Source organism: Neobacillus niacini (genome assembly GCF_030817695.1).
Classification (GTDB): Bacteria; Bacillota; Bacilli; order Bacillales; family Cytobacillaceae; genus Neobacillus; species Neobacillus niacini_F.
This window is the reverse complement of the sequence record NZ_JAUSZQ010000003.1, coordinates 127844-185514: the sequence shown is the minus strand read 5'-3', so window position 1 is coordinate 185514 and position 57671 is coordinate 127844. Positions and strand designations below refer to the sequence as shown.

The window sequence follows — 57671 nt, the reverse complement described above, 5'->3', positions numbered from 1 at the left end:
AGAATCTTTCACCGCAGCTGAGATTTTATTTGCTGAAGCAGTGGTATAAAAATTGCCCGATTCACTGCGCGATACAGCTAATCCCTGTTTAAGCAAGCTATTTACTAATTCAACGGCTTTTACAGAACTATTCGGAATCAAGTAAGGACCTTTACCTGTCACAGTCCCTTGAACAGTTACTTGATTAACCTGTTTAGCTGTAACCTCCACGGGACTGTAAGTTTCAACTGCCTCAAAGCCCCAAAACTCTGGCAGGCTCCATGCAGAAATATCATACATAGCCGGTGTATCGTTTGAAATGTCTTCACCATCCCATAGCATTGTATTGGCTAAGCCAGCTTTCGCTTGGTCCATCTGCACAAGATACGTTCCTGTAGGGTAGGTTTTTCCATCAACCGTAAATGCTTTCGTTGCTTCTTTTACCTCAATATCGTTAGTCAGTAAATGCTTCACAGCCTTATTTGTTACCGTCGGATCTTTTTCATCAACTGGCAAAATGTAAGCATTAGGGAAGAATCCTTCCTCATGGAAAGGATGATCAAAGTTAATACCACGTTTGAACATCTCAATTTGGTCTGCAATCATGGCTTGTTTATTTTCAGTGGCAAAATTCAAGGCACCCATGATGGCATTATACATCCAGCGCACCCCATCCAAGTCATTTGTTGGAGCTTCTAACGTATGACCGTAAGCACCATGGTACATCGCATACATTGGAGTGAAAATTGGCGGATAATCATCCCAGCCAGCAGCATCGTCACGCTGTGGTACGTAAACTCCCTCCATACTTTTATACAAATTACCTGTAAAACTGTCCTTGTCTCCCATAATTTCTGCTTCCATTGCTTTTGCCTGATCCACTGCCCACTTATTATAAAGGTCATACTCATAGTTAGGATTATGCGGCGGCGTACATGGTTCTATTAATCCCTGCAGATTAGGTCCATAATTCTTCACATAGCCATGGGTATCAAGGAACACCATTGGATTCCACTCTTTGATTAGTTCCACCGTTTCTTGAGTTTCAGGCTGAGACTGGGTAATAAAGTCACGATTTAAATCAATACCTTCCCCATTAAAGCGTGTGGCATCCACGCGGCCATCAGGGTTTTGCACGACGTTAAAAATAAGGATATTATTCTCTAAAATATTTTTCGTTTCTGGATCATTTTGTGTTGCAAAGCGTTCGATTAACTGGATAACCGCATCGCTTCCTACAAACTCGGTACCATGAATCGAGCCATTAATCATAATCGGTACTTTAAAATCAGGATTATTCTCAATCCAATCCTGAGCCTTTCCAGGATTCTTGAACATTTGTTTTCTAAGAGACTGGAATTTTCCGAACTTGCCTTGTGTAGTTGGATCTGCAATGGTTACAACATAAAGAGGATGACCATCAGCAGATGTCCCGCGGACTTCTACTTTTACACGATTGGATTGTTTTTCGATTTCTGTCAATTTAGCCCCGATTTGGGAGAATTTCATAAAGTCATAGTTTTCACTATTAAACTTGCTGCCATCCTGCTCCTCATATACATTTACATTTGTCCATTTTGGTCCCTCAGCAAATCCTGTAGAAAAGGGAACAGCCGTAAGTAAACTCACTGCTAAAAGACCTGCAATTTTTTTCTTCCTCATAAAATAGCCCCCATAACCATTTGTATTTTTATTAATCATTATGTATTTTTATAACGTAAAATTATTTTAATATTGCTAGAAACAAATTACTATCCAACCTTATTCCTGAAAAAAACCAATAAATATTACTTTTTATAGGAAAATAGTTACACTAAATATCCCAGTCATCATTATTTCGGCATACGACTTACCTAAATAAAAAGAAGGGGCACCCACAATGATTGTAGATGCCCTTTAGCGTGAGTCTATTTTATTTAAGACGGCAGTTTTTGCATACTTTAATCGTTTGGTTTGTTTCTGTTTTAAACGGATATAACAGCTTTATTCTTGTTCTCCCACACAAAGGACATGTCCCGCGTCCTCTTGATGGCAGGTAGTTAATTGTTTTCCCTCTGTTCCTCTTTGCCATTGCCATTCATCCTTATCCCTATTTAATCCTGTCTCTTTATCTAATGATGGACTGGCATAAAGATTGTTAGGCATTTAATTGTTTTTGTAACAAAATTTTTATTTCGATTATTTTAAACTCCTTTATACATAGTGGACTTCCGGTGGTTCATATAATGTCTGGTGGAGGTGGGGCTATGGTAAAGCGGTTGTTGGCAGGGGTTGTGTTTGGCCTTTTACTTGTTCTGTCTGGTTGTGGGGGAGGTGTTCAGGATGACATTTTAAATTATTTAAATGAGGAGATGAAAACGGCACAAACCTTGGAGGAAAAGGCTGTTTCTGCTTATGAAGCTGTTGCGGGGGTCAATTATACGGATGATCAGACGATGTATGATGCCTTGGTAAACGAGGTCATTCCAAACTATACGGATTTAATTTCTGAACTGGAGACCGTTAGTATTGAATCAGAAGAGCTGAAGGAAGTCCACAAGATTTACCTATCGGGTGCAAAACTTCAATATACTGCGTTTGAAAAAATAATTGAAGCACTTGAAAAACAAGATGCCAGTTTGGTTGAAGAAGCCAATCAACTTCTAAATGAAGGACGTCTGCAAATCGAAGACTATAATGATAAACTGGATGAACTGGCAAAAGAACATAACGTTGAAATTGAAAAAGAATAAACAAAAAAGGCTGAAAGAGTTAAGTCACATCAAGTGACCCTCCACCTCAGCCTCTCTCTATTTAAACTTATCCTTTTACATAGTAAAGATCATGACTGGAATCAATAATATACTCAGGCTTCTCTGCCTTTGGCTTCGCCTTATGGCCGGCAATATGCTCGGGGCTCTTCTCCCAATTTTTCCAATCTTCTTCGGATTCCCATTGAACCATAACCATAACTTCTTCTTCGCCGCGGCGAACCTTCTTAACCAAAATCTGTCTGCCAATATATCCTGGACGCTGAGCCAGCAATCCTCCTCGGTTTGAAAAGTTCTCAACCACCTGATCACTATATCCCTCTTTGACTAAAATTCTTCTAACTTGATAAAACATAAAATCCCTCCCTATTAATAAAGCCAGGTAAGGAACCTGGCTCAAATTTTATAATGAAGCTTCGATCTCTTCAGCCATAAGTTTTACAGATTGTAATCCGCCGCCACTTAAGTACCAAGCGTCTGGATCTAGGTAAGTGATTTTATCTTCTTGGAAAGCTGTTGTCTTTTTAACAAGCTCATTTTCGATTACTTTTTCAGCACCGGCTTCACCGCCTACTGCAGTGTTACGGTCGATGACAAACAATACGTCTGGGTTTGTCTCCATAATGTATTCCATGGTAATGCTTTGGCCATGCGTAGATACTTCAATTTTCTCATCTGCTGCTCCAAAACCAAACACATCATGAATCACACCAAAACGAGAGCTTGGTCCATAAGCACTTACTTTTCCTTCATTCGCTAAAACAATTAATGCTTTTTTATCAAGTGCAGAGGCCTTTTTATTTAATTCATCAACACTTGCTTTGATCTCTTTTACGCTGCTTGCCACTTCATCTTTTTTATCAAAGATCTCACCAACAAGATTCATATTCTTCTCAAAAGACTCCATATATTTGGTATAGTCTAATTCTACATAAACAGTTGGAGCGATTTCTGCGAACTGGTCGTATAATTCAGCTTGGCGGGTAGAGATAAAAATAACATCCGGCTGCATCGCATGAATCGCTTCAAAATCAGGCTCTTTTAAGCTTCCTACGTTTGTATATTTCTCACCTGCATATTTTTCTAAGTATGAAGGAATGGCTGCTTGCGGAACACCTGTTACTTCCACACCTAATTCATCCAATGTATCTAAAATACCAAAGTCAAAAACTACTACTTTTTCTGGATTTTTATCAATTTCTACGTTCCCGTACTTATGTTCAATCGTCAACTTTTCTGCTGCTGCCGTTTTTGTTTCAGTTGGTTCTGTCTTAGTTTCTTCCTTTGCCCCACATGCTGCTAATAATAAAAACATTGAAACCATTAAAACTAGAAAACTCCACTTTTTCATTCCTAAATCTCTCCTTTTATTATGAGTTAAAATATACGCAAATTCTGCAGCCATCCATTTTCTGAATGGGAATATCCATATCGTAAATCTCTTTTAATGCAGCTGATTCTATAATTTCTTCTGTAGGCCCATCTTTCACGACCTTGCCATCCTTCATCGCTACAATTCTATCTGAATAAACCGACGCAAAGTTGATATCATGCAGCACGATGACCACTGTTTTTCCAAGTTCATCAACCAGACGCCGGAGGATTTTCATAATTTGAACGGAATGCTTCATATCTAAATTGTTCAATGGTTCATCAAGTAAAATGTACTCTGTATCCTGAGCAATAACCATCGCAATAAATGCCCGCTGCCTCTGACCACCAGATAATTCATCTAAAAAACTGTCCTGCATATCGGTTAGGTCCATATAATCGAGCGATTGGTCAACAATCCGTTCGTCTTCCTCCGTTAACCTTCCCTTCGAATAAGGAAAGCGGCCAAAGGAGACGAGTTCGCGAATCGTCAATCGAACATTCATATAATTGGACTGCTTTAGGATTGATACCTTTTTGGCAAACTCATTGGACTTCATTTTTTTTACATCAGATTTATCAATCAGCACTTCACCTGTATCTGAATCAAGAAGACGGCTCACCATTGATAGTAACGTCGATTTACCTGCTCCATTCGGACCGATAAAGCTCGTGATTTTCCGCGGCTGAATATCAACGGTCACATCCTCAACAACGGACTTTTTACCATATAACTTTGACAAAGCTCGGACTTGTATCATGCAGCTTTTCTCTCCTTTAGCAGTAAATAGATGAAGTACACTCCACCGATAAAGTTAATAATGACACTTAACGTTGTTGAAAAAGTAAAGACCCGTTCAACCACCCATTGCCCGCCAACAAGAGCGATGATACTCATAAGAATTGCTCCTGTGATGAGGATATTGTGTTTGTAGGTTTTGAAAAATTGATACGAAAGATTGGCAACAATTAAGCCAAAAAAGGTAATCGGTCCAACTAAGGCAGTCGAGATGGAGATGAAGACTGCTACAATAATAAGCATTTTCTTAACGATTGAATCATATGGAACTCCTAAATTAATTGCAGTATCACGGCCTAATGATAAAACGTCTAAATACTTTAAAAAACGCCATGCATAAATCATCACAAGAGCAACGATAACAATCGCCAGCCAAACTAAGTCTGAATTGATATTATTAAAACTCGCAAACATGCGGTCTTGAACAATCTGGAATTCATTCGGGTCAATTAGTACCTGAAAAAACGTTGAGATACTTGAGAAAAATGTTCCTACAATAATCCCGACAAGCAATAAAAAGTAAATCGGCTGATTGCCTTTTTTAAATAAGAATTTGTATAAAAAAAGTGCAAAAACAATCATTACCACAACTGAAAGCAGGAAATTCACCTGCTTGTTGACGATAATCATGTGCCCTGAGCCTAAAAAGAAAATAACTAAGGTTTGTAGTAGCATGTAAAGCGAATCCAACCCCATAATGCTCGGTGTCAAAATCTTGTTATGTGTTATCGTCTGGAAAACAACGGTTGCATAAGCAATTGTGACTCCGGTTAAGACCATCGCCAGTACTTTCATCGTTCGTTTTGGAAGCGCATATCCAAAGCTCCCGTTTAATTCATGAAATAAATAGATAGCACACACTCCGACAGCAATAAAGGCAAAGACAAGTAGTTTAGTTGAGTTACGCATATGCCTTCCTCCGGAACAGTAAGTATAAGAAAATTCCACTTCCAATGACCCCAACCATAAGACTGATTGAAATTTCATATGGATAAATGAGCACTCTTCCCAAAATATCACAAATTAGAAGGAAAATGGCCCCAAGGATTGCGGTATGCGGCAATGTTTTTTGTAAGTGATCACCTTTAAAAATCGATATGATATTTGGAATAATTAAGCCTAAAAACGGGATAATTCCGACGGTCAGAACGACCGTTGTCGTCACCAGTGCAACAAGGATAAGACCAATATTCACTATACGGCGATATGCAAGCCCAAGATTTTTGGAAAAATCCTCACCCATTCCAGCCACTGTAAAGCGGTTCGCATAGAAATAAGCAATAATTAAAATCGGAATACTTATGTAGAGCAATTCGTATCTGCCCTTCATAATCATTGAAAAATCTCCCTGCAGCCAAGCAGACATATTTTGAATGACGTCAGCACGATACGCGAAAAAAGTCGTCACGGAGGAAAGAATATTTCCAAACATCAAACCTACAAGCGGTATGAAAATAGCATCCTTAAACTTAATTCGATCGAGTATTTGCATAAAAACAAACGTACCAGCAAGCGCAAAAACAAAGGCTACTGCCATTTTTTCAAGCATGGTTGCATTTGCAAACAACAGCATGGAGACAAGGATACCAAGCCGGGTTGCGTCAAGTGTTCCAGCGGTAGTCGGTGAAACAAATTTGTTCCTGCTGAGCTGCTGCATAATCAATCCAGCAATACTCATCCCAGCTCCTGCAAGTAAAATCGCAACAAGCCTAGGAAGTCTGCTAATTAGGAAAATTTGGGTCTCCTCTGATTGGAAATCTAAAAGGTCCAAAGGAGATATACTGCTAACCCCAACAAATAAGGAAGCAGCAGATAAGAGTAGTAATACTAGCAGTAAATATCTTTTCTTCATGTCAGTCCCCAACATTTCTATTTTTCTATCATTATCAATCTAATTGAGAATAGTTATCACAAATTGATAAAAATAAATGACACTGAAAATCATTATCAATGTCTTACTTAATTTAAGTATAAACATGGAAAAATTTTCAGTCAACTGATAAGTGAGAACTATTTTCACTCATTTCTGAATAATTTGTGACATAAACATGGTGTTTTTCTCGTAAATCTAATATATGATTCCTAAGTTATCCACCTTATGACGCAGGGAAAATCCATTTTTTGGAGAATGTTAAATAAGTATAAGAAGAGATTTATAGAACGTTGGGAGAAATAAAAAAGGAGTCGCTTACATGAAAAACCAGCAGCCAAAAAAGATATCATTGTTAAGCCTCCTATTAATTCTTCCCATCTATTATGCTTCTAACTCTCCGATCAAAACGAGCCCAGAATATAAATCTGATGTTCATATCAACCGGACAGTAGTTGTCTATCAAAAGGAGCCCATCATGAAAGAAATTATCCTATTACGTGTGCCTGCGTTGCAACAATTTCCTGAGCTGCCCAGGGGATGTGAAGTAACCAGTTTGGCGATGTTACTTAATTTTGCTGGCGTTTCCGTTGACAAGCTTACTCTGGCAGACGAGATTCCCAAGGTCCCTTATTTCAGTGATGGATACTTCGGAAATCCTAATCAGGGATTTGTCGGGAATATGTATACGTATAATCAACCTGGATTAGGTGTTTACCATGAGGTCATTGAAGATCTCGCGAGCCAATACCTGCCCGGCCAAATTGATAATCTTACTGGAGATCATTTTTCTTCTGTGCAGAAAAAGCTAAATGCAGGTAAACCTGTTTGGGTTATAGTTGGCAGTACATTTGCTTTTTTACCGGAAGAGCAATGGGAAACATGGATTACAAAAGACGGAGAAATCAATATTACTCGCAGGATGCATTCGGTACTCGTCACCGGCTACGATGAAAACAACGTATATTTTAATGATCCCTTTTATCCGGACCAGAATCAATCAGCCAACTTTGAAAGCTTTGTGACAAGCTGGACCCAATTTGGCAGCCAGGCCATTTCCTATTAAGTACAAGATGGTGTAATCACCATCTTTTTTTGTGTAATTTTTTAACAAGTTGGAAATCCTAGCAAAGGATATTGTTTCAAGAATGGAGGAGTTATCTTTGGAATTAACCTTGAAGGTTGGGGACACAGCCCCTGATTTTTCAATACCTGCAACAACAAAGGACCCCCTTTCCCTTTCAGATTATCGAGGAAAGACGAACGTGGTTGTCGCCTTTTATGGAATGGATTTTACCCCCGGCTGAATTAAAGAAATCGCCTCTTGGAAAGAGGATTACAAACGTTTTGAACAGTTAGGTGCAGAGGTTATTGCAATCAGCGCGGATCATATTCACTCACACCGCGTTTTTGCCGCCAGTATGGGGACATTGCCATATCCATTAGCTTCCGATTGGCAAAGGCAGACGATTAAGGATTATAAGGTGTATAACGAAAAAGGCGGCGTTGCGATTCGTTCCGTGTTCGTTGTCAATCGAGATGGAGTAATCACTTATATGAATACCTCCTTTAAAGCCGACAAGAAAGAAGATTACGAAGCAGTATTTTCTGAGCTCGAAAAACTCGCATAATCAAGAGAAAAACATCTTCCGACTAAATCGAGAGATGTTTTTCTTTCTTTAATGAACGAGCTTCAAACCAACTACTGAAAAAATAATACCCAGAATACACGCTATCCGGAGTCTGCTCCTCGATTCCTTAAAAAATACCATACCAATAATTGCAGCACCCACCGTTCCAATCCCTGTCCATACAGCATAGGCAGTTGATAATGGAATTGTCTCCATCGCTCCCATGAGCAGCTGGAAACTCATAATAAATCCTCCAATTAGTATTAGATAATTAACAAAGTTACCTTTATCGGCTGTTCTTTTTAAACCGATAACCCCAACTACTTCAAAGCACCCTCCTAAAATAAGCATCAGCCAATCCATTAAACTTCCCCCTCTTTATTTGTTAATTTCAAGCCGATAATACAAGCCAAAAGTAATAAAATAAGGGCAACTCTAATTGGACTAACGGAGCCATTTTCAAATACAATCTCGACTATAACTGTTCCTATGGTGCCAATCCCGGCAAATACAGCGTATACCGTCCCAACTGGTATCACTTTTGTTGCTCTTATGATTAAATCAAAACTTACTAAAATCGCGATAAGCACAACAAGAGAAGGAACTTCTTCATATTTAAAGCCGCTTGCCCAAATCACTTCAAGGAAACCAGCAAAAATCACGTATAACCATGCTTTTGATTCACTCTTTGCCTTTAAATCAATTAACACTTTTGAATCACTCATTTTTATTATTCCTCTCTTTCCATTTACTTCTATATCTTACCAAATTATCATTTGCATATCATTCCTGATGAACGTATGATTGCTTATGAAAACCATTCTTTCAATAGAGGCTGTGTTAAATTTGGCTGTTGATTTGCGCTCCACTAAGGAAAGCTTCCTTGAATAATCACCGCAGTGACAGGCGGGTCTTTGCCTGGCACGAGGCACTTCGCTTTCCGCGGGCGGTCCGGGGAGCCTCCTCAGCGCTTAAGCGCCTGCGGGGTCTCCCCGGACCCGTCCTCCCGCAGGACATTGATTTTCTTCCTCGAATTTGCCCACGCACGAAGAAAATGCGATAGCATTTTCGAGGAGTCTTCGTGCCTTCCGCGCCAATCAACAGGTTCTAAAATCAACAGTCTCCTCTAACACAGCCAATAGGATTGGAGTCATACCAAATGAAACAAAACAAGGATGGTTTAAAACCATTTATCTCTCTTATTTTATCTGCTAACATCCCAAAAACTGCGTTAGTTATTGGATTATCTGCAAGTCTTATTACGACACTTGCAGGACTTCTTGTTCCAGTATTAACGAAAAACTTAGTAGATGGATTCTCTGTAGCCTCGCTAAGTGTTCCACTTATGATTGGGATTGGCGCGGCATTCATATTCCAAGCAATCATCAGCGGGGTATCCATTTACCTGTTAAGTTTTGTCGGGCAAAAGATTGTCGCCCGGCTGCGTGAAAAGATGTGGATAAAATTAATTCGTTTACCTGTCAGTTATTTTGATAAACATTCCAGCGGTGAAACCGTCAGCCGGATTGTAAATGATACAAGTGTGGTTCGCGATTTAATTTCGAATCATTTTCCACAATTCATCTCAGGGATTATTTCCATTATCGGTGCGATTGTCATTCTGTTAATAATGGATTGGAAAATGACGCTAATGATGTTAATATCTGTTCCTGTTACGCTTATGATTATGATGCCCCTCGGAAGGAAGATGGCGAAAATCTCTCGAGGCCTTCAGGATGAAACGGCTGCCTTCACCGGAAACATTCAACAAACGTTAAGTGAAATCCGACTAATGAAAGCTTCAACGGCAGAACAGTATGAAGAGACAAAAGGAATAACAGGCATCGGCAATTTACTGAGTTTTGGTTTAAAAGAAGCACGAATCACCTCATTAATTGCTCCCATTATGTACCTGGTTGTCATGATCGTCATCGTAATGATTATTGGGTACGGCGGCATGCGGGTAGCCACCGGAACGATGTCCACCGGTTCATTAGTAGCATTTTTACTTTATCTCTTCCAAATCATTTTTCCGATTACGAGTTTCGCCATGTTCTTTACCCAGTTACAAAAGGCAAAAGGAGCAACCGAACGGATTATCGAAATCTTAAACCTGCCGTTAGAAGAAGGGCAGGACGGCTTGAAAATAGACATCGCCAATAAACCTATTAGTATCAGGAATGTTTCATTTGCCTATAGCGAGGATGAACCGGTCCTTAAAGATGTATCATTTGAAGCACAGCCAGGGGAAATGATCGCGTTTGCCGGTCCTAGCGGCGGCGGGAAAACCACTATGTTCGGCTTACTTGAACGCTTTTACGAGCCCACCTCTGGAAAAATAATGGTAGGTGATATAGAGGTAACTGATTTATCCGTTGACGCATGGCGCAGTCAGATTGGTTATGTCTCGCAAGAAAGTGCGATGATGGCGGGAACCATCCGCGAAAATTTATGTTATGGTTTGCCAAATGGTGAATCTATTTCAGATGACACTCTATGGAAAGTAGCTGAGATGGCATATGCGAGTGAATTTATTAAAGCCTTTTCGGATGGTTTGGACACAGAAGTTGGCGAGCGCGGAGTAAAACTTTCTGGCGGTCAAAGGCAGCGCATTGCGATTGCACGTGCCTTTTTACGTGACCCAAAAATATTAATGATGGACGAAGCAACGGCAAGCCTTGACAGCCAATCAGAAGGAATCGTTCAGCAAGCATTATCCCGGCTAATGGAAGGCCGTACTACCTTTGTTATTGCTCATCGCTTATCCACGATTGTCGACGCTGATAAAATTATTTTCATCGAGAAAGGGAGAGTCACCGGAATTGGGACTCATCAAGAATTAACCCAGTCACATGCATTATACCGTGAATTTGCAGCGCAGCAATTAACAAGCGGAGATCACGAAAATCATAAAAAAGGTGCAGTAAGCTGAGCTTAATGCACCTTTTTTCTAGGCCTGTGGCTGCTTTTCTACCATTGAGAGGTTTGCAGCCCCATCCTCTTTTACTTTGAAAAGCGGAACAACCAGTAAGGACCCAATCAAAAATAATACTCCCGCAACGGTATAAACACCGGATAAAGTCAGCGGGATTTTCACAACACCTGCAACGGACATTCCAATCACCATCATTCCCATAAACAACGGACTAAGGACACCATTCACACGTCCAATAAATGCTTCTTCTGAATATTTAAGTATGATTGTGTTAATTCCAATATGAATACATGGGAAGAATAGACCGTTTAATACTTGTAATATAAGTGTTACCACAAAGCTAGTTGACCAGCCAATTCCGACTGTAAACACCATGCTTGCGAAAATCCCAATTGCAAGAAGCTTTTGAGGTGAGATTTTCTTCGAGAAGGCCATGACGATACCACCGCCAGCCAGCATACCAATACCGTTTGCCATTAACAGCCATTGCAGAGATTCCTTTGGCATCCCGAGTTTTTCAATCGTAATAAAAATCATTAACGGAGAAATCAACCCAACGGCTAACCCACATACGGCAAAAATACCGCCCATTGATTTCAATACTTTTTTTGACATTACATAGCGGAAACCATCTGCCAGTTCTTTTTTAAAATTATTTTGAGCTTCTGATTTTTCCTTCTCCAAATCACGCGGTAGAATCATTAACACCAGTCCAGAAAGTAAGAACATTGCACCCATAACACCGATCGAAATGTAAATACCATAATTTTGATAGACAAGTGTTCCAATTACAGGGCCGATGACCATAAATATAGCCATCAACGATTGGAACATGGCCATGACTGATTGCAGCTGTTCGCCAGGTACATGCTGCTTTAATAGTTTCATTGCTGAAGGCATGGAAAACTGTGATAAAATAGCTGAAATCAACGTTGCTAAGAATATTGCCTGCCATGAGCCAAAAACAAGTGCCAGCAGTACCAAACCAATTGAAACGGCCGACAACATATCACACCAAACCATCGTAAGTTTAGGCTTCCATCTGTCAGCAAATGTCCCGCCAATAAATGAAAAAATAAATATTGGAGTAAATTCAACAACTGAAATCAATGAAACATAAACCGGATCATTATCGGTAATATCGGTAACGTATAGTAAAATCGCAAAATTTCTTATCCAAATTCCTAACTGGAGTAAAAAGTTTGAACTCATAATGGCTAATACAATTCGATTTGCAAAAATATTTCCAGTAGAACTGGATGACGTGCCCTGATTGTTAACCTCCATCGTATTCCTCCCTTTAATTCTTTATAAAGTTATTTTTGCCAAAATTCTGCATAATCATATCGTATTGGAAAATTTATTTCAGCGGTAACCAAGGTTTCAGAGAATTAATTATATATTTCCTTATTATTGTTGATAGAATTGTAGATGTTTTGATAAGTTTAAGAGAGAAGAGTATCTTTTTGAGGTGTTTTTTATGAATAAAATTTCGAGTACTGCTTTTTTTCATCCAATTGGATTACTATTGGTTGTTTTGTTTATAAAAATTTATGCCTTCCAGATTGTAGTTTTTGAAAATACATCGTTTTTTCATGTGCTTCTTGTTGAGTTTCCAATGTGGGCACTTGTTTTAACTGCCCTCATTCTATTTTTTAAAAAACGGACCTGGTTAGCCATTTGGCTTTATAGCTTAATCCTGTCAGTTCTGTTCATTGTCGTTGTTTATTATACACGGTATTTTTCAACCGTACCATCTTATTATGATGTCAAACAAATTTATCAATCCAACTCGGTTGGAGGAACAGTTGCCTTGCTTGGCAGTCCTTATGACTTTTTATTTTTCTTAGATACGGTTCTAATCGTCCCGCTTATTTGGTTTTTCAAGAAAAAGTCCACATCCTTTGCCTCAGCAAAAAGATGGGCAGTCAGCTTTGCCTGTATCGGACTGATCATGACTGTTATCGCTTTTCGCTATCCGTTAATTGATGTTTCTTACTTTGCAAAGAAGCATGGCTATATCCAATCACAATTCGTTCAAGCCTATGAAAACAGCCTTGGGACAGCCTTTGCCAGCCAAGAGTACATGTCTGAAAAAGAACTTGAAAAGCTAAAAGGCAATACATATGTACCGGCCGCTGAACACAGCACCTTTGGACTTGCAAAAAACCGCCATGTTTTTATTATCCAATGGGAGTCCTTGCAAGAATTCACCATTAACCAAATGATTAATGGACAGGAAATCACACCAAATTTAAATTCACTCTTAAAAGATAGTGCTTATTTCGATAATGTTTATCAGCAAATTGGGGCAGGTAACACATCAGACGCTGAATGGCTTATGCATACCTCCTTATATCCAGAAGGAATGGATCCAACAGTTAATACCCTTGAGGGTGAAGAGATTCCTTCACTTGTTCGGACTCTTAAAAAGAATGGCTACGGCACTGCAACCTATCATGCCGATGATATTACCTATTGGAGTCGTGACAAGTTATATCCCGCACTGGGATTTGATTATATCTATACCAGTAACGAGATTCCAAATGAAAAAGAAATCGGCTTTGGTCCCGCAGATGAAGTGCTGTTTAACTTTGTGGACGAACAGCTAGAAAAACAGTTGAAGACGCACGAGAAAATGTATACGAATATTATTACTCTTACAAGCCATACACCGTTTGAAATGCCTGAAGAATATGAGTTTCTTGACTTACCGGAAAACTATAAAGAAACGTATGTAGGCAACTACTTTCAAACTGTTCGCTATACGGATGAACAAATTGGCTTATTCATCAAACAGCTAAAGAGGCTGGGAATCTATGATGAATCTGTTATTCTGATTTTCGGTGATCACTCTGGTCTTCACGGTGCACCAGTTACCGATAACGACAAAATCCTTTTAAAAGAAGTTTTAGGTCATAAATATACTATGCAGGACCGCTTTGTTGTACCAGTGTTATTTACGGCGCCAGGTCTCTTCACTGGTGAAAAATACTCCCACCTCGGCGGACAAATAGATCTAATGCCGACCCTATTAAACTTACTCGGCATAGAACACGATACGCAAATGATTGGCCACAATCTTTTTCACTATAAAAAGAACCTGCTCGGAATGCGCTATTACCTCCCAGGAGGATCGTTTATTAGTGATAAGACTTTTTACACAGCACCAAGTGCTAAACATCCCGCCTCTATCTATGATCGAGAAACCATGAAGAAAACAAAGAATACCAATCGACTTGAAGAAAGAATCGATAACACCTTATCCATCATGGAATACTCAGATTATATCCGTAAAGAACAAACAGAAGATAAGTAAATTTGTCTTAAAATATGTGCCGAAATGACAGTCATTGGCATCGTTATTGATATAAGAAGTTAAACTCGCCCTAGTTTGGCGAGTTTCTTTATTAGGAATACTATATAAAACCATACCGTAATGAATCAAAATGAGGTTCCCATGGCTTTTTCCCTTTAAATAAGATGTCTTGTCCTTTTGCGAGTATCCAGCAAAAGTGAAATAAGCGGAGATTTTCCGGTTAAATGCAGAATGGAGCTCGTTTCGGGGTATATAAGCGGAGATTTTCCGCTTATGCAAAGCAAAATCTCCCATTTTTGAATTTTTCAATCCAATAGGCGGAATCTCTCCGTCTATTTAAGCCTTTTTTAATAATAATTACGAATTAAGCGGAATTTTTCCGTCTATTTATTCAGCTCAGGTACTTAATCTAACCTAACGCCCAACTGTTCTATTTTAATATACCTGTTTCACACGTTTCCTCAATGGAGGAACCTCTAAATACGTGACAACACGCCAAATCCACTCTAATGGTCCAAACTGGAAGAAACGAAGCCAGATCACACTAAAGGTTAGCTGAAAAACATAAACCGTTAGACAAACTAGCAGAGATTGAAGGTAGGTTAATGACTCAAACAAGTTGAATACATAGCCTGCTATATAGATAAAGACCGTTTGAAAAATATAGTTTGTCAGTGCCATCCGCCCATAGCTCTTCAAAGGAGTCAACAGCCTTTGAACAAAGGGAATTTGCAATAACAATATTAACGCCACAACATATAACGCTGAAATAATTGGTCCAATCATAATTCCAATACTTAAGAATTGATAAGTAGCCTCGTCTACCCCATTATAAAAACCAAATGGATATAACGGCGCTTGTTGATACTGATAAATCAGTGCTGTTATACTCACGAATAGCAAAAGAACAGTAAAGAATACCACCTTTTTTACCTTTCCTGCCAATCCTTCAAACAGGCGATATTGACCAGCAGTAATCCCTAGCAGTATTAGCGGTACAACCATAAACAGCTTCGAAGCCATTATACTTAGTACGATTAGCAGGATTAAACCAATGGCAAGGTTAATTTCCTTTTTCACTTTGTATAACGGGAGTAAAAGCAGCCCAGTTACGGCATAAACAGTTAATGCTTCACCAGTATGAAACTTAACATGGAACCAGCCTAAGACAAAAAGGGCCGCTACACGTCGTAAAAATAAAACGTAGCCATTTTTCCCCTTCGCATTGGCCCTTGAGATAAATAGATAAAAGCCTACACCGAACAAAAAAGAAAAGAGCGTATAAAACCTGCCTTCTACAAATAAAAAGAGAAATCGTTGATAAATTGCATCCGCTGACCCTGATTCAGGAATTTTCACTGCCAACAGCGGCAAGATATTGACTAGAATAATTCCCAGCAGTGCAAATCCTCGTAAATAATCGAGGACTTCTATTCGTTTAGAACTTTCCGTTGGCTTCAACAAACTCACCTCGATAAGATTGGAATGAACATATGTATATATCTGCGATAATTCAAATATATCTGTTCCTATATATAGGAAAAATCCCCCTAAACATCTTTTACTTCTACTATACACAAAAAAAGAAAGCACCCATAGCAGGTACCTTCCTTATAAACTAGAATTTATCAGTGAAAGAGTTCTCCTTAATTCGGTGACAGGCACCTGACCAGGAGCGGAAGCTTTCTTGGCAGCGCCAAATGTTAGTGCAGATCCAAATATTTCACCTGCTAAACGGCTGATCACTCCCTGACCTGCCATTGACATTGTAATAATCGGTCTATCCGCGTACTGCTCATACATTGTATTGGTTGCCTCTAATAAGGTCAACACGTCTGAAGCGTTCCTCGGCATAACCGCGATCTTCGGTAAATCTCCGCCTAACTCCTGAGCCTTACGCAACCGAGAGACAATCTCTCCCTTTGCTGGCGTCTTGTCAAAATCATGATTCGAAATGATGACATACACATTGCAGCTATGTGCTGCAGAAACTAGCTTTCTTATCTCTTCTTCATCATTGAATAATTCAACATCAACGATATCTATCTGACCGCTTTCAGCCATCGCCTTATTTAATTCAAAATAATATGCTTCGCTAACTTCCTTTTCTCCGCCTTCTTTAGCACTGCGGAATGTAAAAATAAGCGGGGTATTATGTAGAATGGCTCGTATTGCATTCAATGCCTCTTTTACTTTCCCTAAATCCTCCACATGTTCAAAAAAATCAACACGCCACTCCACGACGTCCAAATCAACTGTTTTAAGAAATGAGGCTTCTTCTAGTAATTCCGTGATGGTTTCCCCCACCATTGGAACACATATTTTAGGTGAGCCTTCTCCTATTGTTAATCCTCTAACTGTAACACTTCTTTTCATCTTCTCCACTCCACTCGAACCTTTTACTTGGTTTCATGCAACTCCCAAGATAATTTCAGGGTTTGTACTATGCTCTCAGCTAATTCATCCATATTTTGATTGCTTATTTCTATCGTTGAATGATAGTTATTTTTATAAATTTCTTTTCTTTTGTAAAATAAGGCTTCTATTTCTTCCATTGACTTGCCTTGCAGGACTGGACGGCTGTCAATAATCGAACTTAAACGACCCTTCCATGCATCCCAGGTAATGTCTAGATAAAATACAATACTAGAAGACAGGCAAACCCTTCGGATTTCTTCCTGAAGGAATGCTCCCCCTCCAACAGAGATAATTTTAAGCTTATAGTCACATAGATTTTGGATTAATTCTTTTTCCTTTTCTCTAAAGGCTTTCTCACCAATTTCGGCAAAAATTTTCGGTATTGGCATGTTGTACTCTTTTTCAATTTCTTCATCAATATCAATAAAATCTCGGTACAGCTTTTTAGCTACCAGCTTTCCAACGGTTGTTTTCCCTGCACCCATAAAACCAATAAATACAATATTTTTTTCTCTCAATGAACTGTTTGACAACGGTCTCCATCTCCCAAGGACAAATAATATTGATACTATTATAAGCCTTCTTATGCATAAAACCAATCATGGTTCATTACTTTAATGATACTCTATAAATTTGGGCTTCTTCTCTTTTTTCTAAATAAACTTTCTCTTTGACAAAAGCATGTACGGCTATATAAGATAGGAAGCAGTGAAAAAGTTTACACTATAAAAATGGGTGTAATTTTTTGTATGAAGGGGGCTTCTAGATGACTGGAGATCAACGAAAAAAAATCACCATGTTGATGATCAACATGTTTATAGCAATTGGGAGTTTTGGTATCATCATTCCCATTTTACCGGCTTATTTGGAGTCCATTAATCAAGGGGGAACTGCTGCAGGCCTGTTCATAGCCATCTTTGCCGGAGCTCAGTTCATTTTTTCTCCGATTGCAGGTAAATGGACAGATCAATATGGCCGCAGAAAGATGATTATATACGGACTAGCAGGTTTAACCCTGTCGATGTTTATTTTTTATGCTTCCAATTCCGTTTGGATACTTTATGCCTCTCGTGCAGTTGGAGGAATTGGCTGCGCTATGCTTGTACCAGCTATCTTTGCTTATATCGCTGACATTACGACGATGGATCAGCGGGCAAAAGGGAATAGCTTAGTTTCAGCTGCTATGTCTCTTGGAATTGTGGTCGGTCCTGGAATCGGTGGATTCTTAGCAGGATTCGGCTTAAAATTTCCTATTTTAGTATCAGCACTTGTATCTCTTGTCTCTGTATTGTTTTCCGTCCTACTTTTAAAAGAGAGTAAAACAGAGACGGCTGGAGTATCCGCAGAAATACACCCAGATGAGTCCATGGCACTCAAAATAGCCCGCTCTGTGAAAATGCCTTATTTTATTCCACTTATTATTACACTCGTAATGAGTTTTGGATTAATGGCCTACGAATCGGTCATAGGTTTGTACCTCGATAATCAATTTCAATCATCCGCGAAAGATATTGCGGTAATGGTTACGGCAACCGGGATTGTGAGTGTTATTGTCCAGCTCTTTGTAGTTGATAAAATTGTAAATCGTTACGGTGAAAGATCTGTATTGAATGTATTTATTGCTGTAGCCGCTACTGGGTTTTTATTTTCGCTGTTCGCTACCAACTACTCTCTATTCTTTATCATTTCATTGTTTATTTTCCTATCCACCTCTATTCTCCGCCCAGTGTTGAATACGTTGATTTCCAAGCTTGCAGGAAACGAACAGGGCTTTGCGATGGGGATGAATAATGCTTATATGAGTATTGGTAACGTACTGGGGCCAACTCTTGCAGGGTTACTATATGACGTCAAAATTACCTATCCATTCATCTTGGGATTTGTATTATTAATCATAACACTGTTCATTACCTTTACATGGCAAAAGAGATCGCTAAAAACAAAAGCGGTTGTGTAGAAAAAAAACTGTTGCAGAAGCCTGCAACAGTTTTTTTACGATTTAATTGCTCTTTTATATTTATACATTTTCCACTGGTAGTGGATAAAGCAGCCAATGCAAAATCCAAGGATAGCCACAAATGCCGCGGTCGCAACCATAATTGTGAACACATACCCGACTGTACTCCATCCAAGCAGAAAACTTATGAACCCGGCTGCCAAACAAAATACAGCTATTTTTTGATTAAATTGCTGCTGCTCCCAGTCCTCCGGAATATATTCTTCTGGTTTTTTCTTTAGAAAAAGCTTTGCTATATTCATTACAGGATTATATTTAAAAACAATTCCTGATATTCCTGCAAGTAATGGGACTATTAAAAACCATCCCTCACCGAAAACCAGCGTTAATACGGCACTAATGACAATCACCCATTGGTTTGTTTTCACAAGCGGTCTTGGTATAGAACGTACTTTATCAGACAAACAAAGCCCACCTTTCTTATAGGAATTATTGGTGATTTATCTTTTAGTTTACCTGCTTTATGCGGTTTTGTATAGCTTTGTTTTTAAAAGGTAGACCCATTTTGTTTTAAAATGTAAGATGGAAGTAATAGCGTAACAAGGAGCTGTCGTTTCGTGAAAATAAAAAAAATCCTCAATAACAATGCTGTTGTAGTTTTAGACAACAATGAAGAAAAGATAGCAATTGGTGCGGGAATTGCCTATGAAAAAAGGAAGAATGACATCATCAATCCAAGTAAAATTGAAAAGCTATTTGTTATGAAGGAAAATGAGAAATTCCAACAGCTTCTGCAGCAAATACCTGAAAAGCATTTTTCTATTTCTGAAGATATTATCTCCTACGCAGAAGAAAATCTGGGATTAAAATTAAATGAGCATATTCATATCGGACTAACAGATCACTTGTCTTTTGCCATTGAAAGAGCAACAGAGGGAATTCACCTAAAAAATAAACTTTTTGATGAAATAAAAATCCTTTATAAAAAAGAATTTGATATTGGCATGTGGGCAATAAGACATATTGAAAAAATGACTGGAGTAAAAATGCCAGTGGATGAAGCAGCCTATATTGCCCTCCACATTCATACCTCAAAACCCCAAAGCAGCGATATGAAGCAAACACTCCGGCAGACTGCTATCATTGGTGAAATGATTCATATTATTAAAAATACACTTAGGATATCAATAGAAGAAGATGACCTTTCTTATCAGCGTTTAATGACTCATCTGAGATTTACTCTATCCAGGGTAAATGATGAATCCCAACCCATAATGGATGATGAAATGCTGGCGATGCTTAAGAAAAAGTTCGCAGTATCCTACGATGTGTCACAGAAAGTAGCCAAGCTTCTTGCGGAAAACCATGGTATCACCCTGCCTGAACAAGAACTCGGATATATCACTATTCATATAGAAAGAATCAGAAACAGATAAGTAGAAAAGCGGAAGCGCCTTGACAGGGGCGACAGGCATAAGACGAGCCGGCAGGAAGGTTGTTCTTTAACCTTCTTGACGGATTGACAGAAATGTGGAGGCGACTGTCTGGGACGAAGGCATAAGACGAACTCTGCAAGAAGGCGCTTTTTGCCTTCTTCAGAGGGCGGCTTATGACTCGAGTCCCAAGGAGCCGAAACTAGACACGCTTATGACCCGAGCCCCTAGGCGCTGAAGCTAGACCGAAAAAAAACGCTTGAACCAAATGGTCCAAGCGTCTTTTTATTTAATCCTACTTTCCCTTCCGGATTTTAGCAATTTCATCAGCTACAAATTGAACATTTGTACCAACGATAACTTGAATGCTATTTTTTCCTACAATATTGATTCCTGGTACTCCAGTGGATTTAATTTTCTTCTGATCTACTGCATCCATATCCTTCACTTCTAAACGCAGGCGTGTTACACAATTGTCTACAGATGTAACGTTTGCGTCTCCGCCTAAGCCTTCATAAATCTTAGCAGCCATTGCAGCAAACTTATTACCACCTGATTGCACATCCTCCGACACTTCATCAATATCATCTTCACGACCAGGTGTTGTTAAGTTGAACTTTGTAATCATAAAGCGGAATAAGAAATAGTAGATTACAGCAAATACTAGGCCTTGAACAAGTAACATATATGGCTGGTTCGCAATTGGAATTTTTAAGCTTAGCACAAAGTCAACCAATCCTGCACTAAAGCCAAATCCTGCTGTCCATTGGAACGCAGCTGCAATCGCTAATGAAAGACCTGTTAATACAGCATGTGTTACATAAAGTGCAGGAGCAGCAAACATAAACGCAAATTCAAGAGGTTCTGTAACCCCAGTGAAAAATGAAGCTACACCTGCAGCCATCATTAAGGCAGCCACTGTTTTTTTCTTCGAAGATTTAGCAGTATGGTACATAGCTAACGCGGCTGCTGGTAAACCAAACATCATAACTGGGAAGAAACCAGCTTGATACCTGCCGGTAATACCCTGTTCACCTTTACTAGACCAGAAATTACCAATATCATTAATGCCTGCTACATCAAACCAGAACACTGAGTTTAAGGCATGGTGTAATCCGATTGGAATTAATAAACGGTTGAAGAAACCATATATACCTGCACCAATTGCACCTAAATCACTAATGCCTTTACCAAAAGAAACGAGTCCAGAGAAAACGACTGGCCAAACAAAGAACATGACTAATGATACAGCCAACATTGCTACGGATGTCATAATGGGAACAAGTCGTTTTCCACTAAAGAAGGATAACGCATCTGGTAACTTCACATGACTGAAACGATTATACATAATTGCCGCGATAATTCCGGAAAGAATCCCTGTAAATTGTGTTCCAATTTTTGCGAATGCTGGGTTAACAGCTTCTGGATCAACTCCTTGAAGCAAAGCCACTGAGTTTGTTGATAACACAGTTGTAATAACCAAATAAGCAACCAATCCGCTTATTGCAGCTGAACCATCTTTGTCTTTTGACATACCAAGCGCTACCCCGACCGCAAAAAGGATAGCCATGTTATCAATAATAGATCCACCTGCTTTAATTAAGAAAGCAGCCACCGGACTTTCAGCACCCCAGCCTGTAGGGTCAATCCAGTATCCGATACCCATTAGTATCGCAGCTGCAGGCAATACAGCTACTGGCAGCATTAAGGAACGGCCTAGTCTTTGAAGATATTTCATCATTTTTTATTCCCCCTATTTATTGATTAAACAATGACCTCATTTGTCTCAATTTCCTTTCCTAGGTCAAATAATTCATCCCAGCTTAGTACAGCGGTAATAAAATAAATAATAAGTGCTTTGCACCATGGAATTCGTTATTTTTAGCTATTATGCAACGGTTTGAAGTCTACCACCCCCTTTCTAAGAAATGTAATTTAAGAGCCTGTTATGATTACTGTTTTACCCACAACCGCATTCTTTTCATCAGTAAGAGTATATTGCTTTTTTCCATCCTGGCTGTTTGTAATCACAATAGGGGTTACTATGCTCTTGGCATGTACCTTAATATATTCCCAATCAACCTCCATAAGCCTTTGCCCAACAGAAATTTTATCACCTTGGTTAACTGCTAATGTAAAGCCTTTTCCATTTAAAGCAACAGTTTCTAACCCAACATGGATTAATATTTCTGTTCCATCATCGGCACGAATGCCAATTGCGTGCTTCGTAGCTGCAATTAGAATCACTGTTCCACTAACAGGAGAGTGAATATCTCCTCCACTAGGACACATGGCTATCCCTTCCCCCATCATCTTTTGGCCAAATACAGGATCTGGAACGTCCTCTAACGGAATAATGGTTCCATTGACTGGTGCAATTATTTGTAACTTTTCTTTCTTATAGAAACTAAATACCATACTTATTACCCCTTTACTTTAAAAAATAAATAGAAAAAAGGCATGGGGGTACAATAAAAGGGCAAAAAACCGCCTTTTATTTTACCACCATGCCTGATCGTATCAGTAACATGTGATCACTATTTACTATTAATACAATCATACCATTAAATAAATATAAAACAAGTGAAAACGCTACCACTTTTTTTGGAAAGTATCAATTATTTCTCCTAATTAGTTTTTGTAATAATTTGTTTTATCGAAATAGAACTATTATTTTAAAAAAACTTTCTTTTCATCTAAATTATTTCAATATCCCTGTTATAACAATGTTTCTAAACATTAGTATCCTATTTTCCAAACATAGTTTTTGACAATTAAAAACAATCGAAAGTATTATAATATAATAAAGGGAGGTTGAATTATGTCGAATTATAATAGGCAGAAAATTGTGGATAGTGTCCCTCAGAAAGGTTTCTTTGGACATCCAAAAGGCCTATTCACTCTTTTCTTTACAGAATTCTGGGAGCGTTTCTCTTATTACGGAATGAGAGCCATCCTAGTCTACTATATGTACTATGAGGTCTCAAAAGGCGGATTAGGACTTGATGAAAACTTAGCTCTATCCATTATGTCCATTTATGGATCGCTCGTTTATATGTCCGGAATCATCGGAGGATGGTTAGCTGACAGGATATTCGGAACATCTCGAGCGGTGTTTTACGGTGGAATCCTGATAATGCTTGGACATATTGTACTTGCAGTACCTGGAAGCGTAGCAATGTTCTTTGTATCTATGGTATTGATTGTTCTTGGTACAGGGATGCTTAAACCGAATGTTTCAACTGTCGTTGGTGAAATGTACAGCGAAACAGACGAACGCCGTGACGCTGGATTCACTATCTTCTATATGGGGATTAACGCAGGGGCATTCTTAGCACCGCTAATTGTCGGAAGTGTTATGGACTATAGCTTCCACTTAGGTTTTGGTATTGCTGCTGTCGGAATGTTCTTAGGTCTAGTGATGTTTGTTCTAACAAAGAAGAAAAACCTCGGACTTGCTGGTACCACTATACCAAACCCACTTACAAAAGCTGAAAGGAAAAAAACCTTTACATTCATTGGTTTGGGTATAGTCATTTTAGCTGTACTATGTGCTATTTTAATCCCAATGGGAGTATTAACGTTTGCTAGCTTTATCAATATTGTTACGTTCCTTGGTATTATCATTCCAACTATTTATTTTATTGTTATGTATCGCAGCCCTAAAACAACAACAGTTGAGCGTTCACGTATTATCGCTTATATTCCATTATTTATTGCAGCTGTTATGTTCTGGTCTATTCAAGAGCAAGGCTCAACAATCCTTGCAAGTTATGCCGATAAACGTACTCAATTAGATTGGATGGGAATTGAAATCTCTCCTGCATGGTTCCAATCTTTAAATCCGTTGTTTATTATCATTTTTGCTCCTATATTTGCGGGCTTATGGGTTAAATTAGGAAAACGCCAGCCGACAGTTCCTCAAAAGTTCTCTTTATCTTTATTATTTGCTGGTTTATCGTTCCTAGTAATCTTGTTACCGGCTTATCTAGGTGGAACTGATTCATTGGTTAGCCCAATGTGGCTTGTTCTTAGCTATTTAATCGTTGTATTTGGTGAATTGTGTATATCACCTGTTGGTTTATCCGCAACTACAAAATTAGCTCCTGCTGCATTCTCAGCGCAAACCATGAGTTTATGGTTCTTAGCAAGCGCGGCGGCTCAAGCCTTAAATGCACAAGTCGTTAAGTTTTATTCACCTGAGAATGAAATGACCTACTTCGGCAGCATCGGTGGAGCAGCCATCCTACTAAGTTTAATCCTTTTCATTCTAGCCCCAAGAATTCAAGGCTTAATGAAAGGTATTCGATAATATGATTAAAGCAGTATCTCATTATGATGGGATACTGCTTTTTATTGTTGTCATCTTTTATTAAATCGCCTACAATTAAATCGCGCACGATTCGTATTTAAGGTATTACTTGGAGGTATGACAATGAATAATGTATTTGAGTTTCAAGTTAAAATGACAAATGGTCAACTAAAAGAACTAAGTGAATATCAAGGGAAGCCCTTACTTATTGTCAATACAGCCAGTAAATGTGGTTTAACACCCCAATTTAAAGGGCTCCAGGAGTTATATCGTAAATACAATGACCGCGGTTTAGAGATATTAGGTTTCCCTTGTGACCAATTCAATAACCAAGAATTTGATAATATTGAGGAAACCACTCAATTTTGCCAATTAAATTATGGTGTAACCTTTCCAATCTTTGCAAAAATTGATGTGAATGGCGGGAACGCCCATCCACTATTTACCTTTTTAAAAGACCAGAAAAAAGGGCTTCTCTCTAAAAATATTAAGTGGAACTTTACTAAATTTCTAGTTGACCCAAATGGTAAAGTGGTTGAACGTTATGCCCCAACGACAGAGCCAATTAAAATTGAAATTGACTTAAGAAAGTTACTTTCCTAAGTTAAGTGATCTGTGAAGGAAGACTTTATTACCAGAAGGGTCGCAGAAGTAAGAATTGTTGTTAATCGTTGTTTATTATACTGAGAAACAAAAACTGGATAGCCCTATTAAGACTATCCAGCACATCCTATTATTCGATTTTATTATACTTTGATAAGTCAGAGCTCTTTTTTCTGACTTGTTGTATAGTAATAACCAACCATTTTCGCTATAACTGATATACTTCGGTTTACTAATTTTATCATTTTATTTATGCTGACAGGTCCTTATTCTCATTTTTATCAATTTGCATATCTTTTTTCTTTAGAACATATGCAGCAGTTAAGGCAATAAAACCTACAAGCCCTAATCCGATATAGCCAAATTTTGAGGCAAAGACAAATATAGCTGTAGTAGGTACTGCTCCATCAACTAATGAAGAAATAGCTGTAGCACCTGCAGGCAGATTAAAACCTGCATTTATTGCTGCTTCGGTAAAAAATGGTGAAACATATGTTGCAATCAAGAGACCAAATCCAATAGCGATTGAACCAGCTAAAATAGTTCTAACAACATTTCCTCTAAAAATCGGAACCATTAAACAAATTATAAATGGAATAGTTACTAGGTCTCCGAAAGGAAGAACTTTGTTACCTGGAATTAGCACCGCTAGTCCTAAAGCAATTGGTATTAACAGTAACGATGAAGCAATTACCGCTGGATGACCCACTGCTAAAGCAGAGTCAAGTCCAATGTAAAGTTCTCTTCCTGGAAATCTCTTTTTTACAAATTCTGAAGCGGCTTCAGAAATTGGGGCTAGGCCTTCCATTAGAATAGCAACAACTCGAGGTAGAAGCAGCATTACAGCAGCCATTTTGACACCTAATTGAAGGATTTCCTGTAAGTTCCATCCTGCCAAAGCTCCAATAGCAACCCCTAAAATGAAACCAAGAACAGTGGATTCCCCCAAAACCCCCATTCGCTTTTGAATAGTATCAGGATCAGCTTTTAAATTTTTGATTCCTGGTAACACATTAAACAGTTTCTCAAGGGGAAGCGCTAATAATAAATATGGCGTTGACGTTCCGTGAGTAAAAGTTAAGCTATCATATCCATAATAGTTTTTTACGTATTTAGCTGACATATCGGATAGAACCAAAATAACAATTGTATGAACCACAGTTGTTGTTATGCCCATTATGTAACTTCCAGTAATGGCCGTAACCAAAGCCCCAGTAAATGCACTATGCCATAAATTCCATAAATCTATGTTAAGGGTCTTTGTTAAGCCAATAAGTAAAAGAATAATGTTTACAGCAATTCCAATCGGAATTGCTAATGCACCGACAGAAGAACCAAATGCTATAGCTGCTGTTGCGGGCCATCCAACATCAATTACACTTAGATCCATCCCCAATCGATTTACCATATCCTTTGAAGCCGGCCCAAGGCTGTCCATTAATAAACCAATAACTAGATTCACTCCAACGAAGCCTATACCAACAGTTAAACCTGCACGAATGGAAGTACTAACCTTAGTTCTCAACAAAATACCGAAAAGAAATATAATAATGGGAAGCATCACAGTAGGGCCCATATCCACTATATATTGAAGAATTGACATAAAGAACTCCTCCTAGTAAATAAAAATAGATTGATGCCTCTTAAGATAATGCTTCAGCAATCTTATTAAATACTGCTTCGGCACCCACCCCAGTTAAAATTGGAACACCACTAATCGTTTGAGTTTTCACTGTTGAAGGTATATGTGTAGTTGAAATGATAAGATCAAAATCTTCTGAACGGTTGGCAATATCACTAACCTTTGATTGAATAATCGTTGCCTTAATCCCTTTTTTATCTAAGAATAATTTTACTTTCCCCACTACAACAGTTGATGTTGCTACCCCTGTACCACAAATAATAGCTACTTTTTTCATTTTATTTTTTCCACCCTTCAATTTAAAATAATATTTTATTAATTCTTATAGATAAAACATTAAAATAAGCCTGATATATGTCTGTTCAACTGGTTACCTTATTGCAAAATTGTTCTATAATAGAAATCACCTGTTGTTTTGATGAGCTTTTCTTCAATTTTTCAAGTGTTTCTGAGTCTTGTATAATTTCAGTAACCATTTGTAACACCCATAATTGACTTTCTGGATTTTTAATAGCTAGCATAAAAATAATATTTACATCTACTTCCATATCATCTGTGCCCATTTGAAAAAAAGTGATTGGTTCCTTTAGAATTCCTAAAGCAATAACAGGTTTGTTTACATGAATATGGTCGGTGTGTGGGATTGCAAGCCCCCATTCAGCTGCTGATAAACCTGTAGGATACAGTTCTTCTCGTTCACTAACTGCTTGCAAATATGTTTCCTTTACAAATCCATGTTCATATAAAGCACTCGTCATCTGCTCAAAAGCCTCTTTCTTTGATTGTGTATCAAGAAAAAAAATTAGTTCCTCTTTAAAATACTCTTCAAAAGCCATACTTTTCCCTCCAAGTTCGTTTAATATATCAAGGTACTAGTCCTGATGGATGTCATGAAACCCTCTATTTATTTGTAAGATGTACTCCTAAATACTTTGTATTAACTGCTATTCAGGTAGTTAATACACCAAAGCGCCCTTGCCAATCTTTAGAAAATCCCTCTACACTTACAGCGGAGCAAGGGTGAACATGAAGAGCCTCAATAATATCAGGGCTGACTGTAACAGAATGTGCTCCTGCTAAACTGCATTTATGGACCTGGTTTATGTTTTTAAAACTGGCAGCCAGTACTTCTGTTTGTAATTGGAACGTATTAAACAACTTAACAATTTCAGCTACAACTTGAATCCCATCATTTGAAAGATTATCAATTCTATTCACATATGGAGCTACATACTGCACACCGCAGTTAGCGGACATTAACGCTTGTTGTGCTGTAAAAATAGCTGTGCCAAGTGTATTGATACCAAGTTTATTTAGTTTTTTCATTGCTTTATATCCTTCTTTAACTGCTGGAACTTTAACATATATGTTTCCAGCAAGCGTTTGAACGATATTTTCCGCCTCTTGAACAATTTCATCTGCCGTTTTTGAAAGTGTTTGGACAAACAACGGTTTTTCAGTGCCGATAATTGTTTGTATTTGCTTTAACACATCCCAGTAGTCTTCTTTTTCTTTTGCTAAAATGCTGGGGTTGGTTGTTACACCATCTATTTGGTAATACTCTGTCAGTTGGCGAATTTGCGACAAATTAGCTGAATCAATAAATATTTTCACGTTTATATTCTCCTCATCATTTAATTCTTTGCTTTGTCATCGGTCCATTAAAGACTTGGCTAAACGCTAAACCTTCATCACTATGATCCACAAACTTGGACAGTGAAACAAATAGAGGCTGACCGAGTTAGGTCAGATTCACTCTATTATATTTGATCCAGAAGTTCTTTTATGGGCTGTTTCTGTTCCCTTTTAATAGTAGCTTGAGCGGCTGCAAGGCGTGCAAGCGGTACACGGTATGGTGAGCAGCTTACGTAATCTAAACCAACATCATAGCAGAATTGGATTGAGCTTTTTTCTCCTCCATGTTCACCGCAAATCCCTGTTTTTAACCCAGGCTTTGTTTGTCTGCCAAGTTTCACGCCAGTTTCTACAAGTTGGCCTACTCCTTCTTGGTCAAGGACAGCAAATGGATTTTCTGGAAGAACTTTATTTTCAATATAGCTTTGAAGGAATTTACCCTCTGCGTCATCACGGCTATAGCCAAAAGTAGTTTGAGTTAAATCATTTGTCCCAAAGGAGAAAAAGTCTGCCTCTTTAGCAATTTGGTCAGCTGTTAATGCCGCTCGCGGAATTTCAATCATAGTACCAATGAGATAATCGTATTCCTGTCCTGTTTCCTTCGTAACTTGCATTCCAGCATCGATAACTAATTGTCTCATTTCCTTTAACTCATTTACATGACCAACCAAAGGAATCATAATCTCTGGCTTTACGTCAATTCCTATTTGCATCACTTTCGCAATGGCATAAAAGATTGCTTTTGCTTGCATAACGTAGATTTCAGGATGAATCATTCCCAATCGACAGCCACGGTGCCCAAGCATTGGATTAAATTCTTCTAATTGACGTACTTTTCGTAAAAGATGTTCCTTCTCCTTTAATTTTTTAGAATTTGGATCTGTCATTTGGAGCTTTGTAACCTCAACTAACAGTTCTTCCTTATCCGGCAGGAATTCGTGAAGAGGCGGATCTAATAAACGAATGGTTACCGGATGCCCCTGCATCGCTTGGAAAATTCCTTCAAAATCATCCCGTTGCATTGGCAACAGCTTATTAAGAGCGTCTGTACGTTCTTCATATGTTTCAGCAAGTATCATATCCTGAACAATTGGGATCCGCTTTGTGTCCATAAACATATGTTCTGTACGGCATAATCCAATTCCACCTGCTCCAAATTCAAAAGCTTTTTCGGCATCTTCTGGATTGTCAGCATTTGCTCTTACGCCTAGCTTTCTCTCTTCATCTGCCCACGTAAGCAACAATTTAAATTCATCTGATAGTTGTGGCTCAATCATAGGGGTTTCACCTAACATAATTTCACCAGTTGAACCGTCAATGGTAATCATATCGCCTTGATTTATAGTAATCATTTCTCCTACTTTAAACTGCTTTGCTTTTAAATCAATCTTTAATGATTCACAGCCACAAATACAAGGTTTTCCCATGCCCCTTGCAACAACAGCAGCATGGCTTGTCATTCCACCGCGGCTTGTGACAGTTGCTTGAGCTGCAACTATGCCATGAATATCATCGGGTGTTGTTTCCGGACGAACAAGAATAACCTTCTTTCCGTCTTTTGTTAGTGCTTCTGCTTCATCCGCATCAAATACCACTTGCCCTCTTGCCGCACCTGGAGAGGCCGGTAAACCCATCGTTAACGGTCTCCGTTCGTATGAATCATCGATCCGACGATGGAGCAGCTGATTAAGCTGATCAAGATCTATACGGAGAATTGCTTCTTTCTTACTAATAATCTCTTCTTCTACTAATTCAACTGCAATTCTGATTGCCGCTTGAGCTGTTCTTTTACCAGTGCGGGTTTGAAGAATAAATAGTTTACCACGCTCTACCGTGAACTCAATATCCTGCATGTCACGATAATGCTCTTCAAGAAGGTGACACGTCTCAACAAACTGCTGATATACCTCTGGCATTTCATCCTGGAGGGCATAGATTGGTTGAGGGGTTCGAATGCCTGCTACAACATCCTCTCCCTGAGCATTTATTAAATATTCACCATAAAGCTTACGTTCTCCTGAAGATGGGTTACGTGTAAAGGCAACTCCAGTACCTGAATCATTACCCATATTTCCAAAGACCATGCCTTGAATGTTCACTGCTGTACCAAGATGTCCCGGAATTTTTTGAAGACGACGGTATACAATAGCACGTTGATTATTCCAAGAATCAAAAACTGCATTAATGGAAAGAAATAATTGTTCTTTCGGATCTTTCGGGAAAGCCTTTCTAGTACGCTTTTTTACAATATCTTTGTACCCCTTAATGACCTCCTTCCAATCATCTGCAGTCAATTCAGGATCTGAAGAATATCCCTTTTGCTCCCTAGTTTCTTCTAAAAGTTGCTCAAAATAAAAACCATCTACACCAAGTACAACATCACTAAACATTTGAATAAACCTGCGGTAAGAGTCATAAGCAAACCGCGGATTATTTGTTAGTTTGGCCAACCCTTCCACAGTTTCATCATTCAGTCCAAGGTTTAAAACTGTATCCATCATTCCTGGCATCGAAAATACTGCACCAGAACGGACAGAGACAAGCAATGGATTCACTGGGTCTCCGAGCTTTTTACCTGTTTTTTCTTCAAGTCTATTAAGAGCATCTAATAGTTGAAATTCGATCTCTGAAGTAATAGATTTCCCCGCAGCATAATATGAATTACAGGCTTCTGTTGAAATGGTAAAACCATAAGGAACGGGCAAACCGATTCGGATCATTTCTGCCAAATTAGCTCCTTTACCTCCCAAAATTTCTTTCATTCCACTGTTTCCCTCATCAAACATATATACAAATTTACTCATCAACTCCAACTCCCCTCTTTTTTAATAATGCTAATATTAGATCAGCAGTCTCTTCCACCGCTTTATTGGAAACATCAATAATAGGACAACATAAACGTTTCATAATCTTCTCAGCATAATCTAGTTCCTCAAGAATCCTATCTAAATTTGCATAGTTCGCTTGAGATGTTAATCCTAAACTTTTTAAACGCTCCCTACGTATTTCATTCAGTTTATCTGGTGTGATCACTAAGCCAACACATATACTTCTTCGAATTTCAAATAGTTCATCGGGTGGTGCTACTTCTGGTACCAAAGGTATATTTGCCACATTAAGTCCCTTATGGGCCAAATATATAGAAAGTGGTGTCTTTGACGTTCTAGAAATTCCAATTAATACAATGTCTGCACGTGTTAGCCCTTTAGGATCTCGTCCATCATCGTTTTTTACTGCGAATTCTATGGCTTTAACTCTTCGGAAATAGTTAGCATCTAATTTCCTCATTAATCCAGGCTCACACTTGGGGTCCCCTTTAAATTTTTGAATAAACGCTTCCATAAGTGGATTTATTAAATCAACTGCAATAATTCCTTCTTCTCGTACCCTTTGGTCAAGATATTTTTTTAAAAAGGGAATGACAATCGTATAGGCAATGATAGAATCACTTTCCTTCGAGGAAGTAATAATATCCTCAATATCCTCAATTTTCTGTACATAGGAATTATGTTGGATTTCAACATAGCCCCCATTAAATTGAGCTGCAACTGCTTTTACGGTCAACTCAGCCGTTTCGCCAACCGAGTCGGAAACTACATAAACAGTTTTTCTCTTATTCACATCTGGTCCCCCTAATTTTTTGCATTTCATTCGTTCGATACTTTAGGTATTCTTCGCTTAATGATCATCGGGGCATCTGAACACCTACAAAGCCGCCTTATGTGAATCCGTTTACAACAAACAATGAATCTATTTAATAAGTAATCAATATATTTTGCAGCAACAAATAGAGTCCATTATTGTCTTAGAAAAAAGGTAGTCCACTCTATGACTTTTCTAAAATGCTTCCGTATATTCAAGTTACATTAATTTATATTTAGTATGTTAACATGTCCTTCCACTAGAAACAATCACTTTTTTAACAACAAGTTACTTTTGTGAAAAAAGTATAAAATTTTTTTATAGTTAGGCAAAAACTTAAAAAATAAAATGTAAAAAAAGACATAAACAAATACTGATGAAAAAATAGAAAACATAGATATAACGAGAAAATGAAAGTTGTTGCTCGCTTTCATTGACAATGTTCTCGTTTACATGCTTACATATAGCCTTTGCTAAAATGGTAAAAAATGTAGGATAATAAGGGTACAATAATCTTACTAAGGAGGTGATTTAAGTGACAAAATTATTAGATTTAATTGCTCTGGTGATGGAGAAATTCGGAAATTGCATGGGGGGAATCCGTTAGCAAAAGTGAGGTTATAAGGGTCCAACAATAGTGAGAGAATATAATCCCCCTACATTCCTAGTTTTCCCCATAATTCTTCAAAACACCCCAATTAAAATGGCTTTCAACAATCAATGACGGGTTCTTAGAAAAAGGTTTGGTAATCAAACGATTAATTTTGATTAAGAAAATCCCCTCAGTTCTTTTTACTAAGGGGATAAATATTGCCGTTACTTATGGTACGGTTCACAGTAATGGTGAATATTATATTGCTTTTGTAACATTGTCGTAATGGTCATTTTGAGTCTCTTCTTGTTTAGGAAGTGTAATGAATATCATCAAGAATGCACTAAGCAAGTATAAACCTACATAAATCCAGATAATACCTACTACACCTATACTCCCGATGAAAATCCCTACAATTGCAGGGCCCAAAAATGTACTTAGACCCGCACCAAGATTCAAAACTGACATCGCTGCTCCCTTATTATCTGGAGCTAATGAAGGAATTAAAGCAGATAATGGAACATAAGCAGCCAAACTTGCTCCGAAACATGCTGCTACAATTGTTGACGCCATGTAATTAGGTCCCATGAAAGTAGGAACATAATAAAATGCCGCTGTAAAGACTGCACAACCTACTCCGCCAAACCACATAACTGTATTACGCCATCCTAATTTATCACCAACAATTCCAAAAATTAAATTAAAGAAAATGTTACTTGTCCAAAGCGCTCCATAGATTTGTAACCATTCAAATCTCGTAAATCCTACCTCCATCATATAAGCTGGCATAAATACTACAAATCCATATGCTCCCGCCGTATTGATTGTTCTTACGATACAGCCTAATCCAATTTTCGGCTTTTCAAAAGCGATCGTAATACCTTTTGCAAGATATTTTATTATATCTGCTCTCGTTTCAAACTTTTTTGTATCTTTATTACTAGAATCATCCTTATTTAAAAAAATAGCGAGAGTAGCACCTAAAATAACAAAAATTAAGGCACTCCAAAGTGTGTTAATTTCTCCTAAAACCGGAAGAGCAAAACTAGAATAATACGCACCTAAAACATTTAAACCTCCCGCAAATGCAAACCAAAACCACCCTATAGCTGTCCCAAGTTTGTCACTTGGGAGCATAGTACGTAATCCAAACTAAGAATGAATATGCAAAGAGCGGATAACCAAGACCTCTAAGAGAGTATGTTGGAATCATAATGGCAAGATTCATGTCCGAGATTCCAAATAGCAGGAAAATGATTGTCCCTAATACAAATAATAATAATCCTAAAGTCATTGCTTTCCGAGGCCCTAGAATTTCTGCCAGTACTCCTGAGAGCCAAGCAGCAATCGCAACTGCGAAACCATAGACAGAAAATAATAAAGCAGACTGCTGTACCGTTAAACCATTATCCATCAAATACGAGGAAAGCCAACCTTGTTCAAGTCCGTCTCCCATCATAAAAAGCAAAATCCCTAAATATCCTAAAGCCATTTTAGAATCTAAACCCAACCTGTTTAATACCCCATTCACCTATATTCCTCCCAGTCTGTCTTTAACAATTGATTTCTCTTTAAATCCCCATAGATAGTTTTCTAAACATAATTTTTGAAGAAACAGTGATATTCGGGACTTCTTTGTCTTCTACACAGAGGGTTCCAGGCAGGTCAGACTCCAAAGACCCATTGAAAGAAACGGTTGAGTGCCCCAACTCTCTCATCGTCTCATTCACTTTGTGTCCGACAGAAGTTATTTTAAACGATTGGTCACCAATCACCAATTCATCCCCTACTGTAATATCGTCTTCCAATGGACAATACTGATGGATAACAGCGATTTCACGTAAGTCAGATGGTGCAGATTCATTAAATAAAACAATCATTTTTTCTTGTAAAAAAAGCTCCACTTGTGACCCAACTTCAGTAACGGTAGATTGATAGATAGTTTTCATAATATAATCTCCCTTTCCTAATTATCACTCATATAATCCAAAACTAAATACATAGGCAATTGCAACTCCCAAAGGACCAGTAATTAACCTTGACATTAATACTGCAGGCACGCCAACTTCAACCGTGTCAGGCTCAGCTTCACCAAGCGTCAGTCCTACTGGAACGAAGTCACATCCCGCTTGTGGGTTGATTGCAAATAAAGCTGGTAAAGCCAAACTTGGCGGAATATTTCCCCTACCTATCTCTACTCCAATTAGTACGCCCACAACTTGAGCAATAACAGCTCCTGGTCCTAATATTGGTGATAAGATTGGTATGGCACAAATGAGAGATAAAATCAAAAGACCAAAAATATTCCCCGCAAGTGGTGATACAAATTTGGCGATAAGGTCTCCGATTCCTGTATATAAAATAATCCCAATAATAGTACTTACTAAAGCCATAAACGGTAAGATATTCTTAAAAATCTGTTCAACCGTTTCACGTGCCGCCTGATAAAAAACTCCGACGACACCACCCATGCTTCTTCCAATTCTTTCAATAATTGATGTTTTTCTGTTTGTCTTTAATGTGTACTGAGCTGCCTTTTGTTTGGCCTGATCTTTTAATTGTTGCGGATTGAGAGAGGAAGGCTTTGCTTCAACTCGAATGGTATTTGAATTTTCTCCAATAGGCTCAATATTTTCTTCTTTAACACCTGAAACGAAATTGTGCTCTTTGATAAAGTTCATAAGTGGACCTGATGGTGATGTAGGTGTTAGATTCACTGTCATCACACCCATCTTAGGATAAACCCCGCAACGAGCAGTTCCACCACAATCAATAATTACACAAGCAATTTCATTGTTTTTAATAGATGTTTTAAAACCATCTATTGCTTCCGCGCCTGTTAAATCAGCGATTTGTTGAGCAATTGGATGTATTCCTCCACCTGTAACTGACATAATATACTTTTTATCTTCATCTGGCTGGATAACTAATGGTCCACCCCAACCACTGCTTCCTTTGGATATTTTCACAGCACTTAATCGCTTTAAGGTAGCTTGACTTTCACTCATAAATATTCACCCTCTCTATTCGATTCTGTTTTAATTCACTTTTAATCCTCTGCTTTTCATCATCTTTACTGTAATTTTTTCTGTTACGATACCTCTAATTAAAATAACAATCATACCAACGATAAACAGACGAATCGCTAACGGTCCCAAGGGTAAATCTAATTGTGTAATTCCTTGTGCAATCCCCATATATACGAATAATTCAGCTGCATTTGCATGTGGAAATAATCCGGTTATAGGGTGTACCAACGATACAGATGAGTCATAAAATGCAGGCTTTTGATATTCTGGTAAAAACTTACCAAACGTATATGCCATTGGATTTGTTAAGAAAAAAACGGCTAACAGTGGAAACACCGTATATCGTAAGATAATGTTTCGTGTGCATTTTTGGGCAAATTTGTTGATCCTCTCTTCCCCAACCAATTTAATAATTGCATTCACAGCTGTAATTAAACATATAAGGGTTGGAACAATCCCTGTTAGCATTCCGATAAAGGTTTCCCCACCTTTTTGAAACATTCCTATAAACCCTTCTGCCAAGTGTACAATCCAATCCATACTTTCTCCTCTTTTCTTAGCTATAGAATAGAAACGCTTTTATTCATTTGCTGTTTTATTTTTTCTATTGCCATTTCTAAAGGTGCTTGGTACTTAATGTCTTGATCTAAAATATGAAAGATATCACAATTCGTAAAACGCTTACAATTTCTAAATCTAGAAAAAACAGTTACACCTGACATAATTCTACAATCAATAATAATACCTTCTAAATTTGTTACTATGATTAATACAGTTCCTAACCCGAACTTTCTTTTTTGTACCCCCACTCCCAAATAACCTGAACCACGTTTGCTCATATCCCGGATAGTTTGACGGTAGTGTTTCACCTGTATCATCGTCATTAACAGTTGAATCAACCAAAGTGCTATAAAGATAGAAATGTATACTCCCCACATATCGACCCCTCTTTTATCAAAAGTTACCTTTTGTTAATTTTGTTAAATTATAAAATTTTTTCTTATTATCTGTCAATACATTTTTTTGTGAATCTAGTCTTTAATGAAATTTTTATGTGTTAATTTTAAATATTTTGAATTGGCAAGTAAGTAGAGCATTCTTGTTTAGTACAGTTATTACTTGCTATAATAAAAACACTTAAATAGATAAGGAGGCGATTATATGTTAGGCTCGGAAGATAGACGCCAATTAGTGAGAATAGCTAATTTATATTATGTGGAAGGTTGGACACAAGGACAAATAGCTAAAAAATTTGATGTTTCTCGCCCCTTTATTTGCAGGTTGCTGCAAAGAGCAAAAGATAATGGCATCGTAGAAGTGTACATCAAAGAGGAAAGTATCCATACTATCGAAATGGAACAACAGCTAAAACATAAGTATAGATTAAAAGATGCTATAGTAGTATCGACTGATGGACTTACACCTGAAATTGCAAAAAAGGCTATAGGTCAAGCAGGAGCCTATTACCTCTCTAAAAACCTTGGAAATACGAAACAACTAGGGATTTCATGGGGGACTACCTTATCGGAACTGGTAAAAGAGTATCCTTTTGAACAGAGAGAAAAAGTAAATATTGTTCCGCTTGTAGGAGGCATAGGAACACAACATGTTGAAATACATGCTAATCAATTGGCGTATGAATTGGCTAGAAAAATGAACGGAACATGCTCATATTTATATGCACCAGCAATTGTAGAGACAAAAGAATTAAAAGATTACCTTGTAGAAATACCAGATATTGCATTGGTTCTTGAGCAAGGAAAAAATGTAGACTTAGCCCTTATTAGTATTGGAAATCCCTACGCAGGTTCTACCATGCAAGCACTCGGATACTTACAAGACGATGATCTACAGCAATTCCACAAAATGGGCGTTGTAGGTGACATCGCTTCTCGTTTCTTTGACTGGGAGGGAAATATGGTTAACCATCCTCTAAATGATAAAGTCATTGGTTTACCACTAGAGCAACTGAAGCAAATCAAAAACGTTATTGCAGTAGTTGAGGGAACTCATAAGCTAGAAAGTTTGTTTGCAGCTTTAAAGGGAGAGTATATAGACGTATTAATTATAGATGAGCAAAGTGCTTCTAAACTTATAAAAGAGAAATAAAGGGCTAATTCAGTGGTTACTTTAGTAACTTTTGAATGTAGCCCTTTATTTCTGTTAGGATTTTTCAAGAAAAAATCTTGTTAAAAATGAATATATTAAATACTGTTTTCCTGAAAAAATAAGTTTCATTACAGTGAAACTTACATAAAAAGGCTACGAAGACCTATCTTATAGGTCTTCGTAGCCTTTTTATGTTGTCCAAGTTTCTAGTCGGAAAAATTTATATATTGACAATTTTTATAATAAGAAGCTATAATTTTGACAAAAGTAACAAACAGTAACTTTTGTTAATCGATTGTACAAGAAGAATAAAAAACGAATATCACTACTTCATCAAAAAATTATTTAAGGGGGCTTTACTATGTTAGGACTAAATTATAAATTAAGGGAATTAGAGAAATTAGGAAGAGAAATACGTGTTGGACTAATTGGTTGTGGACAAATGGGAAGAGGAATGATTTCACAAATTGAAAGTATGAAAGGGATGCGTGTTGTTGCAACTGCCGATCTTCACACATCACTAATACAACAGGCTTACATGAAGGCTGGAGTAAATGAACAATCCATTGTGTTAACCGATCAAATTGAAGTAGCGGAAAAAGCAATTGAACAAGGAAAGGTAGTTGGAACTGTTTATAGTGAACTGGTGACTAGTTTACTAAGCGTAGATGTTATTGTAGATGCGACAGGCGTTCCAAATCTAGGAGCGGAAATTGCGTGGAAAGCGATATTGAATAAAAAGCATATTGTTATGCTTAATGTAGAAGCAGATGTAACGGTTGGACCTCTTTTAAAGAAGATGGCGGATGCAAGCGGAGTGGTCTATACAGGATCAGCAGGAGACGAGCCGGGGGCGGTTATGGAGTTGTACGACTTTGCGGATGCCATAGGCTTTGAAATCATAGCTTTAGGAAAGGGGAAAAATAATCCATTAAATTATGCAGCGAACCCATCTTCAGCCGAGGCGGAAGCGAAAGCAAAAGGATCCAGCCCAAAAATGATTGCATCGTTCCAAGATGGAACGAAAACGATGGTAGAAATGAATGCGGTTGCTAATGCAACTGGATTCCTGCCAGATGTTGCTGGTATGCATGGTCCTTCCGGAACAGTTCAAGAGCTTCCATCTTTATTCCAACTTAAAGAAGAAGGCGGCATCCTGAATAGAAAAGGAATTGTGGACTATGTAAACGGAGTGGCTCCGGGTGTATTTGCCATTATTTCTTCTGATAAGGAAGAGGTCCATCATGAGATGAACTATTTAAAAATGGGAGACGGTCCAAACTATATCTTATACCGTCCATACCATTTAACCAGCTTAGAAACACCTCTTTCTGTTGCACGTGCATACTTCCATAAGGAAGCAACAATCGCTCCATGGAAGGGTCTACAAGCAGAAACAGTAGCGGTGGCGAAAGTTGATTTAGAGCCGGGTTCCCGCCTTGACGGCATTGGCGGCTATACAGTATATGGAAAATTATTATCTCAGAGTGAATCATCTAGTGCAAATGCACTGCCAATCGGTTTAGTAGATCCAAATGTTGTGGTTACACGTTCTGTGAAAAAAGGAGAAATTATAACATTTGGTGATATCGAACAAGAAAAAGAATCAATGATTTGGAAATTACGTTCATTGCAGAATATGGAAAATAAAGTAGTAAAAGATTCTTCTAAAAAGTCAACACCTATTTTAGTTTAATTTAAAAATTTAAATACATGTACAGAAATTAAACTCTATTACTTTAGGATTAAACTCCTAACTAAACCAGAACACTAAATAAGAGGGATAATGTGATCAGATCAAAGACACTTTAATGTTGATTTGAACTTTATCTCTCTTATTTGCAAAACCGCTAGATTTCAAGAAACACAAAAATTATTTCGACTCTCAGGCATAAGCCTGATAAAATATTTATTATCCCTCTAGTATTTATGACAAAAATTTAAGGGATAAACCAGCATTAAACTGAAACGACCTCAATAATAATCAAAATCCCTAAATATAACCATTCATTAAACGTTTTATGAAAACGCTTTATGGAAACGTTTAACTCTCAGTAAAGGAGAATATATAAATGAAGAAGGAGCTAGTAATAGGAATCGACGGTGGCACGGAGGGTGTTAGAGTAGGTATATATGATTTATATGGAAAACAAGTTGGCATCGGTGTTACCGGATATAAAACATATCATCCTAATCCAGGTTGGGCAGAACAAGATCCCCTGGAATGGTGGTCTGCTTTAGTCAATAGTATAAAACAAGCAATGAAGCAAGCTGGAGCTACAAAGGAACAGATTATAGGTTTAAGTTTAGATACTACATGCCCGACTATTGTACTATGTAAAAATGACGGAACACCGTTACGACGGGCCCTTATGTGGATGGATCTTCGCGCTCATGAAGAGGCCAATCATATTTCCTCCTTTGCAGATGATGCTTTAAAATATAATGGCTATGGAAAGGTTTCACCAGAATGGATGCCATGTAAGGTTCTTTGGTTAAAAAGAAATGAACCTTCACTTTATGAAAAATCAGAAAAAATATTAGACTTTTCTGATTGGTATACGTTTAAGTTAACAGGCAGACATACCGGAAGTATCAGTACGACAACATACAGATGGTATTACAATCAAGAAGAAGGCGGAGTACCAATACGTTTTTATGAATCAATTGGCTTAGGCGACGTTTTTGAAAAGCTTCCTCGTGATATATACAAATTAGGCGAGCATGTTGGCGGGCTTACACGAGCAACAGCAGAGGAATTAGGACTATGTGAAGGAACTCCTGTTGCCCGTGGAGGCGTAGATGCCCTTAATGGCATGATTGGTTTAGGTGTAATTCAATCTGGAAAACTTGCTTTAATTACAGGATCTTCACACAATATCTATGGATTAACAGAAAAACCAGTTCATGCCAAGGAAATTATGGGTTCATTCCCGGATGCCGTAGTTCCTGGTTTACGATTGGTAGAGGCCGGACAGTCCTCTTCTGGTTCTACTATTAAATGGTTTAGAACAAATTTTTGCAGGGATTTAGAATATCTAGCAAACGAAAAAAATGGAAGCGTCTATGATTTATTGAATCATGAAGCTTCTCAAATTCAGCCAGGTTCTGAAGGCCTCATCGTTCTAGATTACTGGCAAGGAAATCGATCCCCACATGTAGATCCAAACGCTAGAGGCCTAATATCTGGATTGTCGTTAAAACATGGAAGAGAACATATTTACCGAGCTATTATAGAAGGAATTGCCTACGGAACTGATTATAATATCCGGAATTTTAAAAATAATGGGATTGCTACCACAGAGGTGTATGCAGCCGGTGGAGCAACAAACAGTAAATTATTCCTTCAAATTCATGCCGATGTTAGCAATATAGCTATAAACGTACCAGAGGATAATCAAGTCGCATGTTTAGGTTCTGCAATTTTAGCTAGTGTGGCTGCAGGAGCTTATGTGAGTATCGAGGAAGCAGTTTCAAATATGGTGCGATTTAAAAATGAGAGAATCTTGCCTAATCAAGAAAATCATGAAAAGTATCAATTATATGCCGAACAGTACAGAAAAGCCTATCCACAATTTCATAATTGGATGTGGGAAAATACAAAAATTAGCCAAGTTGAGTTAGCTACCACCCTTATGTAGGTTCTGTACAATATCCTTATTTTGTTTCTTGCTCTAAAACTATTTGATAATAACATAAAGCATAACCGATTTGATAAAAAACACATTATACTGTCATTCTAAAATTCGTGTATGCTCTCATCAAAAATTTTATTCTGGGCAGACTTCATCTCTTGGTGAAATTGCCCTTTTTTATCTAAAAATATTACTGAAAATAATGAATTATAAAATTTGTTGTAATAATTGGTAAATAGGAGATGTTTAAAATGGAAAGAAGTCTTTCCCTGGAGCTTGTACGTATTACAGAAACAGCTGCTTTATCTGCCGCGAGATGGATGGGTAGAGGAAAAAAGGAAGAAGCAGATGAGGCAGCAACGAAAGGCATGCGTGATGTATTTAATACAATTCCCATAAAGGGAACTGTAGTGATAGGTGAAGGCGAGATGGATGAGGCCCCCATGTTATATATAGGTGAAAAACTAGGAACAGGTTATGGTCCTCGTGTTGATATCGCTGTAGATCCATTAGAAGGCACCAATATTGTGGCAGCAGGTATGTGGAATGCTCTTACTGTACTAGCGATTGCTGAACATGGAAACCTTTTACATGCACCAGATATGTATATGGATAAGATAGCTGTCGGTCCAGAAGCAGTCGGACAGATTGATATAAACGCGCCTATAATAGACAATTTGAGGGCAGTTGCTAAAGCAAAAAATAAAGATGTTGAAGACCTCGTTGTTACTATTTTGTATCGAGAAAGGCATGAAAAGATCCTTCAAGAGATAAGAGATTCTGGTGCACGGATAAAGTTGATCCATGATGGAGATGTTTCGGCAGCTATTAGTACAGCTTTTGACCATACTGGTATCGATATTATGTTAGGATCAGGAGGAGCCCCTGAAGGAGTATTAGCAGCCGTTGCCTTAAAATGTTTAGGCGGCGAGTTACAAGGAAAGCTTTTACCACAAACAGAAGAAGAAATAATTAGATGCAAAAGGATGGGAATAAACGATATTAACAGTGTATTAATGATGGAAGACATTGTAAAAGGTGAGGATGCATTCTTTGCAGCAACAGGTGTGACCGATGGAGAACTTTTAAAAGGGGTTCAATATAAAGGAGATATTGCTACAACACATTCAGTTGTTATGCGTGCAAAATCAGGCACCTTACGCTTCATTGAGGGTAAACATAGTTTACAAAAAAAATTCGAATTAGCTACCAGCTTATAAAAGGTAAAATTCATGACAAAAAGAACCTCCAAAGTGGAATATTCCCCCTCTTACTATGTTAGTAAGGTTGGTGTTTGTGTCTACTTTAGAGGTGCTATTTATTAAATTAATATAGCTATATATTCTGACTATGAAATTGCTTTGTTGCCATATCTACCTGTTCATCAGCGTGATAGGACGATCGTACAAGAGGACCTGACTCACAATGATGAAATCCTTTGCTTAATGCAATTTCTTTTAACTCTGCAAACTCAGCAGGCTTCCAATACTTGATAACAGGCAAATGCTTTTTAGATGGCTGTAGGTATTGCCCAATTGTAAGAATATTTACATGATTTTCCCGCAAATCATCCATTGCTTCTATAATTTCTTCCTTTGTCTCCCCAAGCCCAATCATAATACTGGACTTTGTTGGAATATCTGGCTGCATTTCTTTCGCACGACGTAAAAACTGAAGGGAACGGTCATACTTTGCTTTTGAACGAACTCGGTCTGATAAATTCCGAACAGTTTCAATATTATGATTTAAAATATTTGGACGCGTATCTAGCAGTGTTTTTAAGTTCTCATACACTCCGCCCATATCTGATGGTAAAACTTCAATAGAAGTAAGAGGACTTTTACGTCGAATAGCACGAACTGTTTCCGCAAACACCCCTGCACCGCCATCTTTTAAATCATCACGAGCAACTGCAGTAATTACCACATGCTTTAAGTTCATTTGTACAACAGAATCGGCTACACGTTCAGGTTCTTGCCAATCAAGCTCTGTCGGCAATCCTGTTTTAACAGCACAGAAGCGACAAGCCCGAGTGCAGACATCTCCTAAAATCATAAAAGTGGCCGTTCTTCTGACAGCCCAACATTCATGAATATTTGGACACTTCGCTTCTTCACAAACTGTATGCAGCTGTTTATCCCGCATCATTTTTTTAAGACTGCTATAATTTTCATTTGTATTTAATTTAATTTGTAACCACTCTGGTTTACGAACATGTTTTTTTATTACCATTTTAATCATCTCCCTGTAGACCTATCATACATAAACAACTAAGATCAAAATTGGATATTTTAAGGAGAGGCAAAAGCTAGAACTATTATAGTTATTATTGTTTAAGTTATTAGCTAAGCTACGGTAAATAAAAGACTATAAGCCTATTCATACTTAAGATGACTATTAAATTAGCCTTTTATTCTTTTATAAGTACCGAGGCAGTTTGATCATCTATAATTAGTACGTCTATATACTCTCCCTTTAAAGCTGCAGACAGGCTTTCTATCTTATGGGATCCCTCAACTACTGCTATGACCTTCTTAATTTGCTTTAGTTGATCTAGCGATAAACCAATGACCTTATCATTTAAAGGATGGTTAACTACATTTCCTTCCCGGTCAAAGAAACGAGACGCGATATCACCTACAACACCCAATTGACGCAGTTGCTGCAAGTCATTTTCTTCTAAATATCCGAGTACTCTCATCGTAGAATCTGTGTAAGGGGAACCTACACTGAGTAGAGCCACATCAACATTTTTTCCTTCTTCAAGCACCGAGGAGATATCTTTCATTTTGACGAGATGATCTCTTAGTTCTTTTGTTTTTACAATCGCTGGAGCATATAAGTACGAGCATGTACCATTCAATTTTTTTGATAATTCATACGCCAATTGATTAGAATGCATTTCAACATGTTTCGTTCCCAGGCCTCCTACAAGAGGAATGACTTGTATCTCTTCTCTCTTTTCAAAAGGATACTCTTTCACTAGTTCTAATAAGGTAGACCCCCATGAGATACCAATTCGTTTTACATCTTTTAAGTTTTTAGAGAGATAATGACTTCCTGCTTGTCCTACTGCTTTTTTTATCATCTCTGATGTAAGTCCTGAGGTAGATACTACAACAACATCCTTTAAATTATATTTCTTCTCGAGTTGATACTCTAATTGGACAGTACGAAACTCTTCATCCTTTATATACACTTCTACCATTCCAAAATCTCTTGCCTTTTGTAATAGCTTTGAAATAAGGCTCCTGGATACACCAACCTTTTTCGCAATTTGTTCTTGTGTACTATCCTCAATATAATACAAATTAGCTATTTCTATTAATCGTCTCTTTTCTTCCCAATCTAACATGTCATCGCCTCTTTATCTGTTCAATCCTTTTATTTTAAAAACCCATGCTTACACACTTAATGGATAATTTAACATCAATATAACAGACTGCCCATATTTAAGAAAGACTATGATAACGACTGAATAATTTCTTTAAAGCTTTCACCTTTAATTCCTGGCTGATTTTTATTACATCTGGATTGAAAAATTATAAATAAATAGGCTGAACCCAAAGGACATTTTAAGTGGCCTCTGAGTCAGCCCTTTATCTTTCATCTAAAAGTGCCGCAGCTGTCTGCTCATCTATAATTAATACATCTAAATAATTTCCATTTAAGGCACTAAGCACGCTCTCCAACTTATATACACCATCTACGACTGCAATGACTGTCCTGATTTTTTTTAGTTGTTCTAAAGAGATACCGATTACTTTATCATCTTGATTGATAGGTGCACCTAATTCATCAAAAAAGCGAGAAGCAATATCACCTGCCACACCCATTTTACGAAGACTGTTCATCTCATCCTCTTGTAAGTAACCTATTTTCCTTAGTGTAGACCCCTTATGAGGGTTCCCTATACTAATAAGTGCCACATCTACATTCTTTCCTTCTTCAAGTACAGCTTCAATGTCATGCATTTCCATCAGGCGTTCTTTTAATTCTTCTGTTTCAACAATAGCGGGAGCATATAAATAGGAACATGTACTATTCATCTTTTTAGATAATTCATAAGCTAATTGATTGGCATGTATTTCTACGTATTGACGTCCCATTCCTCCCTCTAGAGGAATAATCTTTATCCCTTCTCTTCGCTCGTACGGGTACTCTTTGACCACTTCAGCCACAGTAGTTCCCCACGAAATACCTAAGAGTTTGACATCTTTCAAGTTTCTGGATAAATAATAAGCTCCGGCCTTCCCAACTGCCTTTCTGCTCATTCCCGGCGTATATCCAACGGTTGAGACCACAATTACATCCCTTAGTCCAAATTCTCTTTTCAACTTTAGTTCTAATTCAACCGTATGAGCATTTTCATCCTTAATATATACTTCAATAATACCTAACTCTTTTGCTTTTTGTAGTAACTTTGAGATACCAGGCCTTGAGACACCAACTTTTTTTGCAATTTGTTCTTGTGTCCAACCTTCAGCATAATATAAATTGGAAATTTTTACAAGATGTCGTCTCTCTTTCCAATCTAACATGTAATCGCCTCTTTACAAAACAGTCACTATTAATCTTTCAAGCAACTACACTAAACAAGAACACCTTGCTTTCTCATTTTATTAACAGCATTCATGGCAGTCTCATAGAACGCTTCAGAAACAGATGGATGAGGATGAATCATCTTGGACACTTCTTCAACAGTTCCTTCCAAATACATAAAGGCAGATGCTTCCGAAATCATCTCTGTCACATGTGGGCCAACCATTGTTACTCCAAGGATTTCACCATATTTTTCTTCATAGACAACTTTTACAAATCCGCTTGTTTCTCCAACTGCAAGCGCCTTTCCATTCCCTGCATGATCAAAACGCTCAGTACGTACAGAAAAGCCCTTTTTCTTTGCATCATCTTCCGTCAGACCAACACTTGCAACTTCAGGCAGAGTATAAATACAACGTGGTACAACCCTATACTCCATTTTTTCTTCCATTCCTGATGCATTAGTAGCTGCCACAATGCCTTCTGCACTTGCAACGTGAGCTAATTGATATCCACCAACTACATCACCTACAGCATAAATACCTGGAATATTTGTTTCCATTTTTTCATTGACCTTAATAAAAGGACCTTCCTTTTCAATTGCTATTTGTTGAACTGCAGAAAGATTCGGTTTCCGCCCAACACTTACGATAAGTGTTTCTGCTTCAAAGGAATGTTCCTTTCCTTTTCCATCTGTGCATTTCACGACTTTTTGTGCTCCGCCCTGCTGTACTTCGGTCACCTTCGTACTTGTATGAAAACGAATACCTTTTTTCTTTAGAAGCTTTGTTAACACTTTAGAAGCATCTACATCTTCACTAGGGATGATACGATCGGACGCTTCGATAACCGTTACCTCTGCTTTCAAACTAGAAAAAATACAAGCAAATTCCACACCAATTACACCACCGCCGATAATAATAACCGATTTAGGAATATCCGGTATATCGAAGATTGTATCACTTGTTTCAAACTCAACAGAAGCTAATCCTTCGATTGGCGGTACAACAGGTGATGAACCTGTTGCGATAATAATACGGTCAGCTTGGATATGTTCTTCTTTTTCTGTTGTTTGAACTTTGATGATTTTCCCTTCTTCTACCGTACCGAATCCTTCATAAACATCAATTTTCCCTTGGCTTAGTAAATACGCAATACCACCGCGCAAACGCTGAATCACATCATCTTTACGCTTTTTCATTTTATCAAGCGAGAAAGAAAGTCCCCCAGATTCAATCCCCCACGCCTTTGCTTCTTCAATCGATTCAATCACTTCTGCATGCTTTAACAATGTTTTAGAAGGAATACACCCTCTATTTAAACAAGTGCCCCCTAAAAAGTCCGCCTCGATTACAGCTACTTTTTTCCCTAGTTCCGCCGCGTGCAATGCCGCCACATATCCACCAGGACCTCCGCCTATTACCACAATATCATATGATTTTGTCATGCTTTCCACCTCTTATACTAACAACTCGAATGGGTTTTCAAGAACGCGTTTCACTTCTGTTAAAAATTCTGCCGCTGGTGCTCCATCGATTACACGATGATCAAATGATAAGCTTACAGTCATCATTGGTCGAACTTCAATTGAACCGTTTACAGCTACCGGTTTATCGAGCATTCTTCCTACACCCAAAATAGCCGTTTCAGGTTGATTAATAATAGGAGTAAAGGCATCAATAGCGTACATGCCAAGATTACTAATCGTAAATGTTGATCCTTTTAATTGATTTGGCAGTAATTTTTGTTCTCTTGCACGTTTACCAATGTCTTTTGCTTCTATTGTTAAATCTGCTAACCCCTTTTGTATAACGTCTTTGATTACTGGTACCATCAATCCATCTGGTACCGCCACTGCTAAGCCGATGTGAACGTCATCATTGTAAATAATCTCATCTTTAACGAATGATGCGTTGATAGCAGGGAATCTTGACAATACTGTACCAACAGCTTTTATAATTACTTCCGTATAAGATAAACGGAAGCCCGTTTGTTTTTCTATGATAGGTAAAAGTTGTACACGTAACTCTTTAACCTTTGTCATGTCAATCTCACTTGTTAAGGTAACATGCGGTGCTGTAAAAGCACTTTGAGACATACGCTCAGAAATAACTTTTCGCATACCTGCAATTTTTCTTCGCTTTTCAGAAGGTGCAGCTGTTTTCTTGCCTTTATCTTGTATAGCTGCAGTTACATCTTGTTTTAGAATCTTACCATTCAAGCCACTTCCTACAAGTGCAGATACATCAACTTGTTCTTGTTTTGCAATTTTTTGAGCGAGTGGGGTTACTTTTGTTGTAGAAATATCCGTATTTACATGCATCTCGACATCCTTCAGATGGACTCTTCCATTAGGTCCACTTCCTGAAACAACCACCAACTCAACTTGCTGCACTTTTGCTGCTCTTCTGGCCGCAGGTGTTGCACGCGGCTTTTCGCCAGAAGAAACTTGAGCTGTTACAGATTGACTTTTAGCTTTTTCTTCCACTACTTCTTCTTCTTGAACTGACTCGTTCGATTCACCCGCTACACCTGGCGGCTCTGCAGGTACTTGTTCATTGGCTTCACCAATATAACCGATTACATGGTTAACGGGAACCTGATCATCTTCACCAAAATACTTCTTTAACAAAATGCCGTCTTCATACGCTTCTACTTCGATATTTATTTTATCAGTCATAATTTCGAACAATCGTTCTCCAATTTCAACTGTGTCTCCTTCTTCCTTAAACCATTGAAGGAGGGTACCAATCTCCATTGTACTACTTAGTTTCGGCATGAAAATCTCGTTTGCCATGATTCTTCCCCCTTATTTAAAGCGAACTGTTTCTTTTACTGCGTCAATAATATCAGGTACTTGAGGAATAACAGCTTTCTCTAATGTTGGATTGTAAGGAGTCGGAACGGCTAATCCGCCCAATCGTTTAATAGGAGCATCTAAATAATCAAATGCTTCACTCTCAGCAATCATACTCGCAATTTCTCCGCCAAATCCACCACGCTTAACTGCTTCATGTACCACGATTAGACGCCCTGTCTTTTTCACAGATTCTATAATCGTTTCCTCATCTAACGGAACTAGCGTACGAGGGTCTACGATTTCTACATCAATCCCATCCTTCTCAAGCTCTGCCGCTGCTTCTAATGCTTTATGGACCATGATAGCTGTAGCAACAATTGTGACATCTTTTCCTTTTCGCTTAATATCTGCTTTCCCTAATGGAATGGAATACAATTCCTCTGGCACTTCACATTGTGTTCGATATAGTAACTTATGTTCATAAAAGATAACCGGATTGTCATCATCCATCGCTGCCTTTAATAAACCTTTGGCATCATATGCAGTTGATGGTTGAACCACTTTTAAACCTGGAACATGCGCCATCCAAGCTTCCAAGCTTTGGGTATGCTGCGCAGCTGCTCCTGTACCAGAACCTGCCGGCGTTCTAACAACCATCGGAACTTTCCCCTTACCGCCAAACATATAACGTGTTTTAGCCGCTTGGTTCACTAACTGATCCATAGCAATAGTAATAAAATCAGAAAACTGTAATTCTAAAATTGGTCGCATACCAGTAAGAGCGGCTCCTACTGCTCCCCCTGCAATTGCTGCTTCAGAAATAGGAGTATTACGAACACGATCAGAACCAAATTCCTCAATCATCCCGCGTGTTACTCCGAATGCTCCACCATATACCCCAATGTCTTCACCTAGGATAAATACATCTTCGTTTTGACGCATCTCTTGACTCATTGCTTCTCTAACTGCTTCTAAATACGTAATCGTTCTCATTTTAATTCCTCCCAAGTTTAGGCATAAACATCTTCTAATAGACTTTCAAGTGGTGGTTCTGGGCTATTTTCAGCAAATTTAACTGCCAATTCGATTTCTTGTTTCGCTTCCTGCTGCAATTTCTTTGCATCCTCTTCTGTTAGAACTTTTAATTCTATTAGTAATTCCTTAAATCTTTTAATACCGTCTTTTTGTTTCCATTGTTCCTCTTCTTCACGTGTACGATATTTCTTCGCATCACTTTTTGAATGACCTTTCCAACGGTATGTTTTCATCTCAATTAAAGTTGGACCGTTTCCGTGACGGGCATTCTCTGCCGCCTCATGTACTGTGTTCATGATTTCCACCATGTCATTACCGTCTACTACCTTACCAGGCATACCATAAGCGACCGCACGATCTGCAATATCCTGAATTTTTGTCATCTCTTTTACAGAACCAGACATTCCATACTGATTATTTTCACATATAAACACAACCGGTAAATCCCAAACAGCTGCTAAATTTAAAGATTCATGGAAACTGCCTTCATTGGAAGCACCATCTCCAAAGAAACATAATACTACATATCCTTGATTCTTCATTTTAGACGTTAACGCAGCTCCTACGGCAAGTGGGATTCCTCCCCCCACGATTCCGTTGGCCCCAAGATTCCCTTTTTCGACGTCTGCAATATGCATCGATCCGCCTTTTCCTTTACAATAGCCTGTTACTCTGCCGAATAGCTCAGCCATCATTTTATTTACGTCACCTTCTTTGGAAATACAATGACCGTGCCCCCGATGAGTACTTAAAATTTTATCGTTTGGTTGAAGTACTGCAATAGATCCAGCGGCTGTTGCTTCCTGTCCTACACAAAGGTGAGTAGTTCCATGAATCATCCCTTTAGCAAAAAATTGGTCTACTTTTTCATCAAAATACCGAATAAGCCACATTTCTTTATAAAGACTAGCAAGTTTCTCCTCTGTTATATGCGAGGGTAGTTTTATTGTATTTAACATATTTGCTCCTCCTTTTAACATTTGTAACTTATAGTTACCTTTGTGAAAATAATAAATTCATTTTCGATATTAGTCAAGAGGTTTTTCTTTAATCTTTTTAAATTTGCAAATTAAGAGATCTCTCGGTGATTTCAAAACAAGTTATTTGGAGATTAATGGAGATGATAACATTAGGAGGAATCCAACTAGGGTACAATTTTAGACTGTTTGTAGGGAAATAGTTAGAGGTTTCAGTTATGAATTATTAAACCATAGCCTAGTTAAGGAAAATTTAATTTTCCTTAACTAGGCATATATACATTGACAATTAAGTATATTGGTATTAGATTTAAATTAACATATGTTCAACTATTGAAATATTGTTAATCGATAACGATAAAAAAATATAATGTATTAGATATTTGATTTGTTCTTTTAAAAAGTTCATTATAATAGTTAGGCTACAATAAAGAATTTGTTTGATTTTCCTTTTTGAGGTAAATATTTAAATATGTAGTAAGGAGAGGATTAATATGAAAGTTTCAGTGGTAGATGTGTTCCTTTATTGCTCATGTAGTAAGGATGAAACGCTTCACCGTGTTCAATATTTAAACGAAAAAATTCATAGTACTGAGTGTACCGACTGCCACCGTAAATTTGAAATAAACCTTAATCCTACCAGAGAGTTATATAAAGAAGTCTATAAAAGAGTTTCCTCCAAACCAACAAGATTATCGAAGGAATATAAAGACGATTTGAGCAAGTTTATTAGTGGATTTCCTAAAAGGTTACTAAGTAAACCATACCGACTTATGCGAAATGTAGACGAAACCATAAAAGCCTATAAAAAATTAAAAAATCATGAATAATGTGGTGTCTGTTCCCAAATAATTCTTCGGTCGCTGATTTTATTTTCAAGTAGCTTCATCAGCTTTTCTTGATTGGTGTTGTCAAAGTATCCTTTAATGGGCAAGTAAGAAATCTATTAGTGTCTTTTGACATAAAAAACTCCTCTGTATGCTTTTTTATGGTTAAGCTTTTTAGAACCCTAGGCCTAGCCTAGGGTTTTCATTTCCATAATAAAGAAACTCGCCAATTACTATGGTGAAAATTTGCTTTTTTATGGTACTTGTTATTTGCTAGTAAAATCACTTAAGCTTATCGTACATATTCATTTTTTCCAGGGGAGGAATACAAATGAAAACGGTATATGATTTTACTGTTAAAATGACAAATGGTGAAAATAAATCACTCAAAGAATATAAAGGCAAGCCTTTAATTATTGTCAACACTGCCAGCAAATGCGGATTAACACCTCAGTTTAAAGGGCTTCAGGAATTATATGATAAATACAAGGAACAAGGTTTAGAGATTTTAGGATTTCCTTGCGATCAATTTAATAATCAAGAATTTGATAATATCGATGAGACTACCCAATTTTGCCAGGTAAACTACGGGGTAACCTTCCCTATATTTGCGAAAATTAATGTCAACGGTGATGGGGCGGACCCTTTATTCGCTTACTTAAAAGACCAGAAAAAAGGGCTCCTTTCTAAAAACATAAAATGGAACTTTACTAAGTTTCTAGTTGATTCAAACGGTAAGGTTATTGAGCGCTATGCACCGACAACTGAACCTCAAAAAATTGAAAATGATTTAATCCATTTATTATCATAATCTACAATACAAAGAGAGCGTTTCTATTGAAATGCTCTCTTTTATTGATATGATAAAAACTATCAAGATACGGAAAGAGGAGTTACGACCATGTCATCAATTAAAAATACCTCTTTTATTAAGAACCCCAAATTTCTCATTACAGCAATCGCATTAGGTGTAATCTTAAATCCATTAAATACAACAATGATCACTGTAGCATTGCCAGAAATAAAAAGTGAATTTCAGCTTACTTCAAAGGACATTTCATGGTTAATTGCTTCCTACTTTATGGTAAGCGCCATTTTCCTGCCCCTGCTTGGTAAATTAAGTGATTACTATGGCCGTAGGAAAATCTTTATTACAGGGCTCATTCTAGTTGCTATATCTTCCTTTACTGCTCCTCTCTCTCCAAATATGCCATTTTTATTAGGAATGAGAGCAATACAGGCAATTGGAACATCAGCACTTTATCCTGCAGGAATTGGGATGGTCCGATCCTATATTGAAAAGAATCAAAACAGGGTAATCGGTACACTCTCCGTATTTGCTACCACTTCGGCTGCATTCGGTCCGACGATCAGTGGACTGTTAATTCAAATGGGAGGCTGGCCAATAATATTTTATGTTAATTTCCCTATTATTACGGTTTCTGCCATATTGGCTTTTCTATCTATACCCAAGGACAGTAAGGTCTCAGAAAAGACCTTCAAGTGGGATGGAATCGGAATTATCTTATTTGGCTTATTAATATCTTTTTGGATGTTCTTCCTCCAAGCATTAGAAGATGGACTAAATATTTGGACATTGCTAGCTTCCATCCTCGTAACCTTTTTATTTTATCACCATGAAAAGAGGAACTCGGTACCTTTTATTAATGTTAACTTTTTGAGGAAAAACCTAAATATAACATTAATTTATATTCTTTATGCACTTTCGACGATCGTTTTTTTCTCGATGTTACTTTCGATGCCAACCTACTTGCAGCTATTACTAAACCTTTCTTCAAAAATAACCGGCATGGTTATGCTTTCTATTTCGATATTTGCCATGGCTATTACTCCAGTTGCAACACGGTGGATGGAGAAGTCAGGATATTTGAAACCTTTACTTTCTGGTGCCGTTATAGGGCTGATGGGTGTTATCTCATTATTGACAGTCAATCAAAGCTCTCCCATCTCGTGGATATTTATTGTGTTATCGATCCTAGGTTTAAGCAATGGAATATTAAACATCGGATTACAAACAATCCTTTATTCATTTATTTCTAAATCTGACAGCGGCATTGCTTCCGGTTTGTTAATGACATCTAGATTTATCGGGAATATCCTTGCTTCTAGTATTTTTGGCGTCATGTTTGCAACTGGGATAAATGATGGTAACCATAATTGGATGGCCATCATCTTGTTAATGGTTTCCGTTCTTTTACTGCCAGGAATCCTTTATATTACTAAAACAAAACCTTCTTATGGTAAACAATAATGCTCTAAACTTCTGTTAGGAACGGAGGATAACTGCCATTAAGGATTTATCCTCCTTAAAATTCCAATCAATAAACATATCCATGACAGATTTATGAAATATATCACCAAATCGACCATCGCGGTGAAAATACTTTTTTTCAAGTTCATCCTTTGTATATCTCAGTTCTTTCTCAAAACCCTTTTCAATTAACGCCTTCTCAATTTGAATAAGTATACCAGTTCGTTCTATTAAGCAGATAGAAGAAGATATGGGAAAAATGTGAACTTTATCTGGTACTTTTTCTACCAGCAAACTTAGCCGGCTAATCTCATTTTCTAGTCTTTGGATATCCACATCCGCTTTATATTCCTCACCCGCTTCATTATCCAAGACAAAAATAAGAACACCGGAGTTATTTGGGAAATTCCAATCATGATAGTAGTCTACTACTTCAACATCAAGAGTTACTTGTACTACACCTTTAATTTCATCCAGAAGGTGTGTAATAATAACACCCCTTGCATGATCAACGTACTTGTTCTGACCATATTCTAACAATATATCCTCCATCGGAGATAAAAATCCACGTATATAAGTAACGAGGTGATTTTTGGAAACCGTAGTTTGACAGCTTTGAGGACCCCTTCCAAATTTTTTTCGCAACAATTTACTAATATAACTGCTGATGTACTCTTCTTTTTTTTGATCCATACATATTACTCCTTAATTGGAAACATCTTTTATATCCACTTAGTATGTACGAAACACCTCTATGTTAAATATGTACAAATAAAAAAACATATTGTATTTTAGGAATTCCGTCATTACAACATGTTTTTTCGAATTATTTCATTATATATAATTTGTTAAAAATAAAAATTATATAATTTCTATTATTCTTATAGTCCCACATAATAAACAGATCCTCAATTAAACGATTAAAAAGACTTTCAAATTGCCCTCTGCTCTTCCAATATCCATCTTTTATCTGAAATACCTGGTGCAGGAGCAAATCTTTATTACCTGTTTCGTAAACGAATCTTTCAAGTGGTAAAAGTACTTCTTTTGATTCTATAACACATATATTTTGCGTTAATTTTACTATATTTATACTGGCAGGCTTTTTGTGGTATTCCGAGCCCACCTTTTCTATTAACTGAACTAGGCTGCTTTGATAACTATAATCTACCTTATCTTCATGATCTGATTGAGCATGCTCTAAGAGAAGAATTCCTGTGTTTTTATCATAGTTCCAATCATGAAAGTAGTCATCAAATGATATTCCCAGTATCTTTACTACTTCAGGAAGAAACTCCTGAGTTACAGAATTGATTACGGCCGTCCGGAAATGAAAAGCTAGTTCCAACTGCTCTTGATTTACCAAAACCTCCTCTGCAGGAGTAATAAAATTTCTCATGTATACGTAAATTCTATTGCCTTTTAAAATAACATTACAGGTTTCCGGGCCTTTTCCAAATCTGCGTTTAAGCAATTTGCTAAACGTGCTGCTGAGATATACCAATTTCTCTTGATTAGAATTAATATATATCTCTCCTTTCGCAAAAAAATAAAAAAGGCCTAACTTCAAAAAAGAAGTTAGGCCACGGTTCAGACGACTATATTACTAGTTTCTTCCATTTACCATACAGTTTACGGGTATTGTTTTTTATTGTTTACTTTTTATGTAAAAATAATAGACCTCTAAAACTAATGACTGCGAGACATTAGACCTGTTTATTTTATCAAAAATTTCATTATCCTGCAATTGTTATGCAGTAGGTAAGATCACCTCAATACTGGTACCTTCTGTATTACTCAATATATTAATTTTGCCTTTATGCTCTTCGATAATTTCATTGCTGACAAGCATTCCGAGACCAGTACCATGTTCCTTTGTCGTGAAAAACGGCTCACTAATACGTTCCAATATATCAGGTGGAATTCCACTGCCTTCATCAATAATTCGAATGTGAACACATTCATTTACGTGTATGCCTTCAACGACGAGCTTTCCTCCGTCCGGCATGGCTTCAATGGCATTCTTTATATAATTGATAAACACTTGTTTTAATTGATTTTCGTCCCCAACAACACTTACCTCTAGTGTATGGAAATTTTTTATGACTTCAACATTATTTAATAAGGTTTGTGACTCCATCAATGTCAGGACTTTGTCCAACAGCCTCTGGATATCCAACTCTTGATAATGTATTTTTGTTGGTTTAGCCAGAACCATTAACTCTTTTAGAATCATTTCAACACGATTAATCTCTGATTCTACAATATTATAGTAGGTGGTTTCCCCTTTATGCTCACTCATCATTAATTGAACAAAACCTTTTATTGCGGTGATTGGATTTCTAATTTCATGTGCAATCCCTGCTGCAAGTTGACCTGCGGCTGCTTGTTTTTCCGACAGCAATTGTCTTTCCCTCTTAATTAATGTAATATCTTTTAAAACAACATAGCTTCCAACCACTTCATCATTAAAAAGGATTGGAAATGTAGTTACGTTAACATCCATGCTATTTCTATGTCTAATACTGATTTTAGAATCAAAATTTGTAAGTTGTTCACGCTGTTTTCCAATAAAAAACGTTTGAGTGCTACTTAAAACAGACGAGATGAAAATATCAGTTAGCTTCATACCTAGTAAATCAACCCTCGAACATTGTAATAACTCTTCACAAACTTCATTTACATAAACCAATTGGCCAGACGTGTTCATTATAAAAAATGGATCAGTATTCTTAGAAAGCACAGAGAAATCTTTATCCACATTAACATCCACGTATATTTCGAGTAAGAAGTTTAATCGCTTCATTTCATCCTTGTCCATTAGATACCATCCCTCCCGTTTTCAGCATAAAAAAAGCCAAAATAAGCGTAGATATCCCTACGTCTTATTTTGGCTTAAATTCTAGCGTTTAGATATCTAGAAACTCATTACCGAGTATATAAAACATGAAACTCAACATAAAAGAGTCATTTTTAGTAGAAAAGAGCATTTATCTCTTTTTCCACTTTTAATAATATATTATTATTTGGGAATATTCAAATAATAAGTTCTGAAACGTTTTAAACAATTCCCGTTAACAGATAAACTGCAATGATGAAGAAAGCGGCAATTGTCTTAATGATGGTTATCGCAAAAATATCTCTGTAAGATTGCTTATGCGTTAAACCAGTTATGGCGAGCAAGGTAATAACTGCTCCATTATGCGGGAGTGTATCCATACCACCTGAAGCCATAGAAATAACACGGTGCATCACTTCAAGCGGAATATCGAACTGATTTGCTAGTTCAATATATTTATCTGACATCATCCCCAGCGTAATGGCAATACCGGCAGAAGCTGACCCAGAGATAGCAGATAGAATATTGGTTGTAACGGCTCCGTTTAGTAATGGATGACCAAATACTTTGGCAATCTCATCTCTCGCGATAGAGAAACCAGGTAGATTTGAAATTACAGCTCCAAATCCATATTCTGTTGCTGAGTTCATAATTGCAAGAAGCGCACCTGCAACTCCGACTTTCATTCCATCTTTGAAATTCATCATAACAGGTTTGC

53 protein-coding genes and 1 pseudogene (2 of these 54 running past the window's edge) are annotated in these 57671 nt (G+C 37.6%); 16 read left to right on the top strand and 38 right to left on the bottom strand.

Features of this window, described 5'->3' with window-relative positions; genetic code table 11:
* Positions 1-1641: the 5' portion of a M14 family zinc carboxypeptidase gene (locus tag QFZ28_RS24495; RefSeq protein WP_307197250.1), read on the bottom strand. Its footprint begins 738 nt before the window's first position; 1641 of the gene's 2379 nt are visible here — the first part of the coding sequence; it begins with the start codon at positions 1639-1641; its stop codon lies off the left edge, out of view.
* A 321-nt stretch (positions 1642-1962) separates the two neighbouring features.
* Positions 1963-2124: a hypothetical protein gene (locus QFZ28_RS24490; protein ID WP_307197249.1), complete on the bottom strand. Its 162-nt coding sequence runs from the start codon at positions 2122-2124 to the stop codon at positions 1963-1965.
* A gap of 101 nt (positions 2125-2225) precedes the next feature.
* Here QFZ28_RS24490 and QFZ28_RS24485 point away from each other — a divergent pair, with 101 nt between their 5' ends.
* A complete protein-coding gene (locus QFZ28_RS24485; RefSeq protein WP_307197248.1) occupies positions 2226-2711 on the top strand; it encodes a hypothetical protein in 486 nt (161 codons plus the stop codon).
* Between the two features lie 67 nt (positions 2712-2778).
* Here QFZ28_RS24485 and QFZ28_RS24480 read toward each other — a convergent pair whose 3' ends face one another.
* From QFZ28_RS24480 to QFZ28_RS24460, 5 genes are read right to left on the bottom strand one after another with little or no spacing between them, the layout of a single operon-like run.
* On the bottom strand, positions 2779-3084 hold the full coding sequence (locus QFZ28_RS24480; protein WP_307197247.1) for an antibiotic biosynthesis monooxygenase family protein: 306 nt from the start codon (positions 3082-3084) through the stop codon (positions 2779-2781).
* Positions 3085-3132: 48 nt separating this feature from the next.
* A complete protein-coding gene (locus QFZ28_RS24475) occupies positions 3133-4080 on the bottom strand; it encodes a siderophore ABC transporter substrate-binding protein (protein ID WP_307197246.1) in 948 nt (315 codons plus the stop codon).
* Positions 4081-4099: 19 nt separating this feature from the next.
* Positions 4100-4861, bottom strand: a complete 762-nt coding sequence (locus QFZ28_RS24470) for an iron ABC transporter ATP-binding protein (RefSeq protein ID WP_307197245.1) — start codon at positions 4859-4861, stop codon at positions 4100-4102.
* Positions 4858-5808: an iron chelate uptake ABC transporter family permease subunit gene (locus QFZ28_RS24465; protein WP_307197244.1), complete on the bottom strand. Its 951-nt coding sequence runs from the start codon at positions 5806-5808 to the stop codon at positions 4858-4860. Before QFZ28_RS24465 ends, QFZ28_RS24470 begins: the two co-directional genes overlap by 4 nt.
* Entirely contained in the window at positions 5801-6751 is a 951-nt protein-coding gene (locus QFZ28_RS24460; RefSeq protein WP_307197243.1) for an ABC transporter permease, read from the bottom strand. The genes QFZ28_RS24465 and QFZ28_RS24460 overlap by 8 nt, the downstream gene beginning before the upstream one ends.
* Positions 6752-7091: 340 nt before the next feature.
* Here QFZ28_RS24460 and QFZ28_RS24455 point away from each other — a divergent pair, with 340 nt between their 5' ends.
* Together QFZ28_RS24455 and QFZ28_RS24450 are read left to right on the top strand one after the other, a co-directional pair.
* Entirely contained in the window at positions 7092-7835 is a 744-nt protein-coding gene (locus QFZ28_RS24455) for a C39 family peptidase (protein ID WP_307197242.1), read from the top strand.
* 82 nt (positions 7836-7917) lie between these two features.
* A complete protein-coding gene (locus QFZ28_RS24450) occupies positions 7918-8400 on the top strand; it encodes a redoxin domain-containing protein (protein ID WP_307197241.1) in 483 nt (160 codons plus the stop codon).
* A gap of 48 nt (positions 8401-8448) precedes the next feature.
* Here QFZ28_RS24450 and QFZ28_RS24445 read toward each other — a convergent pair whose 3' ends face one another.
* Positions 8449-8763 carry a DMT family transporter gene (locus tag QFZ28_RS24445; RefSeq protein ID WP_307197240.1) on the bottom strand — a complete coding sequence of 105 codons (315 nt, stop codon included), beginning with the start codon at positions 8761-8763 and terminating at the stop codon, positions 8449-8451.
* Positions 8763-9125: a DMT family transporter gene (locus QFZ28_RS24440; protein WP_307197239.1), complete on the bottom strand. Its 363-nt coding sequence runs from the start codon at positions 9123-9125 to the stop codon at positions 8763-8765. Before QFZ28_RS24440 ends, QFZ28_RS24445 begins: the two co-directional genes overlap by 1 nt.
* A gap of 434 nt (positions 9126-9559) precedes the next feature.
* Between QFZ28_RS24440 and QFZ28_RS24435 the strand changes: the two genes are divergently transcribed.
* Positions 9560-11332 carry an ABC transporter ATP-binding protein gene (locus QFZ28_RS24435; protein ID WP_307197238.1) on the top strand — a complete coding sequence of 591 codons (1773 nt, stop codon included), beginning with the start codon at positions 9560-9562 and terminating at the stop codon, positions 11330-11332.
* Positions 11333-11350: 18 nt separating this feature from the next.
* Here the strand turns inward: QFZ28_RS24435 and QFZ28_RS24430 are convergent, their stop codons facing one another.
* A complete protein-coding gene (locus QFZ28_RS24430; RefSeq protein ID WP_307197237.1) occupies positions 11351-12622 on the bottom strand; it encodes an MFS transporter in 1272 nt (423 codons plus the stop codon).
* Between the two features lie 193 nt (positions 12623-12815).
* On the opposite strand from QFZ28_RS24430, the gene QFZ28_RS24425 reads away from it, so the two are divergent.
* Entirely contained in the window at positions 12816-14654 is a 1839-nt protein-coding gene (locus tag QFZ28_RS24425; RefSeq protein WP_307197236.1) for an LTA synthase family protein, read from the top strand.
* Positions 14655-15089: 435 nt separating this feature from the next.
* Here the strand turns inward: QFZ28_RS24425 and QFZ28_RS24420 are convergent, their stop codons facing one another.
* The 3 genes from QFZ28_RS24420 to QFZ28_RS24410 all read right to left on the bottom strand — a co-directional run bounded on the left by QFZ28_RS24420 (position 15090) and on the right by QFZ28_RS24410 (position 17557).
* Positions 15090-16115 (bottom strand): DUF418 domain-containing protein, encoded by a 1026-nt coding sequence (locus QFZ28_RS24420; RefSeq protein WP_307197235.1) that lies wholly within the window; start codon positions 16113-16115, stop codon positions 15090-15092.
* Positions 16116-16265: 150 nt separating this feature from the next.
* Positions 16266-17030 carry a type I 3-dehydroquinate dehydratase gene (gene aroD, locus QFZ28_RS24415; RefSeq protein WP_307197234.1) on the bottom strand — a complete coding sequence of 255 codons (765 nt, stop codon included), beginning with the start codon at positions 17028-17030 and terminating at the stop codon, positions 16266-16268.
* A 23-nt stretch (positions 17031-17053) separates the two neighbouring features.
* Positions 17054-17557: a shikimate kinase gene (locus QFZ28_RS24410; protein WP_373428167.1), complete on the bottom strand. Its 504-nt coding sequence runs from the start codon at positions 17555-17557 to the stop codon at positions 17054-17056.
* Positions 17558-17838: 281 nt separating this feature from the next.
* Here QFZ28_RS24410 and QFZ28_RS24405 point away from each other — a divergent pair, with 281 nt between their 5' ends.
* The gene (locus tag QFZ28_RS24405; RefSeq protein ID WP_307197232.1) at positions 17839-19029 is read left to right on the top strand and encodes an MFS transporter; all 1191 of its coding nucleotides are present in this window, start codon (positions 17839-17841) and stop codon (positions 19027-19029) included.
* 35 nt (positions 19030-19064) lie between these two features.
* On the opposite strand, the gene QFZ28_RS24400 is transcribed toward QFZ28_RS24405, so the two are convergent.
* A complete protein-coding gene (locus QFZ28_RS24400; protein WP_307197231.1) occupies positions 19065-19493 on the bottom strand; it encodes a DUF4395 domain-containing protein in 429 nt (142 codons plus the stop codon).
* Positions 19494-19646: 153 nt separating this feature from the next.
* On the opposite strand from QFZ28_RS24400, the gene QFZ28_RS24395 reads away from it, so the two are divergent.
* Positions 19647-20465, top strand: coding sequence for a PRD domain-containing protein (locus tag QFZ28_RS24395; protein WP_307197230.1), 819 nt, complete (start codon positions 19647-19649; stop codon positions 20463-20465).
* Positions 20466-20757: 292 nt separating this feature from the next.
* Here the strand turns inward: QFZ28_RS24395 and nagE are convergent, their stop codons facing one another.
* Positions 20758-22203: an N-acetylglucosamine-specific PTS transporter subunit IIBC gene (gene nagE / locus QFZ28_RS24390; protein ID WP_307197229.1), complete on the bottom strand. Its 1446-nt coding sequence runs from the start codon at positions 22201-22203 to the stop codon at positions 20758-20760.
* A gap of 194 nt (positions 22204-22397) precedes the next feature.
* The gene (locus QFZ28_RS24385; RefSeq protein WP_307197228.1) at positions 22398-22880 is read right to left on the bottom strand and encodes a PTS sugar transporter subunit IIA; all 483 of its coding nucleotides are present in this window, start codon (positions 22878-22880) and stop codon (positions 22398-22400) included.
* A gap of 403 nt (positions 22881-23283) precedes the next feature.
* Here QFZ28_RS24385 and QFZ28_RS24380 point away from each other — a divergent pair, with 403 nt between their 5' ends.
* Together QFZ28_RS24380 and QFZ28_RS24375 are read left to right on the top strand one after the other, a co-directional pair.
* Positions 23284-24774: a peptide MFS transporter gene (locus QFZ28_RS24380; RefSeq protein WP_307197227.1), complete on the top strand. Its 1491-nt coding sequence runs from the start codon at positions 23284-23286 to the stop codon at positions 24772-24774.
* A 123-nt stretch (positions 24775-24897) separates the two neighbouring features.
* Entirely contained in the window at positions 24898-25377 is a 480-nt protein-coding gene (locus tag QFZ28_RS24375; RefSeq protein WP_307197226.1) for a glutathione peroxidase, read from the top strand.
* A 250-nt stretch (positions 25378-25627) separates the two neighbouring features.
* Here the strand turns inward: QFZ28_RS24375 and QFZ28_RS24370 are convergent, their stop codons facing one another.
* The 11 genes and pseudogenes from QFZ28_RS24370 to QFZ28_RS24320 all read right to left on the bottom strand — a co-directional run bounded on the left by QFZ28_RS24370 (position 25628) and on the right by QFZ28_RS24320 (position 36855).
* Complete coding sequence (locus QFZ28_RS24370) at positions 25628-26980, bottom strand: PTS galactitol transporter subunit IIC (protein WP_307197225.1); 1353 nt, start codon at positions 26978-26980, stop codon at positions 25628-25630.
* A 40-nt stretch (positions 26981-27020) separates the two neighbouring features.
* Positions 27021-27296 carry a PTS sugar transporter subunit IIB gene (locus QFZ28_RS24365; RefSeq protein ID WP_307197224.1) on the bottom strand — a complete coding sequence of 92 codons (276 nt, stop codon included), beginning with the start codon at positions 27294-27296 and terminating at the stop codon, positions 27021-27023.
* An 85-nt stretch (positions 27297-27381) separates the two neighbouring features.
* Positions 27382-27855, bottom strand: a complete 474-nt coding sequence (locus tag QFZ28_RS24360) for a PTS sugar transporter subunit IIA (protein ID WP_307197223.1) — start codon at positions 27853-27855, stop codon at positions 27382-27384.
* A 112-nt stretch (positions 27856-27967) separates the two neighbouring features.
* Positions 27968-28633: a transaldolase family protein gene (locus QFZ28_RS24355; RefSeq protein ID WP_307197222.1), complete on the bottom strand. Its 666-nt coding sequence runs from the start codon at positions 28631-28633 to the stop codon at positions 27968-27970.
* A gap of 146 nt (positions 28634-28779) precedes the next feature.
* A complete protein-coding gene (gene ppdK / locus QFZ28_RS24350) occupies positions 28780-31458 on the bottom strand; it encodes a pyruvate, phosphate dikinase (RefSeq protein ID WP_307197221.1) in 2679 nt (892 codons plus the stop codon).
* Positions 31451-32275, bottom strand: a complete 825-nt coding sequence (locus QFZ28_RS24345) for a pyruvate, water dikinase regulatory protein (protein ID WP_307197220.1) — start codon at positions 32273-32275, stop codon at positions 31451-31453. Before QFZ28_RS24345 ends, ppdK begins: the two co-directional genes overlap by 8 nt.
* A gap of 871 nt (positions 32276-33146) precedes the next feature.
* A pseudogene (locus QFZ28_RS24340) lies at positions 33147-34380 on the bottom strand (MFS transporter).
* Positions 34381-34459: 79 nt separating this feature from the next.
* A complete protein-coding gene (locus tag QFZ28_RS24335; RefSeq protein WP_307197219.1) occupies positions 34460-34837 on the bottom strand; it encodes a PTS glucitol/sorbitol transporter subunit IIA in 378 nt (125 codons plus the stop codon).
* 24 nt (positions 34838-34861) lie between these two features.
* Positions 34862-35896 carry a PTS glucitol/sorbitol transporter subunit IIB gene (gene srlE / locus QFZ28_RS24330; protein ID WP_307197218.1) on the bottom strand — a complete coding sequence of 345 codons (1035 nt, stop codon included), beginning with the start codon at positions 35894-35896 and terminating at the stop codon, positions 34862-34864.
* Positions 35897-35926: 30 nt separating this feature from the next.
* Positions 35927-36457 carry a PTS glucitol/sorbitol transporter subunit IIC gene (gene srlA / locus QFZ28_RS24325; protein ID WP_307197217.1) on the bottom strand — a complete coding sequence of 177 codons (531 nt, stop codon included), beginning with the start codon at positions 36455-36457 and terminating at the stop codon, positions 35927-35929.
* A 20-nt stretch (positions 36458-36477) separates the two neighbouring features.
* Positions 36478-36855 carry a transcriptional regulator GutM gene (locus QFZ28_RS24320; RefSeq protein ID WP_307197216.1) on the bottom strand — a complete coding sequence of 126 codons (378 nt, stop codon included), beginning with the start codon at positions 36853-36855 and terminating at the stop codon, positions 36478-36480.
* A 223-nt stretch (positions 36856-37078) separates the two neighbouring features.
* Here QFZ28_RS24320 and QFZ28_RS24315 point away from each other — a divergent pair, with 223 nt between their 5' ends.
* The 4 genes from QFZ28_RS24315 to glpX all read left to right on the top strand — a co-directional run bounded on the left by QFZ28_RS24315 (position 37079) and on the right by glpX (position 42881).
* Positions 37079-38026, top strand: a complete 948-nt coding sequence (locus QFZ28_RS24315; protein WP_307197215.1) for a sugar-binding transcriptional regulator — start codon at positions 37079-37081, stop codon at positions 38024-38026.
* Positions 38027-38387: 361 nt separating this feature from the next.
* Positions 38388-39722: an NAD(P)H-dependent oxidoreductase gene (locus QFZ28_RS24310; protein ID WP_307197214.1), complete on the top strand. Its 1335-nt coding sequence runs from the start codon at positions 38388-38390 to the stop codon at positions 39720-39722.
* A gap of 376 nt (positions 39723-40098) precedes the next feature.
* Positions 40099-41667, top strand: a complete 1569-nt coding sequence (locus QFZ28_RS24305; RefSeq protein ID WP_307197213.1) for an FGGY-family carbohydrate kinase — start codon at positions 40099-40101, stop codon at positions 41665-41667.
* A 245-nt stretch (positions 41668-41912) separates the two neighbouring features.
* Positions 41913-42881, top strand: a complete 969-nt coding sequence (glpX, locus tag QFZ28_RS24300; RefSeq protein ID WP_307197212.1) for a class II fructose-bisphosphatase — start codon at positions 41913-41915, stop codon at positions 42879-42881.
* Positions 42882-42996: 115 nt separating this feature from the next.
* On the opposite strand, the gene lipA is transcribed toward glpX, so the two are convergent.
* The 7 genes from lipA to pdhA form a co-directional block, all read right to left on the bottom strand.
* Positions 42997-43902 (bottom strand): lipoyl synthase, encoded by a 906-nt coding sequence (lipA, locus tag QFZ28_RS24295; RefSeq protein WP_307197211.1) that lies wholly within the window; start codon positions 43900-43902, stop codon positions 42997-42999.
* A 169-nt stretch (positions 43903-44071) separates the two neighbouring features.
* Positions 44072-45016: a sugar-binding transcriptional regulator gene (locus QFZ28_RS24290; protein ID WP_307197210.1), complete on the bottom strand. Its 945-nt coding sequence runs from the start codon at positions 45014-45016 to the stop codon at positions 44072-44074.
* Positions 45017-45260: 244 nt separating this feature from the next.
* Entirely contained in the window at positions 45261-46202 is a 942-nt protein-coding gene (locus QFZ28_RS24285) for a sugar-binding transcriptional regulator (protein WP_307197209.1), read from the bottom strand.
* Positions 46203-46252: 50 nt separating this feature from the next.
* Positions 46253-47650 (bottom strand): dihydrolipoyl dehydrogenase, encoded by a 1398-nt coding sequence (gene lpdA, locus QFZ28_RS24280; RefSeq protein WP_307197208.1) that lies wholly within the window; start codon positions 47648-47650, stop codon positions 46253-46255.
* Positions 47651-47662: 12 nt separating this feature from the next.
* Positions 47663-49000 (bottom strand): dihydrolipoamide acetyltransferase family protein, encoded by a 1338-nt coding sequence (locus QFZ28_RS24275; protein ID WP_307197207.1) that lies wholly within the window; start codon positions 48998-49000, stop codon positions 47663-47665.
* A gap of 12 nt (positions 49001-49012) precedes the next feature.
* Positions 49013-49996 carry an alpha-ketoacid dehydrogenase subunit beta gene (locus QFZ28_RS24270; RefSeq protein ID WP_307197206.1) on the bottom strand — a complete coding sequence of 328 codons (984 nt, stop codon included), beginning with the start codon at positions 49994-49996 and terminating at the stop codon, positions 49013-49015.
* A gap of 17 nt (positions 49997-50013) precedes the next feature.
* Positions 50014-50997 (bottom strand): pyruvate dehydrogenase (acetyl-transferring) E1 component subunit alpha, encoded by a 984-nt coding sequence (pdhA, locus tag QFZ28_RS24265; protein ID WP_307197205.1) that lies wholly within the window; start codon positions 50995-50997, stop codon positions 50014-50016.
* Between the two features lie 512 nt (positions 50998-51509).
* On the opposite strand from pdhA, the gene QFZ28_RS24260 reads away from it, so the two are divergent.
* The 3 genes from QFZ28_RS24260 (at position 51510) to QFZ28_RS24250 (ending at position 54114) form a co-directional block, all read left to right on the top strand.
* Positions 51510-51845 (top strand): bh protein, encoded by a 336-nt coding sequence (locus QFZ28_RS24260; protein ID WP_307197204.1) that lies wholly within the window; start codon positions 51510-51512, stop codon positions 51843-51845.
* A 328-nt stretch (positions 51846-52173) separates the two neighbouring features.
* Positions 52174-52653 carry a glutathione peroxidase gene (locus tag QFZ28_RS24255; RefSeq protein ID WP_307197203.1) on the top strand — a complete coding sequence of 160 codons (480 nt, stop codon included), beginning with the start codon at positions 52174-52176 and terminating at the stop codon, positions 52651-52653.
* A 90-nt stretch (positions 52654-52743) separates the two neighbouring features.
* The gene (locus tag QFZ28_RS24250; protein ID WP_307197202.1) at positions 52744-54114 is read left to right on the top strand and encodes an MFS transporter; all 1371 of its coding nucleotides are present in this window, start codon (positions 52744-52746) and stop codon (positions 54112-54114) included.
* A 15-nt stretch (positions 54115-54129) separates the two neighbouring features.
* On the opposite strand, the gene QFZ28_RS24245 is transcribed toward QFZ28_RS24250, so the two are convergent.
* The 4 genes from QFZ28_RS24245 to QFZ28_RS24230 all read right to left on the bottom strand — a co-directional run.
* The gene (locus QFZ28_RS24245) at positions 54130-54807 is read right to left on the bottom strand and encodes a DUF2294 domain-containing protein (protein ID WP_307197201.1); all 678 of its coding nucleotides are present in this window, start codon (positions 54805-54807) and stop codon (positions 54130-54132) included.
* A 133-nt stretch (positions 54808-54940) separates the two neighbouring features.
* The gene (locus QFZ28_RS24240) at positions 54941-55618 is read right to left on the bottom strand and encodes a Na-translocating system protein MpsC family protein (RefSeq protein ID WP_307197756.1); all 678 of its coding nucleotides are present in this window, start codon (positions 55616-55618) and stop codon (positions 54941-54943) included.
* Between the two features lie 246 nt (positions 55619-55864).
* Positions 55865-56935, bottom strand: a complete 1071-nt coding sequence (locus QFZ28_RS24235) for an ATP-binding protein (RefSeq protein ID WP_307197200.1) — start codon at positions 56933-56935, stop codon at positions 55865-55867.
* Between the two features lie 239 nt (positions 56936-57174).
* Positions 57175-57671, bottom strand: the final stretch of a protein-coding gene (locus QFZ28_RS24230; RefSeq protein WP_307197199.1) for a GntP family permease. 913 nt of this gene lie beyond the right edge of the window; 497 of the gene's 1410 nt are visible here — the last part of the coding sequence; its start codon lies off the right edge, out of view — the gene reads right to left on this strand; it ends in the stop codon at positions 57175-57177.

Coding starts and splice junctions, on each gene's coding strand:
- QFZ28_RS24305 (WP_307197213.1), top strand. CDS start 40,099: ATGAAGAAGGAGCTAGTAATAGGAATCGACGGTGGCACGGAGGGTGTT.
- QFZ28_RS24370 (WP_307197225.1), bottom strand. CDS start 26,980: ATGTCAATTCTTCAATATATAGTGGATATGGGCCCTACTGTGATGCTT.
- lpdA (WP_307197208.1), bottom strand. CDS start 47,650: ATGACAAAATCATATGATATTGTGGTAATAGGCGGAGGTCCTGGTGGA.
- QFZ28_RS24360 (WP_307197223.1), bottom strand. CDS start 27,855: ATGGCTTTTGAAGAGTATTTTAAAGAGGAACTAATTTTTTTTCTTGAT.
- QFZ28_RS24485 (WP_307197248.1), top strand. CDS start 2,226: ATGGTAAAGCGGTTGTTGGCAGGGGTTGTGTTTGGCCTTTTACTTGTT.
- QFZ28_RS24405 (WP_307197232.1), top strand. CDS start 17,839: ATGACTGGAGATCAACGAAAAAAAATCACCATGTTGATGATCAACATG.
- QFZ28_RS24440 (WP_307197239.1), bottom strand. CDS start 9,125: ATGAGTGATTCAAAAGTGTTAATTGATTTAAAGGCAAAGAGTGAATCA.
- QFZ28_RS24245 (WP_307197201.1), bottom strand. CDS start 54,807: ATGGATCAAAAAAAAGAAGAGTACATCAGCAGTTATATTAGTAAATTG.
- QFZ28_RS24365 (WP_307197224.1), bottom strand. CDS start 27,296: ATGAAAAAAGTAGCTATTATTTGTGGTACAGGGGTAGCAACATCAACT.
- QFZ28_RS24250 (WP_307197202.1), top strand. CDS start 52,744: ATGTCATCAATTAAAAATACCTCTTTTATTAAGAACCCCAAATTTCTC.
- QFZ28_RS24315 (WP_307197215.1), top strand. CDS start 37,079: ATGTTAGGCTCGGAAGATAGACGCCAATTAGTGAGAATAGCTAATTTA.
- QFZ28_RS24435 (WP_307197238.1), top strand. CDS start 9,560: ATGAAACAAAACAAGGATGGTTTAAAACCATTTATCTCTCTTATTTTA.
- QFZ28_RS24375 (WP_307197226.1), top strand. CDS start 24,898: ATGAATAATGTATTTGAGTTTCAAGTTAAAATGACAAATGGTCAACTA.
- QFZ28_RS24255 (WP_307197203.1), top strand. CDS start 52,174: ATGAAAACGGTATATGATTTTACTGTTAAAATGACAAATGGTGAAAAT.
- QFZ28_RS24455 (WP_307197242.1), top strand. CDS start 7,092: ATGAAAAACCAGCAGCCAAAAAAGATATCATTGTTAAGCCTCCTATTA.
- QFZ28_RS24490 (WP_307197249.1), bottom strand. CDS start 2,124: ATGCCTAACAATCTTTATGCCAGTCCATCATTAGATAAAGAGACAGGA.
- QFZ28_RS24460 (WP_307197243.1), bottom strand. CDS start 6,751: ATGAAGAAAAGATATTTACTGCTAGTATTACTACTCTTATCTGCTGCT.
- QFZ28_RS24270 (WP_307197206.1), bottom strand. CDS start 49,996: ATGAGAACGATTACGTATTTAGAAGCAGTTAGAGAAGCAATGAGTCAA.
- QFZ28_RS24380 (WP_307197227.1), top strand. CDS start 23,284: ATGTCGAATTATAATAGGCAGAAAATTGTGGATAGTGTCCCTCAGAAA.
- pdhA (WP_307197205.1), bottom strand. CDS start 50,997: ATGTTAAATACAATAAAACTACCCTCGCATATAACAGAGGAGAAACTT.
- QFZ28_RS24470 (WP_307197245.1), bottom strand. CDS start 4,861: ATGATACAAGTCCGAGCTTTGTCAAAGTTATATGGTAAAAAGTCCGTT.
- glpX (WP_307197212.1), top strand. CDS start 41,913: ATGGAAAGAAGTCTTTCCCTGGAGCTTGTACGTATTACAGAAACAGCT.
- ppdK (WP_307197221.1), bottom strand. CDS start 31,458: ATGAGTAAATTTGTATATATGTTTGATGAGGGAAACAGTGGAATGAAA.
- QFZ28_RS24335 (WP_307197219.1), bottom strand. CDS start 34,837: ATGAAAACTATCTATCAATCTACCGTTACTGAAGTTGGGTCACAAGTG.
- QFZ28_RS24260 (WP_307197204.1), top strand. CDS start 51,510: ATGAAAGTTTCAGTGGTAGATGTGTTCCTTTATTGCTCATGTAGTAAG.
- lipA (WP_307197211.1), bottom strand. CDS start 43,902: ATGATTAAAATGGTAATAAAAAAACATGTTCGTAAACCAGAGTGGTTA.
- nagE (WP_307197229.1), bottom strand. CDS start 22,203: ATGATGAAATATCTTCAAAGACTAGGCCGTTCCTTAATGCTGCCAGTA.
- aroD (WP_307197234.1), bottom strand. CDS start 17,030: ATGAAAAGAAGTGTTACAGTTAGAGGATTAACAATAGGAGAAGGCTCA.
- QFZ28_RS24290 (WP_307197210.1), bottom strand. CDS start 45,016: ATGTTAGATTGGGAAGAAAAGAGACGATTAATAGAAATAGCTAATTTG.
- QFZ28_RS24285 (WP_307197209.1), bottom strand. CDS start 46,202: ATGTTAGATTGGAAAGAGAGACGACATCTTGTAAAAATTTCCAATTTA.
- srlE (WP_307197218.1), bottom strand. CDS start 35,896: ATGAGTGAAAGTCAAGCTACCTTAAAGCGATTAAGTGCTGTGAAAATA.
- QFZ28_RS24385 (WP_307197228.1), bottom strand. CDS start 22,880: ATGGTATTTAGTTTCTATAAGAAAGAAAAGTTACAAATAATTGCACCA.
- QFZ28_RS24430 (WP_307197237.1), bottom strand. CDS start 12,622: ATGGAGGTTAACAATCAGGGCACGTCATCCAGTTCTACTGGAAATATT.
- QFZ28_RS24445 (WP_307197240.1), bottom strand. CDS start 8,763: ATGGATTGGCTGATGCTTATTTTAGGAGGGTGCTTTGAAGTAGTTGGG.
- QFZ28_RS24465 (WP_307197244.1), bottom strand. CDS start 5,808: ATGCGTAACTCAACTAAACTACTTGTCTTTGCCTTTATTGCTGTCGGA.
- QFZ28_RS24235 (WP_307197200.1), bottom strand. CDS start 56,935: ATGGACAAGGATGAAATGAAGCGATTAAACTTCTTACTCGAAATATAC.
- QFZ28_RS24275 (WP_307197207.1), bottom strand. CDS start 49,000: ATGGCAAACGAGATTTTCATGCCGAAACTAAGTAGTACAATGGAGATT.
- QFZ28_RS24475 (WP_307197246.1), bottom strand. CDS start 4,080: ATGAAAAAGTGGAGTTTTCTAGTTTTAATGGTTTCAATGTTTTTATTA.
- srlA (WP_307197217.1), bottom strand. CDS start 36,457: ATGGATTGGATTGTACACTTGGCAGAAGGGTTTATAGGAATGTTTCAA.
- QFZ28_RS24425 (WP_307197236.1), top strand. CDS start 12,816: ATGAATAAAATTTCGAGTACTGCTTTTTTTCATCCAATTGGATTACTA.
- QFZ28_RS24310 (WP_307197214.1), top strand. CDS start 38,388: ATGTTAGGACTAAATTATAAATTAAGGGAATTAGAGAAATTAGGAAGA.
- QFZ28_RS24320 (WP_307197216.1), bottom strand. CDS start 36,855: ATGTGGGGAGTATACATTTCTATCTTTATAGCACTTTGGTTGATTCAA.
- QFZ28_RS24480 (WP_307197247.1), bottom strand. CDS start 3,084: ATGTTTTATCAAGTTAGAAGAATTTTAGTCAAAGAGGGATATAGTGAT.
- QFZ28_RS24410 (WP_373428167.1), bottom strand. CDS start 17,557: ATGGGTGCAGGGAAAACAACCGTTGGAAAGCTGGTAGCTAAAAAGCTG.